At 69.4% G+C, this 57,671-nt stretch carries 43 protein-coding genes, 2 pseudogenes and 1 CRISPR repeat array (2 of these 46 running past the window's edge); of the genes and pseudogenes, 29 read left to right on the forward strand and 16 right to left on the reverse strand.

From position 1 onward, the window contains the following. The 21 genes and pseudogenes from P7L68_RS05070 to P7L68_RS05170 all read left to right on the forward strand — a co-directional run. Nucleotides 1-2,881, forward strand: partial view of an alpha-1,4-glucan--maltose-1-phosphate maltosyltransferase gene (locus P7L68_RS05070; RefSeq protein ID WP_371999564.1) — the 3' portion only. Its footprint begins 167 nt before the window's first position; the window shows 2,881 of its 3,048 coding nt (coding positions 168-3,048); its start codon lies beyond the left edge, outside the window; the stop codon is at nt 2,879-2,881. Nucleotides 2,882-2,886: 5 nt separating this feature from the next. Next, the gene (gene treS / locus P7L68_RS05075; protein ID WP_371999565.1) at nt 2,887-6,258 is read left to right on the forward strand and encodes a maltose alpha-D-glucosyltransferase; all 3,372 of its coding nucleotides are present in this window, start codon (nt 2,887-2,889) and stop codon (nt 6,256-6,258) included. After that, complete coding sequence (gene glgB / locus P7L68_RS05080) at nt 6,239-8,464, forward strand: 1,4-alpha-glucan branching protein GlgB (RefSeq protein WP_371999567.1); 2,226 nt, start codon at nt 6,239-6,241, stop codon at nt 8,462-8,464. Before treS ends, glgB begins: the two co-directional genes overlap by 20 nt. Nucleotides 8,465-11,685: 3,221 nt before the next feature. After that, nucleotides 11,686-13,788, forward strand: a pseudogene (glgX, locus tag P7L68_RS05085) (glycogen debranching protein GlgX); the annotation flags it as partial. A 63-nt stretch (nt 13,789-13,851) separates the two neighbouring features. Next, entirely contained in the window at nt 13,852-15,591 is a 1,740-nt protein-coding gene (gene treZ / locus P7L68_RS05090; protein WP_371999982.1) for a malto-oligosyltrehalose trehalohydrolase, read from the forward strand. Next, a complete protein-coding gene (gene malQ, locus P7L68_RS05095; protein ID WP_371999569.1) occupies nt 15,588-17,549 on the forward strand; it encodes a 4-alpha-glucanotransferase in 1,962 nt (653 codons plus the stop codon). The genes treZ and malQ overlap by 4 nt, the downstream gene beginning before the upstream one ends. 78 nt (nt 17,550-17,627) lie before the next feature. Then, nucleotides 17,628-18,050 (forward strand): P-loop NTPase fold protein, encoded by a 423-nt coding sequence (locus P7L68_RS05100; protein WP_371999571.1) that lies wholly within the window; start codon nt 17,628-17,630, stop codon nt 18,048-18,050. A 120-nt stretch (nt 18,051-18,170) separates the two neighbouring features. Continuing rightward, entirely contained in the window at nt 18,171-18,413 is a 243-nt protein-coding gene (locus P7L68_RS05105; protein WP_371999572.1) for an AbrB/MazE/SpoVT family DNA-binding domain-containing protein, read from the forward strand. Further along, the gene (gene mazF, locus P7L68_RS05110) at nt 18,413-18,745 is read left to right on the forward strand and encodes an endoribonuclease MazF (protein WP_371999574.1); all 333 of its coding nucleotides are present in this window, start codon (nt 18,413-18,415) and stop codon (nt 18,743-18,745) included. The genes P7L68_RS05105 and mazF overlap by 1 nt, the downstream gene beginning before the upstream one ends. 78 nt (nt 18,746-18,823) lie before the next feature. Next, nucleotides 18,824-19,303 carry a hypothetical protein gene (locus P7L68_RS05115; protein WP_371999576.1) on the forward strand — a complete coding sequence of 160 codons (480 nt, stop codon included), beginning with the start codon at nt 18,824-18,826 and terminating at the stop codon, nt 19,301-19,303. Between the two features lie 632 nt (nt 19,304-19,935). Continuing rightward, a complete protein-coding gene (locus P7L68_RS05120; protein WP_371999578.1) occupies nt 19,936-20,523 on the forward strand; it encodes a sigma-70 family RNA polymerase sigma factor in 588 nt (195 codons plus the stop codon). 154 nt (nt 20,524-20,677) lie between these two features. Next, nucleotides 20,678-21,793 carry an NAD-dependent epimerase/dehydratase family protein gene (locus P7L68_RS05125; protein ID WP_371999580.1) on the forward strand — a complete coding sequence of 372 codons (1,116 nt, stop codon included), beginning with the start codon at nt 20,678-20,680 and terminating at the stop codon, nt 21,791-21,793. Next, nucleotides 21,790-23,838, forward strand: a complete 2,049-nt coding sequence (locus P7L68_RS05130) for an NAD-dependent epimerase/dehydratase family protein (protein ID WP_371999582.1) — start codon at nt 21,790-21,792, stop codon at nt 23,836-23,838. Before P7L68_RS05125 ends, P7L68_RS05130 begins: the two co-directional genes overlap by 4 nt. After that, entirely contained in the window at nt 23,835-25,133 is a 1,299-nt protein-coding gene (locus P7L68_RS05135; protein ID WP_371999583.1) for a TIGR04295 family B12-binding domain-containing radical SAM protein, read from the forward strand. Before P7L68_RS05130 ends, P7L68_RS05135 begins: the two co-directional genes overlap by 4 nt. Further along, nucleotides 25,121-26,278: a glycosyltransferase family 4 protein gene (locus P7L68_RS05140; protein ID WP_371999584.1), complete on the forward strand. Its 1,158-nt coding sequence runs from the start codon at nt 25,121-25,123 to the stop codon at nt 26,276-26,278. Before P7L68_RS05135 ends, P7L68_RS05140 begins: the two co-directional genes overlap by 13 nt. After that, the gene (locus tag P7L68_RS05145; RefSeq protein WP_371999585.1) at nt 26,275-27,432 is read left to right on the forward strand and encodes a glycosyltransferase; all 1,158 of its coding nucleotides are present in this window, start codon (nt 26,275-26,277) and stop codon (nt 27,430-27,432) included. Before P7L68_RS05140 ends, P7L68_RS05145 begins: the two co-directional genes overlap by 4 nt. Then, on the forward strand, nt 27,429-28,523 hold the full coding sequence (locus P7L68_RS05150) for a glycosyltransferase (protein WP_371999587.1): 1,095 nt from the start codon (nt 27,429-27,431) through the stop codon (nt 28,521-28,523). The genes P7L68_RS05145 and P7L68_RS05150 overlap by 4 nt, the downstream gene beginning before the upstream one ends. Next, complete coding sequence (locus P7L68_RS05155; RefSeq protein ID WP_371999589.1) at nt 28,520-29,680, forward strand: glycosyltransferase; 1,161 nt, start codon at nt 28,520-28,522, stop codon at nt 29,678-29,680. Before P7L68_RS05150 ends, P7L68_RS05155 begins: the two co-directional genes overlap by 4 nt. Nucleotides 29,681-29,690: 10 nt before the next feature. Beyond that, on the forward strand, nt 29,691-30,812 hold the full coding sequence (locus P7L68_RS05160) for a UDP-glucuronic acid decarboxylase family protein (protein WP_371999590.1): 1,122 nt from the start codon (nt 29,691-29,693) through the stop codon (nt 30,810-30,812). Nucleotides 30,813-30,825: 13 nt separating this feature from the next. Further along, nucleotides 30,826-31,908, forward strand: a complete 1,083-nt coding sequence (locus P7L68_RS05165; RefSeq protein WP_371999592.1) for a DNA topoisomerase IB — start codon at nt 30,826-30,828, stop codon at nt 31,906-31,908. Between the two features lie 39 nt (nt 31,909-31,947). Beyond that, nucleotides 31,948-32,652, forward strand: a complete 705-nt coding sequence (locus P7L68_RS05170; RefSeq protein ID WP_371999593.1) for a TIGR04290 family methyltransferase — start codon at nt 31,948-31,950, stop codon at nt 32,650-32,652. A gap of 67 nt (nt 32,653-32,719) precedes the next feature. On the opposite strand, the gene P7L68_RS05175 is transcribed toward P7L68_RS05170, so the two are convergent. Then, a complete protein-coding gene (locus P7L68_RS05175; protein WP_371999595.1) occupies nt 32,720-33,046 on the reverse strand; it encodes a hypothetical protein in 327 nt (108 codons plus the stop codon). Between the two features lie 331 nt (nt 33,047-33,377). Between P7L68_RS05175 and P7L68_RS05180 the strand changes: the two genes are divergently transcribed. Next, nucleotides 33,378-34,229 carry an SDR family oxidoreductase gene (locus P7L68_RS05180; protein ID WP_371999597.1) on the forward strand — a complete coding sequence of 284 codons (852 nt, stop codon included), beginning with the start codon at nt 33,378-33,380 and terminating at the stop codon, nt 34,227-34,229. A 63-nt stretch (nt 34,230-34,292) separates the two neighbouring features. On the opposite strand, the gene P7L68_RS05185 is transcribed toward P7L68_RS05180, so the two are convergent. Beyond that, entirely contained in the window at nt 34,293-34,700 is a 408-nt protein-coding gene (locus P7L68_RS05185; RefSeq protein WP_371999599.1) for a hypothetical protein, read from the reverse strand. Nucleotides 34,701-34,716: 16 nt separating this feature from the next. Further along, entirely contained in the window at nt 34,717-35,547 is an 831-nt protein-coding gene (locus P7L68_RS05190; RefSeq protein WP_371999601.1) for a TIGR02587 family membrane protein, read from the reverse strand. Between the two features lie 145 nt (nt 35,548-35,692). Between P7L68_RS05190 and P7L68_RS05195 the strand changes: the two genes are divergently transcribed. From P7L68_RS05195 to P7L68_RS05205, 3 genes are read left to right on the forward strand one after another with little or no spacing between them, the layout of a single operon-like run. Then, nucleotides 35,693-36,259 (forward strand): DUF4142 domain-containing protein, encoded by a 567-nt coding sequence (locus P7L68_RS05195; protein WP_371999602.1) that lies wholly within the window; start codon nt 35,693-35,695, stop codon nt 36,257-36,259. Nucleotides 36,260-36,296: 37 nt separating this feature from the next. Beyond that, nucleotides 36,297-37,565 carry a hypothetical protein gene (locus tag P7L68_RS05200; protein ID WP_371999603.1) on the forward strand — a complete coding sequence of 423 codons (1,269 nt, stop codon included), beginning with the start codon at nt 36,297-36,299 and terminating at the stop codon, nt 37,563-37,565. Nucleotides 37,566-37,582: 17 nt separating this feature from the next. After that, nucleotides 37,583-38,731, forward strand: coding sequence for a DUF892 family protein (locus tag P7L68_RS05205; RefSeq protein WP_371999604.1), 1,149 nt, complete (start codon nt 37,583-37,585; stop codon nt 38,729-38,731). Between the two features lie 5 nt (nt 38,732-38,736). On the opposite strand, the gene P7L68_RS05210 is transcribed toward P7L68_RS05205, so the two are convergent. The 10 genes and pseudogenes from P7L68_RS05210 to P7L68_RS05255 all read right to left on the reverse strand — a co-directional run bounded on the left by P7L68_RS05210 (nt 38,737) and on the right by P7L68_RS05255 (nt 51,253). Continuing rightward, a complete protein-coding gene (locus P7L68_RS05210; protein ID WP_371999606.1) occupies nt 38,737-39,558 on the reverse strand; it encodes a GNAT family N-acetyltransferase in 822 nt (273 codons plus the stop codon). A gap of 98 nt (nt 39,559-39,656) precedes the next feature. Then, complete coding sequence (locus tag P7L68_RS05215) at nt 39,657-40,655, reverse strand: oligopeptide/dipeptide ABC transporter ATP-binding protein (protein WP_371999607.1); 999 nt, start codon at nt 40,653-40,655, stop codon at nt 39,657-39,659. Continuing rightward, nucleotides 40,652-41,464, reverse strand: coding sequence for an ABC transporter ATP-binding protein (locus P7L68_RS05220; protein ID WP_062769649.1), 813 nt, complete (start codon nt 41,462-41,464; stop codon nt 40,652-40,654). Before P7L68_RS05220 ends, P7L68_RS05215 begins: the two co-directional genes overlap by 4 nt. Continuing rightward, on the reverse strand, nt 41,461-42,357 hold the full coding sequence (locus P7L68_RS05225) for an ABC transporter permease (protein ID WP_156503370.1): 897 nt from the start codon (nt 42,355-42,357) through the stop codon (nt 41,461-41,463). Before P7L68_RS05225 ends, P7L68_RS05220 begins: the two co-directional genes overlap by 4 nt. Then, the gene (locus P7L68_RS05230; RefSeq protein ID WP_371999609.1) at nt 42,354-43,376 is read right to left on the reverse strand and encodes an ABC transporter permease; all 1,023 of its coding nucleotides are present in this window, start codon (nt 43,374-43,376) and stop codon (nt 42,354-42,356) included. The genes P7L68_RS05225 and P7L68_RS05230 overlap by 4 nt, the downstream gene beginning before the upstream one ends. A 71-nt stretch (nt 43,377-43,447) precedes the next feature. Next, nucleotides 43,448-45,067, reverse strand: coding sequence for an ABC transporter substrate-binding protein (locus tag P7L68_RS05235; protein ID WP_371999611.1), 1,620 nt, complete (start codon nt 45,065-45,067; stop codon nt 43,448-43,450). A gap of 50 nt (nt 45,068-45,117) precedes the next feature. Next, nucleotides 45,118-46,299, reverse strand: a complete 1,182-nt coding sequence (locus P7L68_RS05240; RefSeq protein ID WP_371999613.1) for an acyl-CoA dehydrogenase family protein — start codon at nt 46,297-46,299, stop codon at nt 45,118-45,120. Continuing rightward, nucleotides 46,283-47,701: an NtaA/DmoA family FMN-dependent monooxygenase gene (locus P7L68_RS05245; protein WP_371999615.1), complete on the reverse strand. Its 1,419-nt coding sequence runs from the start codon at nt 47,699-47,701 to the stop codon at nt 46,283-46,285. Before P7L68_RS05245 ends, P7L68_RS05240 begins: the two co-directional genes overlap by 17 nt. A 652-nt stretch (nt 47,702-48,353) precedes the next feature. Continuing rightward, a pseudogene (locus P7L68_RS05250) lies at nt 48,354-49,130 on the reverse strand (NtaA/DmoA family FMN-dependent monooxygenase); the annotation flags it as partial. A gap of 593 nt (nt 49,131-49,723) precedes the next feature. Next, a CRISPR array of direct repeats spans nt 49,724-50,018; the repeat unit is 33 nt; unit sequence CGTTTCAATCCACGCACCCGCAAGGGTGCGACC. 317 nt (nt 50,019-50,335) lie between these two features. After that, nucleotides 50,336-51,253: a LysR substrate-binding domain-containing protein gene (locus P7L68_RS05255; RefSeq protein ID WP_371999617.1), complete on the reverse strand. Its 918-nt coding sequence runs from the start codon at nt 51,251-51,253 to the stop codon at nt 50,336-50,338. Between the two features lie 152 nt (nt 51,254-51,405). On the opposite strand from P7L68_RS05255, the gene P7L68_RS05260 reads away from it, so the two are divergent. Then, nucleotides 51,406-52,158: an SDR family NAD(P)-dependent oxidoreductase gene (locus tag P7L68_RS05260; protein WP_371999985.1), complete on the forward strand. Its 753-nt coding sequence runs from the start codon at nt 51,406-51,408 to the stop codon at nt 52,156-52,158. 14 nt (nt 52,159-52,172) lie between these two features. Here the strand turns inward: P7L68_RS05260 and P7L68_RS05265 are convergent, their stop codons facing one another. Further along, the gene (locus P7L68_RS05265; RefSeq protein WP_371999619.1) at nt 52,173-53,126 is read right to left on the reverse strand and encodes an alpha/beta fold hydrolase; all 954 of its coding nucleotides are present in this window, start codon (nt 53,124-53,126) and stop codon (nt 52,173-52,175) included. A 241-nt stretch (nt 53,127-53,367) separates the two neighbouring features. Between P7L68_RS05265 and P7L68_RS05270 the strand changes: the two genes are divergently transcribed. From P7L68_RS05270 to P7L68_RS05280, 3 genes are all read left to right on the forward strand, one after another. Then, complete coding sequence (locus P7L68_RS05270; protein ID WP_371999621.1) at nt 53,368-54,153, forward strand: VOC family protein; 786 nt, start codon at nt 53,368-53,370, stop codon at nt 54,151-54,153. A 100-nt stretch (nt 54,154-54,253) separates the two neighbouring features. Beyond that, a complete protein-coding gene (locus P7L68_RS05275) occupies nt 54,254-55,456 on the forward strand; it encodes an acyl-CoA dehydrogenase family protein (protein ID WP_371999623.1) in 1,203 nt (400 codons plus the stop codon). 16 nt (nt 55,457-55,472) lie between these two features. Further along, nucleotides 55,473-56,672, forward strand: coding sequence for an acyl-CoA dehydrogenase family protein (locus P7L68_RS05280; protein WP_371999625.1), 1,200 nt, complete (start codon nt 55,473-55,475; stop codon nt 56,670-56,672). Nucleotides 56,673-56,738: 66 nt separating this feature from the next. On the opposite strand, the gene P7L68_RS05285 is transcribed toward P7L68_RS05280, so the two are convergent. Both P7L68_RS05285 and P7L68_RS05290 read right to left on the reverse strand, forming a co-directional pair. Further along, entirely contained in the window at nt 56,739-57,152 is a 414-nt protein-coding gene (locus P7L68_RS05285; protein ID WP_371999627.1) for a hypothetical protein, read from the reverse strand. Beyond that, nucleotides 57,149-57,671: the 3' portion of an AAA family ATPase gene (locus P7L68_RS05290; protein WP_371999629.1), read on the reverse strand. 185 nt of this gene lie beyond the right edge of the window; only the last 523 of its 708 coding nucleotides appear in the window; the start codon falls outside the window, past its right edge; it ends in the stop codon at nt 57,149-57,151. The genes P7L68_RS05285 and P7L68_RS05290 overlap by 4 nt, the downstream gene beginning before the upstream one ends.

Raw genomic sequence — 57,671 nt, forward strand, 5'->3', positions numbered from 1 at the left:
CGCCTGCCGCAGCGCCGCCGGTCACGGCATCCGGTTGCTGATCGATCTGCTGCCCGAACCCGACCCGGATCGCGACATGCGCGCCGGCCGCGATCCGCGCCGACAGGCTCTGATCCCTGAAAATGAACAGGACGAGGCGACGCTGACCGATCTGGTCGATGCCGCGATGGCGGCCGGCGTCGCCGGCTTCCGCGCGCCCCTGCCCCGGGCGGTGACGCCCGGGATCTGGGCGCGGCTCCGTGCCCGCGCCGCCGAGTGCCGTCTGCTGCTCTGGACCCATGGGCTGACGGCGGAGCAGATCGGCACGCTCGCCGCCTGCGGCTTCGACGCCGCGGTCGCCTCCGATGCCTGGTGGGATCTGGCGGCACCCTGGATGCTGGACGAGATCGACCGCCTGTCGCGCATCGGCAGCGTGCTGACCTGCCCGGAAGTGCCCTTCGGGCCGCGCCTGCCCGAGATTCTGGGCGGGCCCGGGGTGGCGGAGGCGGTGGGGCGGCGCAGCCTGAGGCTCGCCCCCTTCCTGTTCGACGGGATCATCGTCCAGGCCGGATTCGACTGGGGTGCGCCCGATCCGCTCCGCCCGGACATGCCGGCGCCCGAGAAGGCCCGGCAGCCGCGCTATGATCTTTCCCAGCCGCTGCGGGTCGCCAATGCCGGTTTCGAGCGGCTGGAAACCACGGGCCGGCCGGCGCTTGAGATGCTCACCGGCGAAAGCGGCCCGATTCTGGCCTTCAGGGCCGGCAATGACCGGCTGGTGGTGGCGTCGCGCCTGCCCGATGCACCGCTGCGCATCGATCCGCAGCCGCTGCTGGCCCGCGGCCCGGACATGGCTGCACGGCGGCTGGTCGATCACCCGCCGGGCACGCCGCTGGATCTGGCGCCGGGCGGGGTGGCGGTTCTGGAGATCTGCGAAGAGCCGCCGGTGCGCGGGCCAGAGGCCGGGCCGGCAGAGGCTGCGGCGCAGCTGCCGCGGATCGCCATCGAAGCCGTCTCCCCCGTGCTCGACGACGGCCGTTTCGCCATCCGCCGCCGGCTGGGCAGTTCGCTTGAGGTCGAGGCCGATATCTTCGCCGATGGCCACGACGTCATCAAAGTCGTGCTCCGGCTGCGCGCCGAGGACGAGACCGGGTGGCGCGAGGTGCCGATGAGCCATGTGGTCAACGACCGCTGGCAAGGCCGGGCGCCGCTGGACCGGCTGGGCCGGCACCGGTTCGAAATCATGGCCTGGCGCGATGCCTGGGGATCCTATCGCACGGATCTGGCCAGGAAACAGGCGGCCGGCGTGGTGCGGCCGGTGGATCTGGCCGATGGTCTGGCCCTGCTCCGCGCCCATGGCATCGACGACATCGCCCACGACGTGGAGCAGGCCGACGATGACGGGGCGAAGATCCGCCGCCTGCTCGACGACGAGACCCGGGATGCCATGGCGCTGGTCGACCCCCGCCCCTTCGCCAGCGCCACGCCCCGCGACTATCCGGTCGATGTCGAGCGGCTGCGGGCGGGATTTGCCGCCTGGTACGAGCTGTTCCCCCGCTCGGAAACCGAGGATCCCGGCCGCCATGGCCGGTTCGACGACGTGATCCGCCGCCTGCCCGAGATCCGGGCGATGGGCTTCGACGTGCTCTACATGCCGCCGATCCACCCGATCGGGCGCACCAACCGCAAGGGCCGCAACAATGCCCTGACGGCGGGTCCCGACGATCCCGGCAGCCCCTATGCCATCGGAAGCGAGGCCGGTGGCCATGACGCGATCCATCCCGAACTTGGGACGCTGGAAGATTTCCGGGCGCTGGTCGACGCGGCCGCCGGCCATGGCATGGAGGTGGCGCTGGATTTCGCCATCCAGTGCTCGCCCGATCATCCCTGGCTGAAGGACCATCCCGAATGGTTCGCCTGGCGATCCGACGGCTCCATGCGCTATGCCGAAAACCCGCCCAAGCGCTATGAAGACATCGTCAATGTCGACTTCTATGCCGAGGGCGCGGTGCCGGCGCTGTGGCAGGCGCTGAGGGATGTGGTGGCCTTCTGGGTGGCGGAAGGTGTCCGCCTGTTCCGGGTCGACAATCCCCACACCAAGCCGTTTCCCTTCTGGGAATGGCTGATCGCCGACATCCGCCGCGACCATCCGGACGTCGTGTTCCTGGCCGAGGCCTTCACCCGGCCCAAGGTCATGTACCGGCTGGCCAGGCTCGGCTTCGCGCAGTCCTATACCTATTTCACCTGGCGCGACGACAAGGCCGGATTGACCGCCTATTTCACCGAGCTCAGCACGCCGCCGGCGGTGGAGTTCTTCGGGCCGCATGTCTTCGTCAACACCCCCGACATCAACCCGTATTTCCTGCAGACATCCGGGCGGCCGGGCTTTCTGATCCGCGCCTGCCTCGCCACCATGCTCTCAAGCCTCTGGGGGATGTATGCCGGCTTCGAGCTGTGCGAGGGCGCACCCCTGCCGGGGCGCGAGGAATATCAGGACAGCGAGAAATACCAGATCCGGCCGCGCGACTGGAACCAGCCCGGGAACATCCGCGCCGAGATTACCCTGCTCAACCGCATCCGCGCCGCACACCCGGCCCTGCATCAGAATCGCGGTCTCGCCTTCCACACCGCCTGGAATGATCAGGTGCTGCTGTTCAGCAAGACCACCGATCAGGGCGACGACATCGTTCTGGTGGCGGTGAGCCTGGATCCCCACCACGCCCAGGAGGCCGCGATCGAGCTGCCGCTCGAACGCTGGGGTCTGCCCGAAAATGCAGGCGTGACCATGGATGATCTGATCGGCGGCCGGCGATCGACCTGGACCGGCCGCCACCACCGGCTGCGCCTGGACCCCGCCCGCCTTCCCTTCGCCATCTGGCGGGTGCTGCCGCCGGTGAGAGGTTGAACCACATGCCCGCACCCACCACCCCCGTCTCATCCCCCACCGGCGCGCAAGGCCGCATCATCCGTGCCGGCGACGGCAGCCCGGGCGACCCGCTCTGGTACAAGGACGCCGTCATCTACCAGCTGCATGTGAAGTCGTTCCAGGACAGCAATGACGACGGCATCGGCGATTTCCCGGGGCTGATCTCGCGGCTGGACTATATCGCCGGGCTTGGCGTCGACACGATCTGGCTGCTGCCCTTCTACCCCTCGCCCTTGCGCGACGACGGCTACGACATCGCCGATTATCGCGACGTCAACCGCGCCTATGGCACGATCGGCGATTTCAGGCGCTTCCTGGCCGAAGCCCATGCCCGGGGCCTGCGGGTGATCACCGAACTGGTGATCAACCACACCTCCGACGCCCATCCCTGGTTCCAGCGCGCCCGCCGGGCCCGGCGCGGCTCGGCGCAGCGCGATTTCTATGTCTGGTCGGATGACGACCGCAAATATCCCGAGACCCGGATCATCTTCCTCGACACCGAAAAGTCGAACTGGACCTGGGATCCGGTGGCCGGGGCCTATTACTGGCACCGCTTCTATTCCCACCAGCCGGACCTGAATTTCGACAACCCGCGGGTGCTGGACGCGGTGCTGAAGGTGATGCGCTTCTGGCTCGATATGGGGGTGGACGGGCTCCGCCTCGACGCCGTGCCCTATCTGATCGAGCGCGAGGGCACCAACAACGAGAACCTGCCCGAGACCCATGATGTCCTGAAGAAGATCCGCGCCCATCTGGACGAGCATTACAGCGACCGGCTGCTTCTGGCCGAAGCAAATCAGTGGCCGGAAGACACCCAGGAATATTTTGGCGCCGGCGACGAATGCCATATGGCGTTTCATTTTCCACTGATGCCGCGGATGTATATGAGCATCGCGCAGGAGGACCGGTTCCCGATCACCGACATCATGCGCCAGACGCCGGATATTCCGGAAAACTGCCAATGGGCGATCTTCCTGCGCAATCACGACGAGCTGACGCTGGAGATGGTCACTGAAACCGAGCGCACCTTCCTGTGGGAGACCTATGCCTCGGACCGGCGGGCGCGGATCAATCTGGGCATCCGCCGACGGCTGGCGCCGCTTCTGGACCGCGACCGGCGGCGGATCGAGCTGATGCACAGCCTGCTGCTGACCATGCCGGGCACGCCGGTGCTGTATTACGGCGACGAAATCGGCATGGGTGACAATGTCCATCTGGGCGACCGCGACGGGGTGCGCACCCCCATGCAATGGTCGCCCGACCGCAATGGCGGGTTTTCGCGCGCCGATCCCGAACAGCTGATCCTGCCGGCGATCATGAGCCCGCTTTACGGCCATGCCGCGGTGAATGTGGAGACCCAGAGCCGCGACCCGCATTCGCTGCTCCACTGGACCCGGCGCATGCTTCAGGTCCGCCGCCGCTTCCGCGCCTTCGGCCGCGGACGGCTGGATTTCCTGTTCCCCGGCAACCGCCGGGTGCTGGCCTATCTGCGCGCCGACGACAGCGATACGGTGCTGTGCGTGGCCAATCTGTCGCGCACCGCCCAGGCGGTGGAGCTGGATCTGTCGCGGTTCGAAGGCCGGGTGCCGATGGAACTGGTCGGCGGCGCCGCCTTCCCGCCGATCGGCCAGCTGCCCTATCTGCTGACCCTGCCGCCCTATGGCTTCTATGCCTTTGCGCTGGAACCGGAAGGCCGGGCGCCGGTCTGGCACATGCCGGCGCCGGAACCCCTGCCGGAGCATGAGACCTTCGTGCTGCGCCGGGGGCTGACGCAGCTGCTGGAAGAACCCCATCGCGACCGGCTGTCGAAAACGGTGCTGCCGGCCTGGCTGGCCATGCGCCGCTGGTTCGCCGGCGGGCGGGATGCGGCGGCGACCGCGCGGCTGGATTTCGCCGACCCCCTGCCCGGCACCGATGGCGAGATCCTGCTGACCGGGATCGCGGTTTCCCGCGACGACGGCACCGAGGATCATTACGCCCTGCCGCTGGGCATTCTGTGGGATGCAGACCGCGCCGACACCCCCGCCTTGCCGGTGCGTCTGGCCCTGGCGCGGGTGCGGCAGACCGCCCGGATCGGGCTGCTGACCGACGGTTTCGCGCTGGACGGTTTCGGCCGGGCGCTGATGCGGGCGCTGGCCGATGGCGGCACGCGGGCGGCACCCGGGGCGCGACTGTCGCTCCGGCCCGGATCGGCCGAGGCGGTGGCGATCGCCGGTGCCATCCCCCCGGGGGCCGAGGTGCGCCAGATGGCGGCGGAGCAGACCAACAGTTCGGTGATCGTGGGCGATACCGCGGTGATCAAGCTGATCCGCCGCATCCAGCCCGGCATCAACCCCGAGGTCGAGATGGCCCGCCATCTGACCGGGGCCGGCTATGCCGGGGTGGCGGAATTCCTGGGCGAACTGGCGTGGGAGGGCCAGGTTGGGGAGGAGAGTGACGGCACCGCCAGCCTGGCGGTGATCCAGCGCTTCATCCGCAATCAGGGCGATGGCTGGCACTGGACCGGCGACCAGCTGGCCCGGGCGCTGGACGCGCTGCACCATCACGACCACGAGCGGCTGGAGGATGCGACGGGCGCCATCCGCGCGCTGACCCGCACCATCGGCCGGCGGCTGAAGGAGCTGCACGAGGTGCTGGCGCGGCCGTCGGAGGACGAGAATTTTGCCCCGGAAATAGCCGATCCGGCTACGATCACCGCCTGGAATAGCCGAATCGGCCAGGCGCTGGAAACGGCCTTCGATATTCTGGCCGATCATGCCGCCGCGGGGGACGATACCCCCCTCTCCCGGGCGGCCCGAACCGTGCTTGCCCGGCGCCGGGGACTGGCCGCGGCCGTGGCCGCACTTGCCAGGACGGGAACCGGAGCGCCCCTCACCCGTATCCATGGCGATTTCCATCTGGGCCAGCTGCTGGTCTCGACCGGCGATGTCACGCTGATCGATTTCGAGGGCGAGCCGACCCGGCCGCTGGCGCTGCGCCGGGCCAAGGACAGCCCCTGGCGGGATGTGGCGGGGCTGCTGCGCTCCATCGATTATGTGACCGCCATGCCACATCCCTCGGCCCCGGCATCCGATACCGGGGCGGGGCTGGAGCCGGACGATCCCGGCCACTGGCTGGTGCGGCTGAGGGGCGAGATGGAGCGGGCCTTCCTGCAGGGCTATGCGGGCGAGGAGGCAACGACCGCCATCCCCGACATGCCGCGGCTGCTGACGCTGTTCCTGATCGAGAAGGCGGCCTACGAGGTCGCCTATGAGGCCGGATTGCGGCCGGACTGGCTGCTGCTGCCCGCAGCCGGCCTCGCGCGTCTGGCAGAACGACTGGTACCGGAGACCGACGATGTCGCACCCGACGCATGAACCGGCCGGCCCCCCCGGCCTGGACCGGGGCGCACTCGACGCATTGGCCGAGGCCCGCCATGGCGACCCCTTCGCCGTGCTGGGCCCTGCCCCTGAGCCCGATGCCGGCCGCCGCCGGCTGGTGGTGATCCGGCCCGATGCCGGGGCCGTGGCCGCGGTGGCGCAGGATGACGGGCGGCCGCTGGGGATGCTGGCCCGGGTTCACCCGGCGGGGATCTTCGCCGGCCTGATCGAGGATGCCCCCTACCGGCTGCGGGTCACGACCGGCCGCGGCACGACGATCGAGGACGACCCCTATCGCTTCGGCCCGATCCTGACCGACGAGGATCTGCGCCTGATCCGCGCCGGCCATCATCCCGATCTGCCGGGGGTGCTGGGCGCGCGGGTGACCGACATGGAGGGGATCGCCGGCACCGTCTTCGCGGTCTGGGCGCCCAATGCCGACCGGGTGTCGGTGACCGGCGATTTCAACGACTGGGACGGGCGCCGCCATCCGATGCGGCTGCGTCACGCCGCCGGTGTGTGGGAGCTGTTCCTGCCCGGCATCGGCCCGGGCCGGGCCTATCGCTACGAGATCCGCAGCCGCGGCGGCGCCGTGCTGCAAAAGGCCGATCCGATGGCCCGGGCGACGGAAATGCCGCCCGGCACCGCCAGCATCGTGCCCGACCCCACCCCCTTCCCCTGGACCGACGGCAGCTGGATGGCGCGCCGCGCCACCACAGATCTGCTGAAGATGCCGCTGTCGGTCTACGAGGTGCATGCCGCATCCTGGTTCCGCGATGCCGCCCACCCGCAGCTGGACTGGGACGGGCTGGCCGACCGGCTTATCCCCTATGTCCGGGCGCTGGGCTTCACCCATGTCGAGCTGCTGCCGGTGATGGAACATCCCTTCGGCGGGTCGTGGGGCTATCAGCCGCTGGGGCTGTTCGCCCCCAGCGCCCGCTTCGGCCGGCCGCGCGGTTTCGCCCGCTTCGTGGACCGCTGCCACGCCGCCGGGATCGGGGTGATCCTGGACTGGGTGCCAGCGCATTTCCCCATGGACAGCCACGGCCTGTTCCGCTTCGACGGCACGGCACTTTACGAGCATGAAGACCCGCGCGAAGGCATCCACCGCGACTGGAACACCGCCATCTACAATCACGGCCGCGACGAGGTGGCGGGCTTCCTGATCGCCAGCGCGCTCTACTGGCTGGAGCATTACCATGTCGACGGGCTGCGGGTGGATGCCGTGGCCTCGATGCTCTATCGCGACTACAGCCGCGAGGCCGGCGACTGGGTGCCCAACATCCATGGCGGGCGCGAGAATCTTGAAACGGTCGCCTTCCTGCGCCGGATGAACCAGACGATCCAGGCGCGCGTGCCCGGCGCCATGACCATCGCCGAGGAATCCACCGCCTGGCCCGGGGTGACCGCGCCCATAACCGGGGACCAGGGGAGCGCATTGGGCTTCACGCTCAAATGGAATATGGGCTGGATGCATGACAGCCTGAAATATATGAGCGAAGACCCGATCAACCGGCGCTGGCATCACGGCACCATGACCTTCAGCCTGGTCTATGCCTGGTCGGAACGCTATGTGCTGCCGCTGTCGCATGACGAGGTGGTCCACGGCAAGGGCTCCTTGCTCGGCCGCATGCCGGGGGATGACTGGCAGAAACGCGCCAATCTGCGCGCCTGTCTCGCCTTCATGTGGGGCCATCCCGGCCGCAAGCTGATCTTTGCCGGCGGCGAGCTGGGCAATCCGCGGGAATGGGATCATGACGGCTCCACCCCCTGGGCGCTGCTCGACGATCCCGGCCACCGGGGCATCCAGTCCCTGGTCGCCGATCTGAACCGGCTCTACGCCCACGAGCCGGCGCTGCACGGCCACGACGACGACCCGGGCGGCTTTCAGTGGGTGGTGGGCGACGATGCCGCGAACAGCGTCTTCGCCTGGATCCGCCGCACGGGGGAAGAGGCGACCGACCCTGACATGCTGGTCGTCGCCAATCTGACCCCGGTCCCGCGCGAGGGCTATCGTATCGGGGTTCCGGCCCCCGGCATCTGGCACGAGGTGCTGAACACCGACGCCACCGCCTATGGCGGTTCGGGCCTGGGCAATGGCGGCCGGGCGCTGGCGGTGGAGACACCGGCCCATGGCCGGCCCGCCTCTCTCACCCTCACCCTGCCGCCGCTCGCGACCCTGATGCTGCGACAGGGGCGGTAGAGCGATGCCGGAACCCGCCTGGTCGCCACCGCCGCTGTCCGACACCGCCGTCGACTATGCCCGCACCATCCGACCACCACCGCCGCTGTCCGGCTCCGCCGTCGACCGTCTCTGCACAAAAGAAGCACCGTCATCCCCGCGAAGGCGGGGATCCAGGTAGGCCTCTACAGGAATGATCGATGACCGCTCGCGACCATATCCGTGTCAGCCCCCTGCCGCCCCCGTCATCCCGGCCGGTGCCCGGTTTGTCGGCGGTCTTCGCACGGCAGCAAACCTGGATCCCCGCCTTCGCGGGGATGACGGTGGAGGGGGTGTCGCGCAGGCGGGTGGGGGTGGTGTCGGACATGGGCGACGGGGTCTGCGGGGACGGTCGAGGCCGTCCGCTGGCCCGCCATGGCCGGTACCGCCATCGACCCTGCCCGCACCGTCCGACCGCCACCGCCGCTGTCCGGCTCCGACGTCGACCATGCCCGCACCATCCGACCACCACCGCCGCTGTCCGGCTCCGACGTCGACCGTCTCTGCACAAAAGAAGCACCGTCATCCCCGCGAAGGCGGGGATCCAGGTAGGCCTCTACAGGAATGATCGATGACCGCTCGCGACCATATCCGTGTCAGCCCCCTGCCGCCCCCGTCATCCCGGCCGGTGCCCGGTTTGTCGGCGGTCTTCGCACGGCAGCAAACCTGGATCCCCGCCTTCGCGGGGATGACGGTGGAGGGGGTGTCGCGCAGGCGGGTGGGGGTGGTGTCGGACATGGGCGACGGGGTCTGCGGGGACGGTCGAGGCCGACCGCTGGCCCGCCATGGCCGGTACCGCCATCGACCCTGCCCGCACCATCCGACCACCACCGCCGCTGTCCGGCTCCGCCGTCGACCGTCTCTGCACAAAAGAAGCACCGTCATCCCCGCGAAGGCGGGGATCCAGGTAGGCCTCTACAGGAATGATCGATGACCGCTCGCGACCATATCCGTGTCAGCCCCCTGCCGCCCCCGTCATCCCGGCCGGTGCCCGGTTTGTCGGCGGTCTTCGCACGGCAGCAAACCTGGATCCCCGCCTTCGCGGGGATGACGGTGGAGGGGGTGTCGCGCAGGCGGGTGGGGGTGGTGTCGGACATGGGCGACGGGGTCTGCGGGGACGGTCGAGGCCGTCCGCTGGCCCGCCATGGCCGGTACCGCCATCGACCCTGCCCGCACCGTCCGACCGCCACCGCCGCTGTCCGGCTCCGACGTCGACCCTGCCCGCACCATCCGACCACCACCGCCGCTGTCCGGCTCCGCCATCGACCCTGCCCGCACCGTCCGACCGCCACCGCCGCTGTCCGGCTCCGACGTCGACCATGCCCGCACCATCCGACCACCACCGCCGCTGTCCGGCTCCGACGTCGACCGTCTCTGCACAAAAGAAGCACCGTCATCCCCGCGAAGGCGGGGATCCAGGTAGGCCTCTACAGGAATGATCGATGACCGCTCGCGACCATATCCGTGTCAGCCCCCTGCCGCCCCCGTCATCCCGGCCGGTGCCCGGTTTGTCGGCGGTCTTCGCACGGCAGCAAACCTGGATCCCCGCCTTCGCGGGGATGACGGTGGAGGGGGTGTCGCGCAGGCGGGTGGGGGTGGTGTCGGACATGGCCGACGGGGTCTGCGGGGACGGTCGAGGCCGACCGCTGGCCCGCCATGGCCGGTACCGCCATCGACCCTGCCCGCACCGTCCGACCGCCACCGCCGCTGTCCGGCTCCGACGTCGACCGTCTCTGCACAAAAGAAGCACCGTCATCCCCGCGAAGGCGGGGATCCAGGTAGGCCTCTACAGGAATGATCGATGACCGCTCGCGACCATATCCGTGTCAGCCCCCTGCCGCCCCCGTCATCCCGGCCGGCGCCCGGTTTGTCGGCGGTCTTCGCACGGCAGCAAACCTGGATCCCCGCCTTCGCGGGGATGACGGTGGAGGGGGTGTCGCGCAGGCGGGTGGGGGTGGTGTCGGACATGGGCGACGGGGTCTGCGGGGACGGTCGAGGCCGACCGCTGGCCCGCCATGGCCGGTACCGCCATCGACCCTGCCCGCACCGTCCGACCGCCACCGCCGCTGTCCGGCTCCGCCATCGACCCTGCCCGCACCGTCCGACCGCCACCGCCGCTGTCCGGCTCCGACGTCGACCATGCCCGCACCATCCGACCACCACCGCCGCTGTCCGGCTCCGACGTCGACCGTCTCTGCACAAAAGAAGCACCGTCATCCCCGCGAAGGCGGGGATCCAGGTAGGCCTCTACAGGAATGATCGATGACCGCTCGCGACCATATCCGTGTCAGCCCCCTGCCGCCCCCGTCATCCCGGCCGGCGCCCGGTTTGTCGGCGGTCTTCGCACGGCAGCAAACCTGGATCCCCGCCTTCGCGGGGATGACGGTGGAGGGGGTGTCGCGCAGGCGGGTGGGGGTGGTGTCGGACATGGCCGACGGGGTCTGCGGGGACGGTCGAGGCCGACCGCTGGCCCGCCATGGCCGGTACCGCCATCGACCCTGCCCGCACCGTCCGACCGCCACCGCCGCTGTCCGGCTCCGACGTCGACCATGCCCGCACCATCCGACCACCACCGCCGCTGTCCGGCTCCGACGTCGACCGTCTCTGCACAAAAGAAGCACCGTCATCCCCGCGAAGGCGGGGATCCAGGTAGGCCTCTACAGGAATGATCGATGACCGCTCGCGACCATATCCGTGTCAGCCCCCTGCCGCCCCCGTCATCCCGGCCGGCGCCCGGTTTGTCGGCGGTCTCCACAGGGCGGCAAACCTGGATCCCCGCCTTCGCGGGGATGACGGTGGAGGGGGTGTCGCGCAGGCGGGTGGGGGTGGTGTCGGACATGGGCGACGGGGTCTGCGGGGACGGTCGAGGCCGTCCGCTGGCCCGCCATGGCCGGTACCGCCATCGACCCTGCCCGCACCGTCCGACCGCCACCGCCGCTGTCCGGCTCCGCCGTCGACCCTGCCCGCACCGTCCGACCGCCACCGCCGCTGTCCGGCTCCGCCATCGACCCTGCCCGCACCATCCGACCGCCACCGCCGCTGTCCGGCTCCGACGTCGACCGTCTCTGCACAAAAGAAGCACCGTCATCCCCGCGAAGGCGGGGATGACGGTGGAGGGGGTGTGCGCCGGGCGGGTGGGGGTGGTGTCGGACATGACGCTGAGCCAAGACCTCGTATCCAGACAAGGAAGGTAGTTCCACCCCATGCCCATCCCGGCCGATCGCCTGTTTCCCGGACGTCCCTGGCCGCTTGGTGCGCGCTGGGACGGGCTGGGTGTCAATTTCGCCGTGTTCTCGGCCAATGCCGGCCGGGTGGATCTCTGCCTGTTCGATCAGCAGGGCCGCCGGCAGATCGCCTGCATGCCGCTGCCCGAATGTACCGACGAGGTCTGGCACGGCTATCTGCCCGATGCCGGGCCGGGGCTGGTCTATGGCTATCGCGCCCATGGCCCCTATGAGCCGCTCAACGGCCATCGCTTCAACCCGAACAAGCTGCTGCTCGACCCCTATGCCCGGCGGATCGCCGGGCGGTTGCGCTGGTCGGATCATCTGTTCGGCTACAGCACAAGATCGTCACGGCGCGATCTTTCCTTCGATCGCCGCGACAGCGCGCCGGCCATGCCCAAGGCGGTGGTGACGGCGGATGCCTTCGACTGGGGCGACGATCGCCGCCCGGAGGTGCCCTGGACGGAGACCGTGATCTACGAGACCCATCTGCGCGGCATCAGCATGCGGCGCGAGGATATCCGCCCGCATGAGCGCGGCAGCTTCGCCGCCCTGGCCGACAGCCACATCATCGACCATCTGCTGCGGCTGGGGGTGACCGCGGTGGAATTGCTGCCCGTTCATGCCTTCGTGCAGGACCGTCATCTGGTCGACCGGGGGCTGAAGAATTACTGGGGCTATAACAGCATCGGCTTCTTCGCTCCCGAACCCGGCTATCTGTCCGCGGGCGAGCCCGACGAGGTGAAGATGGCGGTGCGCCGGCTGCACGCCGCCGGGATCGAGGTGATCCTGGACGTGGTCTACAACCACACCGCCGAGGGCAGCGAGCTTGGGCCGACGCTCTCCTTCCGCGGCCTGGACAATGCCAGCTATTACCGGCTGGTGCCGGGCGAGGAACGGTACTGCATCAACGACACCGGCTGCGGCAACACGCTGAACCTGTCGCATCCGCGGGTGTTGCAGATGGTGCTGGATTCGCTGCGCCACTGGGTGGAGGTCTATCATGTCGACGGATTCCGCTTCGATCTGGGGGTCACGCTCGGCCGCGAAGGCACCGGTTTCGACCCCGGATCGGGGTTCTTCGACGCCATCCTGCAGGACCCGGTGCTCTCACGCGTCAAGCTGATCTCGGAACCCTGGGATACCGGGCCCGGCGGCTATCAGCTGGGCAATCACCCGCCCGGGTTTTCGGAATGGAACGACCGCTATCGCGACACGGTGCGCCGCAGCTGGCGCGGCGACGACGGCAGCCTGCCCGGCTTCGCCGCCGTGCTGGCCGGATCGGGCGACATCTTCGACCATCGCCATCGCGGGGCCCAGGCCTCGGTCAACTTCATCACCGCCCATGACGGCTTCACCCTGCGCGACCTGGTGTCCTATGCCGAAAAGCACAACGAGGCGAATGGCGAGGACAACCGCGACGGACACAGCGACAACCTGTCAGCGAATTGGGGTGTCGAGGGCGAGACCGACGACCCGGCGATCCTGGACACCCGCGCCCGACTGCAACGGGCGATGATCGCCACCCTGCTGCTGTCGCAGGGCACGCCGATGCTGCTGGCCGGCGATGAATTCGGCCGCAGCCAGCAGGGCAACAACAACGCCTATGCCCAGGACAACGAGATATCCTGGGTGGATTGGGCGGCGCTGCAACGGCCCGAAGGCGCGGCGCTGAGCCGCTTCACCGCCAGGGTGGCGGCGGCAAGGCGGCGCTTCGCCGTGCTGCGCGACCGGCGCTTTCTGCATGGCGACCGGCGCTATGCCTTCGATCTGGCCGATATCGCCTGGTTCGGCGTCGATGGCGGGCCGGTACCGGCCGAGACCTGGAACGACCCGGCCACCCGGGCGCTGGCGCTGGTCCGCACCGGTCCGTCGGATACCGGGCAGCTCGACGTCGTGCTGACCCTGTTCAACACCGGGGCCGAGGATCAGGATTTCATTCTGCCGCTGCGCCCGCTTGCCCGCCACGGCCTGGCCTGGTGCCGGATCCTGGACACCAGCGATGGCGATACCGACGAGGTGCCGCTGACCGGCGGCCGGGTAACCGTGCGCGCCCGCAGCCTGCAATTGCTGGCGGCATCGCTGCCGGCCGAGCCGCCATCGGGCCGCCGCTTCCATCAGCCGCTGTCGGCCGGCGCCGAGCCGATGGGGCCGGGCCGGACCCGCTTCCGGATCCAGGCGCCGGATCACGAGCGGGTGCAGCTGCTGATCGAGGGCCGCGCCCCGCTGGAGATGCAGGCATCCGCCGATGGCTGGCACGAGGCGACGCTGGATTGCGGCCCCGGCACCCGCTATCGCTATGGCATGGGGGATGATCTGGTGGTCCCCGACCCGGTGTCGCGCTTCCAGCCCGAGGATGTCCACGGGCCGTCGGAGGTGATCGACCCCGAAGCCTTTCTCTGGCGCCATGGCGACTGGCGCGGCCGGCCCTGGCACGAAGCGGTGATCCTGGAGGTGCATGCCGGGCTGTGGGAGGGGTTTGCCGGCGTCACCCGCCGCCTGGCCGGAATCGCGGCCCGCGGCTTCACCGCCATCGAACTGATGCCGGTGAATGATTTCCCCGGCGCCCGCAACTGGGGCTATGACGGCGTGCTGCCCTATGCCCCCGACCATGCCTATGGCAGCCCCGACGAGCTGAAGACCCTGATCGACACCGCCCATGGTCTGGGGCTGATGGTGTTCCTGGACGTGGTCTACAATCATTTCGGGCCGGACGGGAACTATATCCACGGCTATGCCAGCGGCTTCTTCCGCGACGACATCGAAACCCCCTGGGGTGCCGCGATCGATTTCCGCCGGCCGGAGGTGCGCCGTCATTTCACCGAAAACGCGCTCTACTGGCTGAACGAATACCGCTTCGACGGGCTGCGCCTGGATGCCGTCCACGCCATCCCCGATGCCGACTGGCTGGACGAGACCGCAGCCCGGATCCGCAGCGAGACCGAGCCCGGCCGCCATGTCCATCTGGTGCTGGAACATGACGGCAATGCCGCCCGCCATCTGGCGCCGGGGCTCTTTGACGCGCAGTGGAACGACGACATGCATCACGTGATGCATGTGCTGCTGACCGGCGAGACCGACGGCTATTACGCCGATTATGCCGAGGCCCCGGCCGAACGCCTGGCCCGGGCGCTGGCCGAGGGCTTCATCTATCAGGGCGACCCCTCGCCCTATCGCGGCGGCGAGCGGCGGGGCGAGCCGAGCGGCCATCTGCCGCCCACCGCCTTCGTCAATTTCCTGCAGAACCACGACCAGATCGGCAACCGCGCCTTCGGCGAACGGCTGACCAGCCTGGCGCCGGTGGCCGCGGTGGCGGCGGCAACCGCGCTGATCCTGCTGGCACCCGCCATCCCGCTGATGTTCATGGGCGAGGATTGGGGCAGCACCCGGCCCTTCCTGTTCTTCACCGATCATCACGACGAGCTGGCGCCGCTGGTGCGCGAGGGCCGGCGGCGGGAATTCGCCCGCTTCGAACGGTTTGCCGACGACCAGGCCCGCGCCCGCATCCCCGACCCCAATGCGGCGCTGACCTTCGAAACCTCGCGGACCGAGGCGGACGAGGCGGCGCGCGAGCCCGGCCGCGCCCGGGCGGCCCTGGTCGCCGGGCTGATCGCGCTGCGCCGGCGCGAGATCGTGCCGCGGCTGGAGGGCGCCGTGTCCGAGGGGGCGGCCGCCATCGGCCCCAAGGCGGTGCGCGCCGCCTGGCGGCTGGGTGACGGCGCGGTGCTGACCCTGTTCTGCAATCTGGACGGCGCACCGGTTCCGCTGGAGGCAAAGCCCGAAGGCCGCTGGCTGTTCGTGCCACCGGAGGCGATCGAGGCGCTGGAGGGGGGCGCGCTTTCGCCCATGACCACGGCGGCGGTGCTGAGGGAGCCGGAGCGATGACCAGCAATACAACCAAAAGCGGTAATAAATCAGACGAACAGTTGCAGGCCCTGGCCGCCGCCGCCGGCATCGCCACCAGCTGGACCGATGCCGCCGGCCGGGGCCACAGCGTCGGCCCCGACACGCTGCGCGCGCTGCTGGCCGTGCTGGGCCTGCCGGCCGACAGCCCGGCGCAGATCCGCGAGAGCCTGGCGGCCGCAACCGCCCTGTCGCCGCCGCGGCCGGATGCCGCGACCGGCCCGGGCTGTTTCGGCCTGGCCGACGCCCTGGGCCACCCGCCCGGCCGGCGGCCGCGGGCCTGGGGGGTGACCGCGCAGCTTTACGGGCTGCGGCGATCGGGCGATGCCGGCTGCGGCGATACCACCGCGCTGGCCGGGCTGGCCCGCAGCCTGGGGGAGGCCGGGGCCTGCTGCCTGGGGGTGAGCCCGGTCCATGCCCTGTTCGGCGCCGATCCGCATCGCTGGAGCCCCTATGCCCCCTCCAGCCGGCTGTTCCTGAACGAGCTGATCATCGACCCCGACGACATCGCAGGCGGGGCGGAAACCGCGCGGGCGCTGGAGGCGGCAGGCCTTGCCGCCCGTGCCCGTGCGGCGGCGGCGGCGGCGCTGGTCGACTGGCCCGAGGTGGCGGCGATCAAACGGGCGGTGATCGACCATCTGATCGGCGCCCATGGGGCAAGGCTTGCCGCCGATGCCGGCTATCGGGCCTTCCGTACCGCCCGCGGCCGGGCGCTGGACGACCATGCGGTGTTCGAGGTGCTGGATGCCCGTTTCCGTGCCCAGGGCCTGACCGGCGGATGGCCATCATGGCCAAAAACCTTTCAAAATAATCAGATGAATGATGTGGCCAAAATGGCCAACACCGAAAACGCGGCCGTGGAGGCGGCACGGCTGCGGCAATGGCTCGCCTTTCGTGGCCTGGCCGGGGCGCAGAAGGCGGCCAACGATGCCGGGATGGGGGTGGGGCTGATCGCCGACCTCGCCATCGGTGTGGATGGCAGCGGCGCGCAATCATGGAGCGAGCGTACCGGTATCCTGAACGGTGCGAGCATCGGCGCGCCGCCCGATCTGTTCAACCCGCTGGGCCAGAACTGGGGGGTGGCGGCGCCCTCGCCCCGGGTGATGCTGGAAACCGGCTGCGCCGGCTTTCGCCAGATGCTGGAGGCAAGCCTGTCCGCGGCCGGCGGCATCCGCATCGACCATGTGCTGGGGCTGATGCGGCTCTGGCTGATCCCCGACGGCGCGTCCCCGGCCGAGGGCGCCTATCTGCGCTATCCGCTGGCGGAGATGCTGGATGTGGTGGCGGATGTCTCGCAGCGCCGCCGGGCGGTGGTGATCGGCGAGGATCTGGGCACGGTGCCCGACGGCTTCCGCGCGGTGCTGGCGGCCCGCGGTCTGATGGGCACGCGGGTGCTGTGGTTCGAACGCGACGACGCCAACGACTTCCTGGCACCCGCGACCTGGGAAGACGGCATCACCGCCACCACCACCACCCACGACCTGCCGACCACCGCCGGCTGGTGGCGCGGGCTGGACATCGCCTGGCGCGACCGGCTGTCTCTGTTCGGACCCGGCGAGACCGCGGAATTGGCCCGAGAGACCCGCAGCACCGACCGCACCCGGCTCTGGACCGCCTTCACCAGCGCCGGCACCGCCACCGGCCCCGAACCCGCCCCCGACAGGCCCGGCCCGGTGATCGACGCAGCGCTCGACTTCCTGGGCCGCAGCCGCGCCCCCCTGGTGCTGGCGCCGCTGGAAGACCTGGTCGGGCTGGACGACCAGCCCAACCTGCCCGGCACCGTCCACGAACACCCCAACTGGCGCCGCCGCATGCCGGCCCCCCTGCCGGGGCTGGTGGCGACACCGGCGGTGGGGCGGCGGGTGGGGCGGGTGAAGATGGGCCGGGTGAAGGCGGGGCGGGGGGTGGCGGGGCGCACAGGGGCGGAAGGACGCGACTAAACGGCAGGTTGACGGCGCTGCTCGTAAAAGACACCCTCCTCCACAATCCTCCCGCTGGCCCGATGCCACCGGGCGGCAATGTGCGAGGCGCCGATGAACAGACAGGATTTTCTGTGCGGGCTCTTCCGGCGTGACAAGGTCGGTCGTGGCCGGCAGCCGGCGACGGGCAACACCGATGCCGGGATCGGCGCCGACACCCCCATCCGCGACTCCAGCCAGGACCTGCTGCGGCGCAATGATTTCGCAGCCCGCATCGCCACCGTCCTCTCAGCCACCAGCCTTGATGAAGGGCGGATCTTTGCCATCCGCGGCGGCTGGGGCTTCGGCAAGTCCTCTCTGAAGCATCTTGTCATCGAGCAGTTGAAGGCGCGAGACAACAAGGTCCCTCACCTCGATTTCAATCCCTGGCAGTGGGGGGATGGCGATGCCAGCGGGTTGTCGGATGCGGATATCCGGGCCGTCGCGGCGGCGCCGGCGCGGGGGAGAGGCGGTGAAGTATGATTGGTGCCCCGCCATTTGTGCGCTTCGCACTCTGTGCCCAAGCTTGTGAACGTATATACGTTCGTAGAAACGAAATGGCGTTGAAATAAGTTTGATGAGGCTGACACGGGAGCACCGGCGATGCGCGTTCACGTTAAAAAGTGGGACAATAGCGCTTCGGTACGCATACCAGCGCCAGTGATGGCTGCCGCTGATCTGCAGATTGACCAGGCCGTTGACGTTCGGGAGGAAGGTGGCCGGGTGATCATCGAACCGATCGGCATGCCGGTTTACGAGCTTGACGATCTGCTCGCAAAGATGACACCCGACACCTTCCCCGAAGACGTCGATTTTGGCCCCGCCGTCGGCAGGGAAGTCTGGTAGTGGCGGCCTGGGTGCCGGATTGCGGCGACATTGTCTGGCTCGATTTCGATCCACAGGCAGGACATGAGCAAGCCGGCCACCGGCCTGCACTGGTTCTGTCGCCCGCACGCTATAACGGCGCACGGGGCATGATGCTCTGCTGCCCGATGATCTCGCGCATCAAGGGCTATGTCTTGGAGGTGGTTGTAAGCCGCGATCCACCGGCCGCGATTCTCGCCGATCAGATCAAGAAGCTCGACTGGCGCGCACGCAAGGCCGTCCGCAAAAGCCGGGTTTCGGCCGAAGCACTTGCAGACGTCCGGGCAAAAATCAGGGCACTTTTACAGTTTTAGCGCAGCGCCCCCCGCGGAACAGCCGCCCCCGCAGCGGATTGACGGGCGAAGAGCCCCCGTCTGCGGAAAGATGACCTCATGACCGACCCGCGCGACACCGAAGCCAGAAACCGCGCGCGCGACCCGCGCGATATGGAAACCAGCGCGCGCGACCCGCGCGACACCCGGCCCTCGGGCGAGCATCCGGCGCCGATTGCGCCAGCACCAGGGGATCTGCCGCCGGTGCGGCCGGATGCGCCGCCGACCAGTGCGGAGCTGCGCGACCGGATCGATCGGGGGCAGACGGGCGACAAGGTGCCGGTGGTCGACCCCGCCGCCGCGCCGCTCGGCACCGATGACGAGGCGGCGGGCACGCCGCCCCGGGGCGCGGATGTCGCGGCCGCGGCCGCGGCCGAGACGGTTCATCACCCGGTTTCGGCGCCCGGGCTGGATGGCGACCGCCTGGAACCCGCGCCCGGCGGCAAGCCGCGGCGGCTGCCCGGGGGCCTGTATGTGGTGGGTGTCCTTACGATTATATTTATGGGCATTATTGTCGCCGTCGAACTGTCGATGCGCTGATACACTGCGTGAGCAACCACATCGTTGCCAAGGGTAACGATGTGTGAGACGGGGCAGAAGATCCTGCCCCGATCTGCGCAGGGATCCTCAATCTTCGGGCGATACATCCGCCCTCTGATCGCCCCCTGCCGGGCCGCGGATTCTGCCCCGCGGGAAGACCGGCGGGGAAAATTCCGTGTTTTCAACAACATCATCAATCCGTGAAATGCCATATGTGACCACGGGAACGGTTAAACTAGATTAAAGAATCCTTACCGCGGCCGCATTATGGTTCCTGAGTGGATCAATTCCTCTACGCCCTCTGCGGTGAATATCCTCGCATTTTGCAGAAGACGGCAGCGCAGGCGGGAGGAGCAGAACAACCGGTGCAGATCGGCTCCATTTGCCTAAAACCCTACACAATCCCGGGTCATATCACGCCACGATCCGCGACCACCCGTTGAAACAGGGAGGACATACGGATGCCACAGCACGGCGCGCAGACTGATCCACTCCAGGCCGGGGAAACCGGGCCTAGCCGCGCCACTCCTTCGGGCGGGAACACTCCCGGCCCGCCGACGGACAGACCCGCCACATCTGTCTGCCCCCCATCTGTCTGCCATGGACGAGATGATCACGGACAAAGGCCCCGCATGATGGAACATCACCAACAGGTCGTTCAGGATGAAATCGTCGCCCTGATCCCTTCCTTGCGCGCCTTCGCCCGATCGCTGACCAGGAACCCGTGTGAGGCGGATGATCTGGTTCAGGAAACCCTGATGAAGGCGATCGCCAATGCCGGCCAGTTCACCGCCGGCACCAATCTTCGCGCCTGGCTGTTCACCATCCAGCGCAACACCTTCTACACCCTCTATCACAAGCAGCAGCGTGAACCCGTGCTGGTGGTCGAGGATCTGCCCGGCGTGCATGTCAAGCCGGCACAGGAATGGTCGCTGAAGCTGCGGATGGTTGACGAGGCCCTCTGCAGGCTTCCCGCCGACCAGCGCGAGGCACTGATGCTCGTGGGCGGCGGCGGCATGAGTTACGAAGAAGCCGCGGAGATCTGCGGCTGCGCCCTCGGCACGATCAAGAGCCGGGTCAGCCGGGCCCGCACGGCCCTGCTCCGCCTGCTCGACAGCGAGGACGAACACGATTTCCTCGACGATGTCACCGGTGGCAGCCGCCGCAGCCGTATCGCTGCGGAGGGTGCAGACCGCCGCCCGGCCCGCCCCGACGCCTGAGCGTCTGCGGCATCGTCTTCCGCACTATCCGACGGCTTCGTCTTCTGCGGCATCTTCTTCAGAGGCAACCTTTTCCTCCCCCGCCGGTTGATCGTCAGACACCGGGCCGGACGGCCCGGACCTTCAGGGAAGACGACCTCCGGGAAGTTGCCGCATGCATACAGTCCTCGTCACCGGTGGCGCCGGCTTCATCGGCCGCCACGTCTGCATCGAACTGCTCGGCGCCGGACATCGGGTCCGCGTGCTGGACAGCCTGATCGACCAGGCCCACGGCCCCGATCCCTCCCCGGATGGCGGCCTCCCCCCGGCGGTGGAGTTCGTGCGCGGCGACACACGCGATGCCGGTCTGGTCGCCCGCGCGCTCGATGGCGTGGATGCCGTCATCAATCTGGCCGCCGATGTCGGTGTCGGCCAGAGCATGTACGAGATCGACCGCTATGTGTCGGTCAACAGCTTCGGCACCGCCGTGCTGATGCAGCAGGTGGTAAAGGCCGGCATCCGCCGGCTGATCGTCGCCTCGTCGATGAGCATTTATGGCGAGGGGCTGTACCGGACGGCCGAAGGGGCACCGGTCGACGATGTCCGCCGGGTGGCCGACACGGTGAAGGCCGGCCGCTGGGATCCCGTGGCACCCGGTGGCCGGCCGCTCGTGCCGGCACCGACGCCCGAGAGCAAGCGCCCCGACCTCAATTCGGTCTATGCCCTCAGCAAATACGATCAGGAACGGCTGACCCTGATGCTGGGCGCCGCCTATGGCATCGATGCCGTGGCGCTCCGGCTGTTCAACACCTTCGGCCCCGGCCAGATGCTGTCCAACCCCTATACCGGGGTGCTGGCGATCTTCGCCGGCCGGCTGCTCAACGGCCAGCCGCCGCTGGTGTTCGAAGACGGCGCGCAGCAGCGCGATTTCGTCCATGTCCGCGACGTCGCCCGCGCCTTCCGCCTGGCGCTGGAAACCCCGGGCATCGGCGGCGAGGTGTTCAACATCGCGAGCGGCCGGGTCTATACCGTCTCGGGTGTCGCCCGGCTGCTGGCCCGCGCCATGGATCGCGACGATCTGGCCCCCGAAATCCTGCAGAAATCGCGGGTCGGCGACGTGCGCCACTGCATCGCCGACATCACCCATGCCCGCACGCGGCTTGGCTTCGAGCCGCAGCTGCCGCTGGAAGAGACCGTGTTCGAACTGGTGCGCTGGGTGTCCACCCAGCAGGCGGCCGACCGGGTCGCCGATGCCCGGCGCGAGCTGGAAACGCGGGGGCTGGTGGTATGACGGCGCTTCTTCCCCCCGATCGCAAGCCCCTGCGCGCAAGCCCCGCCTTCGGCCTGACCGAATGGTTCCGGCCCGGCGATCACGACCGCGTGCGCGCCTGCCTGGACCATATGGAGGCAATGGGCGTGTCATGGCTGCGCACGCATCTGTCCTGGGCCGATTATCACGCAGACGGCGGCGAGGCCTGGTATGACTGGCTGCTGCCGACGCTGGCCGCCCGGGTGGAGGTGCTGCCCTGCATCCACTATACCCCGCCCTCGCTGTCGGTCACCGGCACGGCATCCGGCCCGCCGCGGCGGCCGCGGGATCTGGCCGATTTCGTCGATCATGTCCTGACCCGCCATGGCCGCCATTTCCCGCGGATCGAGCTTTGGAACGAGCCCAACAACCTGCTCGACTGGGACTGGCGGGTGGATCGCGACTGGTCGATCTTCTGCGACATGATCGGTGCCGCCGCCTGGTGGGCGGAAAAGCGCGGCTGGCCGGTGGTGCTGGGGGGGCCCTGCCCCTTCGATGCCGCCTGGCTGGAGCTGATGGGCGAACGCGGCATTCTGGGCACCGTTTCGGCCGTGGGCCTGCACGGCTTCCCCGGCACCTGGGACAGCGAGGCCGGCGCCTGGAGCGGCTGGCCGGAGCATGTGGCGGAGCTGCGGGCGATTCTGGATCGCCATCGGCCCGAGGCGGAGATCTGGATCACCGAAGCCGGCTATTCGACCTGGCGCCATGATCAGCGCGAGCAGGCGCGCCGCTTTCTGGACGCGCTGGATGCCCCGGCCGACCGGCTGTACTGGTATGCGCTTCAGGACCTGCCGGCCGGAACCGCGATCCAGGAAGGTCGCGGCTTCGACATCCGGCACTATCACATGGGCGTGCTGGACACCCGCGGCCGCGACAAGCTGCTGGCCCGGCTGCTGCGCCGGGGCGGGGTGGAGGCGGTGCGCCGCAAGATCGCCACCACCCGCGAGGCGGGGGCGGTGTCGCACCGCGCCGCCGCCCCGGTGCTGATCACCGGCGGCGCCGGCTTCATCGGCGCCAATCTGGCCGATGCCCTGCTCGCGAAAGGCGAGGAAGTTCTGCTATTCGACAATTTGTCGAGGCCGGGCGTCGCCTCGAATGTCGACTGGCTGCGCGCCCGCCATGGCGAGCGGGTGACGCTGCATGCCGCCGACATCCGCGATCTGGACGCTCTGGAGGATGCCGCGGGCGATGCCGCCTCGGTCTTCCATCTGGCGGCGCAGGTGGCGGTGACCGAAAGCCTGGTGGCACCGCTTGAGGATTTCGCGATCAATGCCGGCGGCACGCTGCATCTGCTGGAGGCCCTGCGCGCCCGGCCGGTGCCGCCGCCGCTGATCTTCGCCAGCACCAACAAGGTCTATGGCCATCTGGGCGATGTGGCGACCGAGCTGACGCCGGCCGGCCATCTGCCGGTCGATCCCGGGCTCCGCCGCTTCGGCATCGACGAGACCCGGCCACTGGACCTCGCCACCCCCTATGGCTGTTCCAAGGGAGCGGCCGATCAGTATGTGCTGGATTATGCCGCCTCGTTCGGTCTGCCGACGGCGGTGCTCAGGATGAGCTGCATCTACGGCCCGCGCCAGTTCGGCACCGAGGATCAGGGCTGGGTGGCCCATTTCCTGATCCGGGCGCTGAAGGGCGAGACCATCACCCTGTTCGGCGACGGCTTCCAGGTGCGCGACGTGCTGCATGTCCATGATGCCGTGGCCGCCTATCTGGCGGTGCGCGCGCAGATCGGCCGGCTGTCCGGCCGCGCCTTCAATCTGGGCGGCGGCCCCGCCAATGCCGTGAGCCTGAAGACGGTGCTGGAGGCGATCCGGCGCCTGACCGGCGCCCCCGTGGCGCTCGATCACGACCGGCCACGCACCGGCGACCAGCTTTGGTTCGTGGCCGATACCCGCCGGCTGGAGGCCGAAACCGGCTGGCGCCGCCGGATCGACCATGCGGCGGGGCTGAAACACCTGCATGACTGGCTGGTTGCGGAAGGCGGGGGCGCCGCCGCACCGGCGGATTGGAGTCTCACCGCATGAAGATCGCACTCGTCAACCCGCCCTGGAGCTTCGACGGCAGCATCTATTTCGGCTGCCGCGAGCCCCATCTGCCGCTGGAACTGGGCTATGCCCGCGCCCTGCTGCGGGATGCCGGCCACGAGGTGCTGCTGATCGACGCCCATCTGGAAGGGCTGGACGAGGCCGCGGCGGTGGCGCGCGTCGCCGCCTTCGCGCCTGCCATGACCGTGATCGCGACCGCGCCGAGCTATCTGTTCTGGCGCTGCCCGCCGCCCGAATTGCGGGTGCCGGCCGCCTTCCTCAACCGCCTGGGCGGCCGCGGCGGCATCCGGATCGCGGTCGGGCCCCACGGCTCGTCGACGCCCGGGGCGACGCTGCGCAAGCTGACCGCCGATGCCGTGGTGATGGGCGAATGCGAAGAGGTGATCGCCGCCCTTGTCCGGGCGCCGAGCCTGGAGGCGATGCGCCGGGTGCCCGCCACCGCCTGGCGGACGGGGGGCGAGACGCTGATCAATGGCGGCCCGCATGTCGGCAGCTTCAAGGATCTGCCGGCGCTGCACTGGCCGACCGAATGGCTGCACCGCCACGACCATCACCATCACCGCTTCGACGCCGCCCCCGACGGCCCCGGTGCCGAGGTGGAAGCCTCGCGCGGCTGCCCCTATGCCTGCAGCTTCTGCGCCAAGCTGGATTTCCGCGACGGCTATCGCCGGCGCCGGCTGGATCTGGTGCTGGCGGAAATCGACCGGCTGATCGCCCAGGGCGTGACTTACGTCTATTTCATCGACGAGATCTTCCTGCCGCAGAAGCCGCTGCTGGAAGCGCTGGTCACCCGCGATCTGCGCTTCGGCATCCAGACCCGCATCGACCTCTGGAAGCCCGACATGCTGGACCTGCTGGGCCGGGCGGGCTGCGTGTCGATCGAGGCGGGCGTCGAAAGTCTGACCGTCGCCGGCCGCGACGCCCTGGCCAAGCGCTGCCGGATCGGCACCGACGAGCTGACCGCGCTGCTGATCGAGGCCCGCCGCCATGTGCCCTTCGTCCAGGCCAATCTGATCGGCACGCCCGAAGACGATCCCGACGAGATCGCCGCCTGGCGGTCCCATGTTCAGGCCCATGGCGTCTGGGCCAATGATCCCGTGCCGCTCTACCCCTACCCCGCCTCGCCGCAATACCGCGCGCTCTGGGGCCGCCCCGACGACCGGGCCTGGGAACGGGCGCATGAACATTATCTGGCGGCCTTCGACCGGTTCAGCGACATCCAGGACGAACGCCCGGTGCCCCTCGCCCGGCTGGAGGCGGCATGCGGACGCTGAGCCCGCCGCTCACCCTGGTGATCACGACCGATGCGGTGGGGGGGGTGTGGCGCTATGCGCTCGACCTCGCCGGCACGCTGAAGGGCCGGGCGCTGGCGGTGGCCGGCGATGTGCCACGGGTGGTGGCGCCGCTGCTGATCGGCCTTGGCCCCCGCCCGTCCGAGGCGCAGCGCGACGAGGCCCGCGAGGCGGGTGTCGCCCTGGACTGGATCGACCGGCCGCTGGACTGGCAGGTGGACGGGCCCGAGGCGCTGGCCGAAAGCGGCCGGGCGCTCGCCGCCGCGGTCACCGCCGCGGGCGCCGATCTGGTGCAGGTGAACAACCCGCCGCTGCTGCCCTTCCTGCCCGCGCAGCTTCCCCGCATCGCCGCCGCCCATTCCTGCCTGTCGACCTGGTGGCAGGCGGTGCGGGGCGAGACCCCGCCGCTCAACCTCGCCTGGCATGGCGCCGCGACCGCGCAGGGCCTGGCTGCGGCCGATGCGGTGATCAGCCCCAGCCGCGCTTTCGCCGCCGCCATGACCGCGATCTACGGCCCCCTGCCCGATCTGGCGGTGGTGCCCAATGCCGCCGTGCCGGTGATGGCCGGGCAGAAGCGCCAGGTGGCGCTCGCCGCCGCCCGCTGGTGGGATCCGGCCAAGAATCTGGCCGTTCTGGATGCCGCCGCCGAAGGCGCGCTCTGGCCGGTGGAGATCGCCGGGCCGCTGGAGGGACCAGAAAGTTCGGGGCCGGGACGGGCCGGGCCGCGGCCGGTTCATGTCACCCATCTGGGCAGCCTGCCCCATCGCGCCCTCCGCGCCCGCATGGCCGAGGCCGCGATCTTCGTCTCGCTGGCGCTCTATGAACCCTTCGGCCTGTCGGTGCTGGAGGCGGCGGGCGCCGGTGCGGCGCTGGTGCTGTCCGACATCCCCACCCATCGCGAGCTTTGGGACGACTGCGCCTGTTTCGTCGACCCGCACGACCCGGAAGCGGTGCGCGGCGCCCTGGACGGCCTGATCCGCGACCCGGCGCTTCTGGGGCGCATGGGCCTTCTGGCCACCACCCGGGCCGCGACCTTCTCTCACGCCCGCCAGGCCGACGCGATGCTCGCCGTCTATGGCCGGGTGCTTGCCCGCCACACCGCCGCCAGAGGAGATGCCGCACCATGAAGGTCGTTCTGTTCACCCATTCGGTGGTCTCGTGCTGGAACCACGGCAATGCCCATTTCCAGCGCGGCATCCTGCGGGCGCTGGCCGCGCGCGGCCACCAGGCGGTGGCGCTGGAGCCGGTGGGCGGGTGGAGCCGGTCGAACCTGGCCGAGGCGATCGGCGAAGACCCGGCCCCGGGATTTGCCCGCCGCTTCCCCGATATCGACCGCATCGACTATCGCGGCTTTGAAGAGATCGAGGCGGCGCTGGACGGCGCCGGTCTGGTGCTGGTCCATGAATGGACCGATCCGGCGCTGGTCCGCAGGCTGGGCCGGATGCGGGCCGGGGGCGCGCCCTTCGTGCTGCTGTTCCACGATACCCATCACCGGGCGGTCTCGGCGCCCGAAGAGATGGCGGCGCTGGATCTGGACGGTTACGACGGGGTGCTGGCCTTCGGCGCCGTGCTGGCCGAAACCTGGCGCCGCCATGGCTGGGCCGATCAGGTCCATGTCTGGCACGAGGCGGCGGATCTGACCCTGTTCAGGCCGCAGCCGCAGATCCCGCGCAGCCGCGATCTGGTCTGGATCGGCAATTGGGGCGATGGCGAGCGCGGCGCGGAGCTGGACGAGTTTCTGGTCGAGCCGGTGCGTGCGCTCGGCCTGTCCGCCACCGTCCACGGGGTGCGCTATCCCGAACCGGCACGGGTGGCGCTGGCCCGGGCGGGCATCGACCAGCCGGGCTGGATCGCCAATGCCGATGTGCCCGAAGCCTTCGCCCGCCACCGGATGACCATCCATGTCCCCCGGCGCTTCTATGCCCGGGATCTGCCCGGCATTCCGACCATCCGCATGTTCGAGGCACTGGCCTCGGGCATCCCGCTGATCAGCGCCCCTTGGGACGACAACGAGGGGCTGTTCCGCACCGGCACCGATTATCTGCGGGTGGGGGACGGCCCGGCCATGCGCCGCGCCATGCGGGCCGTGCTGGACGACCCGGCCATGGCCCGGGAACTGGCGCGGAACGGCCGCGAGACCATCCTTGCCCGCCATGGCTGCGACCACCGGGTCGACGAGCTGTTCCGGATCGTCGACCGGATGACGACCGGGCACGCCATGTCGCAGCAGCCCCATTCCCGGCATCCCCATCCCACGGCAGCGGAGACCGTTTCGTCATGAAGATTGCGTTCTACGGCTCCAGCATCCTGTCCAGTTACTGGAACGGTGCGGCCACCTATTACCGCGGCATCGTTCGCGCGCTTGCCGGCCTGGGCCACGAGGTGACCTTTCTTGAGCCCGACGCCTTCGGCCGCCAGCAACGCCGCGACATCGACCCGCCGGCCTGGTGCCGGGTGGTGGTCTGGCAGCCCGATGCCGAAGGGCTGGAGATGGCGGTCGCCCATGCCGCGACCGCCGATGTGGTGATCAAGGCGAGCGGTGTGGGCGTGCATGACGACGCGCTGCTCGATCGGGTGATGGCCGCCGCCCGGCCCGATGCCCTGCGGCTGTTCTGGGATGTGGACGCCCCCGCCACGCTGCAGGCCATGGCGGCCGGCGGCGAACGGGTGCTGGCGGCGGCGCTGCCGGGGCTGGATGCCGTGCTCACCTATGGCGGCGGGCCGGGGGTCGTGGCCGACTATACCGGGGCCGGCGCCCGCGCCTGCCTGCCGGTCTACAACGCGGTCGATCTGGACACCCATCATCCGGTGGCGCCCGATCCGCGCTTTGCCGGTGACCTCGCCTTCCTGGGCAACCGCCTGCCCGACCGCGAGGCGCGGGTCCGGCGTTTCTTTCTGGAACCTGCAGCCGCAGCTCCGGGTTGCCGGATGATCCTGGGCGGTGCCGGCTGGGTGCAGGACGCGCTGCCGCAGAATGTGCGCGCCATCGGCCATGTCGGCACCCGGGACCACAACGCCTTCAACGTGACCCCGCGCATGGTGCTGAACGTCAACCGCGACAGCATGGCCGAACGCGGTTTCTCGCCCCCCACCCGGATCTTCGAGGCAGCCGCCGCCGGCGCCTGCCTGATCACCGACCACTGGCCGGGCATCGACATCTTCTTTGAGCCGGACCGCGAGATTCTGGTGGCCGGGGACGGCTCCGACGTTCTGGCCATGCTGAACCGGGTGACGCCCGAACGGGCCGCCGAGATCGGCGCCCGCGCCCGGGCCCGCATCCTTCGGGACCACACCTATGACCGGCGGGGCCGCGAGGTGGACGAGATCCTCCGCCGGCTCGCCACGCAGAAAGCCAGGGAACGCGCCGCATGACCCGCCCGCTCGACATCACCATTCTCGGTCTCTCGCTCAGTTCCTCGTGGGGCAACGGTCATGCCACGACCTTCCGGGCGCTGATCCGCGGCCTTCATGCCCGCGGCCATCGCGTCACCTTCCTGGAGCGCGATGTGCCCTGGTATGCGTCGCAGCGCGATCTGGCCGACCCCGATTTCTGCCGGCTGGTCTTCTACGACAACCCGGCGGAGCTGGAGACCAGGCATCGCGCGCTGATCGCGGGGGCCGATGCGGTGCTGATCGGGTCTTACGTGCCCGACGGGATCGAGGTGATCCGCCGGGTGATGACCCTCGCCGGCGGCCCGGTCGGCTTCTACGACATCGACACGCCGGTGACGCTCGCCCGGCTGGACGAGGATCAGTGCAGCTGGCTCTCACGCATGCTGATCCCCGCCTTCGACGTCTATTTCAGCTTCACCGGCGGCCCGCTGCTGGACAGGCTGGAACAGGATTACGGCGCGCGCCGGGCCCTGCCGCTTTATTGCGCGGTGGATGCGGAGCGCTACAGACCCGCCGGCAGCCGGCCGGTCTATGACCTCAGCTATCTGGGCACCTATTCCCCCGACCGTCAGCCCGGGCTGGAACGGCTGCTGATCGAGCCGGCCCGCCGCCTGCCCGACCGGCGCTTCATCGTGGCCGGGCCGCAATATCCGGACGACATCGACTGGCCCGCCAATGTCGAGCGGGTGGAACATGTGGGCCCGGCCGACCATCCCGCCTTCTATGCCGCATCGGCCTTCACCCTCTCGGTCACCCGGGCCGAGATGATGGCGACCGGATGGTCGCCCAGCGTGCGGCTGTTCGAGGCCGGTGCCTGCGGCACGCCGGTGATCAGCGACCGTCAGCCCGGGCTGGAGACGATCTTCCCCGAAAGCGACGCGATCCTGATCGCCGACACCACCGACGACGTGGTGCGGATGCTGACGACCACCGACGCCCCGGCCCGCGCGCGCATCGCCGCCGCGGCGCGTGCGGCGGTGCTCGGCGCCCATACCGGGCGACACCGGGCGGACGACCTGATTGCGGGGCTGATGCGGACCGATGCGGCCCGCCCGCCCCTCATCCGGGCCATGGAGGGGCAGACCATGGCCGGGCAGCGCGAAAGGACCGGAGACGATGCGCATTCACCTGCCTGATCATCGCCCCATGAACGGACCCGCCCTCCCCAGCCGCAAGACGGACAGCCTGAGGACGGGCCCCCGCCCCGGCCGCCCGGCGGCCCTGGTCGCAGGCGCCGCCGGCTTTCTGGGCTCGCATCTCTGCACCCGGCTGATCGATGACGGCTGGCGGGTCTATGGGGTCGACGATTTCCACACCGGCCTTGCCCGCAATCTTCTGCATCTGGCCGATCATCCGGATTTCGTGTTCATGGAACACGACATCCGCCGGCCGCTGCCGAAGATCGCCGGCCTCGCCCGGGTCTGGAACCTCGCCTGCCCCGCCTCGCCGCCGCATTACCAGGACCAGCCGATCCGCACCGCCACCACCAGCGTGGTCGGCACGCTCAATCTGCTGGAACTGGCGACCCAGGCCGATGCCCGTTTCGTCATGACATCGACCTCGGAAATCTATGGCGACCCCGAGGTCCACCCCCAGCCGGAAAGCTATCGCGGCTGCGTCAACACCACCGGCCCGCGCGCCTGTTACGACGAGGGCAAGCGCATGGCCGAGGCGTTGTGCTACGACTTCGTCCGCCAGTACGGCACCGATGTCCGGGTGGCGCGGGTGTTCAACACCTATGGTCCGCGCATGCGGCTGGATGACGGGCGGATCGTGTCGAACTTCGTCGCCCAGGCGCTGACCGGGCAGAAACTCACCATCTACGGCTCTGGCCGCCAGACCCGGTCGTTCTGCTATGTCGACGATCTGGTCGAAGGGCTGGTGCGGCTGATCTCGGTCGACCGGCGGCCCGATGGTCCGGTCAATCTGGGCAATCCGGAAGAATATTCGATCCTGGAGATGGCGGAGATGATCGGCCGGCTGACCGGCCGGCGGATCAGCACCACCCATGATCCGCTGCCGGCCGACGATCCGCGCCGCCGCCGGCCGGACATCACGCTTGCCCGCCAGCTGCTGGACTGGCAGCCGATGGTGCCGCTGCGCACCGGGCTTGCCGCCACCATCGACTGGTTCGCCGCGCTGCTGGCCGAAGAGGGGCGGCTGGCGGCGACGAAACCGGCGGCAGAGGTCAACGGTGCCGCCACCCGGCGGCGCGAGCCGGCCGGCGGGGCCGCCCTCCCCCTTGGCCTGGCGGCGCCGGAACATTGAGCCGGAGCGGGCATTGAACCGCAGTGACGGCGCACCGCCGACGCGCATCCCGGGCCTGAAGCGGCGCCGCGCCGCGCGGATGCGCGCGGCCGGGCTGCACCGGTCGGCGGCCGACGCCCTGCCGATCCGCCGCCGCCGGGCCGGGCGCGGCTTCGTCTATCTGGACGGCGAAGGCCGCCGGATCACCGACCCGGCCGAAATCGACCGGATCAGGGCGCTGGCGATCCCGCCCGATTATCGCGAGGTCCGGATCGCCGCCGACCCCCGCGCCCATCTTCAGGCGACCGGCCGCGACCGCGCCGGTCGGCTGCAATACCGCTACCATCCGGATTGGGCGCAGGTGCGCGAGCGCGACAAGATCGACCGGCTGGCGACGCTGGCCGGGGCGATCGGCCGCATCCGCGCCCGGGTGGCGCGCGATCTGGAACAGGCGGGCCGGACCCGCGACGGCGCGCTGGCCGCGATCGTGCGGGTGATCGACCTCACCCATATCCGGATCGGCTGCGAAGATTATGTTCAATCCGGCCGCAGCCGCGGTGCCGCCACGCTGCTGAAGCGCCAGGTTTCAATATCCGGCAGCACCGTGGCGCTGGATTTTCGCGGCAAGAGCGGCCGGGCGATCGCCTGCGCGCTGGATGATGCCGGGCTGGCGGCGGCGCTCGGCCGGCTGATGGCCCTGAAGGGCGCGCGGCTGTTCCAGTATCCGGCCGGTCACGGCCGGCCGCACACCGTGACTGCGGCCGATGTGAACGCCTATCTGGCCTGGATTGCCCGGGGCCGCGGCGCGGTCGAAACCCCGGTGACCGCCAAGGATTTCCGCACCCTCTCGGCCACCGCCGCCGCCGGTGCGGCGCTGGCCGCCACCGATCCCGCAGGCTCCGTCACCCGCCGCCGCCGGCAGGTCGCGGCGGTGATGCGCGATGTGGCGGACATGCTGGGCAATACCCCCGCCGTCGCCCGGCGCAGCTATGTCCATCAGCGGCTGATCGAGGCCTTCGACTCCGGTCGCCTGGCCGGCCTCTATGCCCGCGCCCGCGCCGGCGGCCGGCGGACCCGCGCCGAGGCGCTGGTCGCGCTGCTGTTTGCGGGTGGATGACCCTCGACGCACGCCCCCGAGCGAAAATGGACCCGGACCATGCCCGACCGCAACACCCTGAAACGCCGCATCGATGATCTTCGCCCGTGGTTCCACAACATGGAACTGAACGGCATCCGGACCGCGCCGGACCATTTCCTCGGCGACTATCCGGGCTTTCAGTGGGACCGGCTGCGGCCGGCCCTGCCGGCGGACCTCACCGGCCTCAGCGTGCTCGATATCGGCTGCAATGCCGGCTATTTCTCCATCCGCCTGAAGCAGGAAGGGGCGGCGCGGGTGCTGGCGGTCGATCACGACCCGCGCTATCTGGCCCAGGCGCGGCTGGCGGCCGAGGTCGCCGACGTCGCCGTCGAGTTCCGGGAGATGTCGGTCTACGACCTGCCCCGGCTGGGCGAGTGCTTCGACCTCGTATTGTTCATGGGCGTGCTGTACCACCTGCGCCACCCGCTGCTGGCGCTGGACCTGATCCGGGCCCATGCGGCGGCGGATCTGCTGGTGGTGCAGTCGCTGGAGCGCGGCGCCGGAACGGCCGGCGCACTCGCCGCGGATCATGATTTCTCGGAACGCGCGATCTTTGATCGCGAGGACTACCCGCGGCTGCATTTCGTGGAGCACGCCTATGCGGGCGACCCCAGCAACTGGTGGATCCCGAACCGGGCCTGCACGGAAGCGATGCTGCGCAGTGCCGGGTTCACGATCCTGTCCCGTCCGGCGGACGAGATCTATATCTGCCGCCGCCGCTGACACCCGCGCCCCGTGGACCGGCCGTCGGATACGGCGGTGCGCCCCCGGGGGAGCGCCACGGCCTGCTTCACGAGGTGTGTTCGTCGGATCGGGCCTTGCGGCCGCCCGGTGTGCCCCCCGGCTCCGGGTCGCCGGATGGGGACGGCTCCCCGGATGTATCCGTGGGCGTGATCTTGTCGTAGGCGGGATTGCCCATCAGGGCTGCCGCAGCCTCGCGCGCCAGATCCATCATCTCCTTGGGCGGCGATGTCTCGTTTCCATAAGCGGCGTAGAGATCCTGGAGGGCGTGGTCGATCGACCTGTTCTCGTCCTCGCCCTGCCGTTTCGGCTCAGTCCCGTCAATACGACGTCCGGGATGTGCGCTTGCCATGGGTTGGGGGTGTTCCTTCGTCATGCGATCAGCCTGCCGGGTGCTGCCTCGGGCCATGATGCACGGGCGCCGGCCAGGCGAGGCATCGGGTTCGGCAGTTACCTGTTCGGCAGTTACCGGCCCGGCTGTCTCCGGAAGCCGGGCATCGGATCTGTGGCACCCGACAGCTTCTACGTCGGTCGTCATCGGCTGGATCAGTCTCCGTTGCAGTTTAGTTCATCGGGCGGCCACGCGTCACGCGGCGCGCGGAGACAGAACTTCTACGTGTCGGATGCTGTTCCTCCTACGCAGGAACCAAAAATATCGGGCAGGGTTCATGCGACATGTCTGCAACAGAGCCAGGAAAGATACGGACATGTCGGATCATCTTCAACCACCACAGAAGCAATCGCAACAGCCGGGGCGAGAACATGAAATGTCACCGTCTCCCGATTACATGCCACGATTTCCGGGTACCGGCCGACTGAAGGAAAAGGTCGCCCTGATCACCGGCGGCGACAGCGGTATCGGCCGGGCGGTGGCGATCGGCATGGCCCGGGAGGGCGCCGATATCGCCATCCTGTATCTGAACGAGCATCGCGATGCCGAGGAAACGGTGCGTCTGATCGAAGCCGAAGGCCGTCAGGCCATGCATATCGCCGGCGATGTCGGCGACGAGGCCGTCTGCCGGCAGGCGGTGGCAGAGGTGGTCAAGACCCTGGGCCGCCTGGACATCCTGGTCAACAATGCCGCCGAACAGCACGAGGTGAAAGATTTCACCGATCTGGCCGCCGAACAGCTGGAACGCACCTTCCGCACCAATGTCTTCGGCTGTTTCTTCATGACCAAGGCGGCGCTGGAGCATCTGCCGGACGGCGGCGCCATCGTCAACACCACCTCGATCACCGCCTATCAGGGCTATCCCAGCATGGTGGACTATGCCGCCACCCGCGGCGCCATCGTGGCCTTCACCCGGTCGATGTCCAGGCTGCTGGTCGACCGGAAGATCCGCGTCAACGCGGTTGCCCCGGGCCCGATCTGGACCCCGCTGATCCCCGCCAGCTTCCCGGCCGAAAAGGTGGCGGAACACGGCGGCAGCGCCCCCATGGGCCGCGCCGGCCAGCCCAACGAGGTGGCGGCCTGCCATGTCTTCCTGGCGAGCGAAGAGGCGTCTTACATGAGCGGTCAGGTCCTGCACCCGAACGGGGGAACCATCGTGCAGTCCTGAGGGGACGGTGGGCCAGGGCACCGCGGCGGGGATCCGGAAACGACGGTGGACCCCGCCCCACCCTCACGGATCCGCATACCCCACCGCCCGCATCCGCACCTCCGCCCCCGCCGGATCGCGGTCGAACAGGATGCCGCCCTTGCGGGTGGAGCGGGCGGGCAGATAGTCGATGCGGGTGCGGCCGCGGGCCAGGACGTGGCCATCGGCCAGGATCTCGCCCTCGATTTCGACCTCGGATGCCGTGCGCGGGCCGGTGTTGCTGGCCTCGAAGGTGACGACCCAGCCCGCCCCGGCCTGCTGCACCGCCGTCGGGCGGACCGCCAGCGCCGGCGTGCCTGCGGGTTCGGTCAGGGCCAGATAGCCCAGCCATGCGGCCAGCGCCACCAGGGCCGCCGCCGCGACCGAGGCGATGATCCATTCCAGCGGGTTGGTCCTGTCGCCGCCGCCGGCGTCGTCCATCCGCGTCCCCATCACACGAATATCCTCATCACACGATGATTCTGGCAGCTGCGGCGCCCACGGCGCCGGGGAAGGACAGCACGATCACGACGCCCGCGATGTCCACCGGGCCGGTGCCGTCCAGCCGGCCGATGGTCCAGAGCACGTAAAGACTGACCAGGGCGACCAGCACATAGCCGGTGACCGTGAAGCGCAGGAACAGGCTCCAGAACCCCTCTTCCGTGCGGGGGCCATGGCCGCCGCTGAATTCCAGCTGATAGACCAGGGCGTGCATCACCATCAGGCTCGCCCCCAGAAGCCCCAGCTGCTGCCAGAGCGACATGCGCCAGGCGATCAGCACCACCTCTTCGGTGGGGGCGATGTTCAGCGACAGGAACAGCGCGCCCGCAACCATCACGAACAGCTCTCCGGCATAGGTCTCTTCCACCTCTTCCCGGCCGGTATCGTCCTGGTTGGCGGCCCCGAGCTGGGCGCGGCCGAACAGCGCGCCCACGGCGCCGGGCGGGATCTGGATCGCGAGCTTGCCCAGCACTTCCGAGGCCGGCATGTCGGGAGAGATCACGCCGAAGATCCCGAGCACGCCGGCCGCGACCAGGCCGGCGATGCCGGTTGCGATCGCGGCATCGGCCATGTCCTGGGCAAGGCTGGCGGTGCGGCGGAAACCGCCGATCCTGGACAGCCCGACCAGCAGCGGCAGGGTGAGCGCCAGCAGCAGAAGCAGCCGGGTTTCGGGCAGGGTGACGCCCAGCTGCCAGGTTTCCATGGTCATCAGGATCGGCAGGGTGAACAGCAGGGCCCCGGCCGCGGCGCGGCCCAGACCGATGATCAGATCCCGCCGCGGCGAACGCGCAGCCGGCATGGTCTCTCCGCATGTCTGTGGCCCGTGCTGAAAGCGCGGCGGCGGGCATTTCGTTCCGCGGATATCCGCAGATCACCCGGCGGAACATAGGCCGCGGGCCGCGATTGCAGCTGCATAACGCGCAGACTGACAGGAGAAGCCCGCCATGATCCCCCGGCCGATCCGGACCACCACCATCAGTGCCGTGCTCGCCGCCCGGCTGGTCGCCGCAGCGGCCGGTGCCGTGCTGATCGGCAGCGGCATCGCCGCCGGCGCCAATACCACCACCGCCGGAAGTTCGACCGCCGCCTATACCGAAGAGGCGGCCCTGTCCGACATTTTCGAGATCGAGGCCGCCAAGCTTGCCCGCAACAAGACGCAGAACGACGACATCCGCGCCTTTGCCGGCCGCATGGTGCTGGACCACACCGCCGCGACCGAAAAGATGAAGGCGACCCTGGCCGATATGGGCCTGTCGGTGCAGCTGCCCGACCGGCTGGACGACCGGCGGATGAAGATTCTGGAAGATCTGAACGAACAGCAGGTCCCGGGCTTCGACCGGATGTATGTCGCCAGCCAGATCGACGCGCACGAAGCGGCGCTGAAGCTGCATCGGGGATATGCCGAGACCGGCGAGAACGAGGAGCTGCGCGAAACCGCGGACGAGATCGCCGACACGGTGGAACGCCATCTGGAGCATATCCGCGACATCGCGGACGAGATGGGGTCGTGACCGCGCGCCCGTCATCTCCAATCAAAGGACGAGTCCGATGACCTTCAATCCCCTGCAGGAAAAGGGCATTCCCCTTGAAAAACAGTGCCGCAACTGGTCGGAGCTGAACATCCGCCCCTATGACAAGGCCAGCGTGCACCCCTACAGCCGCTGCCGCGGCATCGTGATGAACGGCATCGAGGTCGAGGCGGTGATGTTCTCGCACCAGATGGCGCGCAACACGCTCGACCCCGAGATCCGCAAGCAGCTGTCGCTGATGCGCCGGATCGAGGCCCAGCAGCAGAAGGTGATGAACTGGCTGATCCCCGGCGACGAGACCACGCTGGAGGTGACGCTGGGTTATGAACAGGTGGCCGTCGACCTGACCGCCTGGATCGCGCAGCACGAGCCCGACCCCTATCTGCGCCAGGTTTACGAATTCGGCCTGCTGGAGGATTTCGACCACCTCTACCGCTATGCCAACCTCTACCAGATGCTGGAGGGCCAGGGGTCAGGGAAGGCGCGGGCCGACGAGATCACCGGTCGGCTGACCGAGATCATGCCCGGCCGGCCGACCATCTTCGAACATCGCGATCCGCGCGACGAGATCCGCCGGCCGATGACCGCGCTCGCCGCCGATCCGCAATCGGTGATGAATGCGCTGACGGTGATGGCCTCGGAACAGCAGACGATGAATTTCTACATGAACATCGGCAACCGGCCGCAGGAGCCGCTGGCGCGCGCCACCTATCTGGAGATCGCCCAGATCGAGGAACAGCATGTCAGCCATTACGAAAGCATCCTGGACCCGACCGTCGGCTGGTTCGAGAACCTGGTGCTGCACCAGTATCACGAATGCTGGATGTATCATTCCTTCATGCAGGACGAGATCGACCCCCGGGTGAAGGCGGTCTACGAGCTGCACCTGGCCATGGAAATCGAACATCTGCGCGTCGCCTGCGAGATGATGCGCAAGGTGGAGAAGCGCGACCCCGAAGCCTTCCTGCCGCGCGAGATGGGGGAGAGCATCGTCTTCCGCGAGAACAAGGGCTTCATCCGCGACGTGCTGGCCCGGCAGGTGGACCTGACCTCGAAAGACAGCGATTTCGTGCCGGTGGACGAACTGCCGGCGGATGATCGCTATTTCGCCTGGAACCGCGCCGTCAATGAGGGCTGGAACCCGACCGAGGACGTGATCGCCCGGGCGCGCGCCGACGGCGGCGAATACCGGCTGCAAACCGAAGGCCCCCATCCGGTGCCCGGGCTGCGCCGGGAAGATGACCGCCAGGACGCCACCACCGCCTATGCCCGCCGCCGGGCCAGCTGAGGAGGGGGCCACACCCCATGTCCATCACCGTCAGCCATGTGACGCCCGCCGCCGACGCCAGCCATAACGGCGCCTCGCCACGCACCGGTGACCCCGTCCCCGGAGATCTGCATCTGGGCGACCCGGTATCGCTGGGCGCCGCCCTGATCGCCGGCCGCAAGGTGGCGCCCGACGCCACCCTGCTGCTGATGCAGGACCATCGCGAGGCGATGGCCATGTTCGATGCCCATGACGAACAGACCGATCCGGTGGAGCGCGCCGCGACCATCCGGCGGCTGTTCCGGGCGCTGCAGCGGCATATGGATATCGAAGAGCAGATCTTCTATCCGGAAGCGGCCCGGGCCACCGGCCGCGACGATCTGACCGGCCATGGCCGCCATGAACACGACGAGGCGCGCAGCATCATGGCCCGGATCGATACCGTTCTGGCCCGCGGCGAGAGCACCGATCAGACGATGGGCGAGCTGCGCCACGCCATCGACCACCATGTGAAGGACGAGGAGGACGAGCTGTTCCCGATCGTCCGCGACAGCGGGCTCGACCTCTACGCCCTGGGCCGCAGGCTCGCGGCCCGCAAGGTGGCGCTGCTCTATCGCACCACCGACGGCCGGGTGCCCGGCATCGCTTACGAGGAACTGGAGAGGCGCATGACCGACAGGATGAACGAGGCCCGCCGGCTGCTGGTGATCGGCCTGCGCGACATGCATGCCGCCGTCCGCCTGGGCGACGAGATGCTGAAGGTGCAGCTGCCGCGGCTCCACACCCTGCCGCAGATGGCCGCACGGCTTGAAGCCCATCGCCGGGACAAGGCGGCCCAGCGGACGCGGATCGAACACATCCTGGATGCGCTGGGCGAGGATCGCTCGGCGCTGAAGGACATGATGATGGCGGCGACCGGCGATTTCGCCACCCGGCTGAACGCGGCGAAGGGCGACGAGGTGGTACGCAACGGCGTGACCATGTTCGGCATGGCCCATTACGAGGTCGCCTGGTACGAAAGCCTGGTCGTGCTGGCGGCCGAGGCCGGCGAAACCGAAGCCGCCCGGCTGCTGGCCGAATGCCTGGCCGAGGAACGCGCCATGGCCGCCTGGGTGGGGGAAAACCTCCGCGGGCTGCTGCTGTCGCATCTGGATGCCCGGGTGTCGGGCGTGAAGGATGCAGGGTAGGCCGGTCACCCCAGCTCGAAACTGGTGAGGCCGTAGGTGCGGTCGATCGCAATCTGGGGCGCCGGGCCGGTATACATGCGCGCGGTCTCGAACACCGGGGTCATGCCATGGCGGCGGGCCAGCGCCAGCGCTTCGGGCGTGATCGCGGGCGTGTCGAGGAAGACCGGCGCCCCGGCCGGCACCGCGCCGGTCAGGGCCTGGAACAGCGCCTCGGCCACGGCCGGGCGCTCGGCGAAAAGCGGGCCGATCTTGAAGCCGGTGCGGCAGGGGCGGATGACGCCGTAACCCTGCAGGCGGCCATCCGCGACATAGCTGCGCAGCACCGTGCCGGGCCGGCTGATCCAGGCGGCCAGGAAGGCCGCGCGCGGGGCGGGGAAGAAGCGGCGATCCCAGGCCGGCAGCGCCGCGCGTTCGGCGGCCCCCGGGGTCACGATCGCCGGATGCACCGGCCCGGCGGCCGTTGCCCGGCCCTCGTGGCGGATATTGCGATGGGCCGGCACGAAGCCCGAGCGGCGATAATTGTCCTGCTGCGCCACCACCCCGTCCAGCCCGACCAGCCGGCCCTGAAGCCTGGCCATCAGCGCCTGCCAGATGGCGAGCCCATAACCGCGGCCGCGCAGGTCGGGGCGGACGATGTAGAAGCCGAGGAAAGCGAAATCCGCCCCGTAGCGCACGCCCGAGATGACGGCGACCGGGGCCCCGTCCAGATGGCCGATCAGGAAGCCTTCCGGGTCTTCGGCCGCGAAGGGTACGGCATCGTGCAGGCCGGGGTTCCAGCCCTCGGCCGCCGCCCAGTCCAGCGCCAGGCCGATCTCGTCCGGCCGCATCGGCCTGATCTCCGGCCTCTCCCCGGCAGTCTGCATACCTCTGCCCTCCATCTCGCATCCGTTCCGATGCCAGCATAGGCCGGTCGTGACACGGATGATCACACAGGATCGGTCAGGGGTAAATGACAGGCGACCTGGCGCGCCCCCACCGCAGCTCCGGCCCCCGCCAGCTGCGGCATCCGTTCGCGGCAGATGGCGGCGGCGCGGGGGCAGCGGCCCTCGAAGCGGCAGCGCTGCGGGTCGGGGTCGACGGGGCTTGCCGGCTCCCCCGCCAGCCGGCGGCGCGGGAGCGGGGGCGCGCCGGGTGCCGGGATCCGCGGGATGGCGGCGATCAGCCCGGCGGTATAGGGATGGGCCGGGGCATCGAAGACCTCTGCCGTCGGCCCCGTCTCGATCACCCGGCCCAGATACATCACCGCCACCCGGTCGGTGACCAGCCGCACCACGTTCAGATCATGGCTGACGAACAGACAGGCGAGGCCCAGCTCGGCCCGCAGATCGTGCAGCAGGTTCAGGATCACCGCCTGGATCGAGACGTCGAGCGCCGAGGTCGGCTCGTCCAGGATCAGCAGATCGGGGCCGGGCGCAATCGCCCGGGCAATGCCGACCCGGGCGAGCTGACCGCCCGAGAGCTGATGCGGCAGCCGGTCGTGCAGGCTGCGCGGCAGATGCACCCGGTCGAGCGCCCGGCGCGCCGCCGTTACCGCGGCGGCGCCCGTCAGCCCGTTCAGCCGGCGGAGCGGTCGCATCACCGCCTGGATCGCGGTCAGCCGCGGGTCCAGGCTTTCGCCCGGGTCCTGAAACACCATCTGGATCCGCCGCCGCCAGGGGGCATGGGCCGCGCGCCGTGCCGGCAGCCGGGCCAGATCCTGGCCGTCGAACAGGATGCGGCCCTGATCGGGATCGGTCAGCCGGGCGACCAGACCGGCGAGCGTCGTCTTGCCGCAGCCGCTTTCCCCCACCAGGCCCAGCGCCTCGCCGCGGCCCAGCGTCAGCGAGACGTCGTCTACCGCATGCAGCCAGCCGGCCGGGCGGTCGGCCGCGGCCGGCACGCGAAAGCGGCGGTGCAGGCCCTGAACATCCAGCAGCACCGTCATCGCACCAGATCCCCGATCCGGCTGTCGGGCCCCGGGGTCGCGCGGATCAGCGCCCGGGTATAGGGGTCGGCCGGCGCCTGGAACAGCTGCGCGGTCGGGGCCTGTTCCACCACCCGGCCGCGGCGCATCACCAGGATCCGATGGGCACGTTCCGCCGCCACCGCCAGGTCATGGGTGATCAGGATCGTGGCCATGCCGCGGGCCTTCGCCAGATCGCCGATCAGATCCAGGATCACCGCCTGGGTGGTGACGTCGAGCCCGGTGGTCGGCTCGTCGGCGATCAGCAGCCGGGGGCTGCCGGCCAATGCGATCGCGATCATCACCCGCTGGCACATGCCGCCCGAAAGTTCATGGGGAAAGGCCCGCGCCCGGCGCACCGGATCGGGGATGCCGACGGCGGCCAGCAGCGCCTGCACCCGGGCGGTGCGGTCGGCGCGCGTCAGCCGGCGTCCGGCATGCACCCCCACCACATCGCCGATCGCATCGCCCACCCGGCGCAGCGGGTCCAGCGCCCGGCGCGGATTCTGGAACACCATCGACATCGCCCGGCCGCGCAGCGGCGCCACGGCCGCCTCGCCGCCGGCCAGCAGATCAACATCGTCGAACAGGATCCGGCCGCCCAGAATGGTGGCGGCCGGCGGCAGCAGGCCCAGGATCGACAGCGCCGTCACCGATTTGCCCGAGCCGCTTTCGCCCACCAGTGCCAGCGTCTCCCCCGCGCGCAGATCGAAGGAGATGCCGTCGAGCGCCGGCGCCGCCCCCCTGAAGCCCACCTTCAGCCCGTCGACCCGCAGCAGCGGCGCGGTCATCGGCGCCTCGGGTCGAGCAGGTCGCGCAGGGCATCGCCCGCCAGGTTGAAGGCGAAGACCGCCAGCATCAGGGCCAGCCCCGGGAAGGTTGCGACCCACCATTGCCCGGTCATGATGAACTGGGCGCCTTCGGCCGCGAGGATGCCCCATTCGGGCGCCGGCGGCCGCACGCCCAGGCCGATGAAGGACAGGCCGGCGGCGTTCAGGATCGCCCAGCCCAGATTGAGCGAGACCTGAATGGCCAGCACCGGCAGCAGCGCCGGCAGCAGCACCTCGACCAGCAGCCGGGCCTCGCCATGGCCGCCCAGCCGCGCCGCCTGCACCCAGGCGGCATCCTTCAGCCCGGCGATGCCGGCGCGGGCGAAACGGATATAGAAGGGCAGGTTGATGATCGCCGTCGCCCAGACGATGTTGGCGACCGTATTGCCCAGCGCCGCGACCAGCGCCATGGCGACCACGAACAGCGGGAAGGCCATGGCGACATCGACCAGCCGCCCGATCCAGCGATCGAGCCGGCCGCCGCGCAGCCCCGAGACGGCGCCGGTCAGCGTGCCGGCGATGCAGGACATCGCGACCGCCGAAAAGGCGATCGCAAGATCGAGCCGGGTGGCGGCGATCACCCGGCTGAAGATGTCGCGGCCCAGCTGGTCGGTGCCGAACCAGTGATCGGCCGAGGGCGGCTCCAGCCCGCGGGTGACGTCGGTGGCGAGCGGGTCATAGGGCACCAGCGCCGGGCCGGCGATGGCGGCCGCCAGCAGCAGAACCACCACGGCCAGCGCCAGGAAACCGGGCGGGTTGGCGCGCATCAGCCGGACGAGCCGGGTGATCCCGCCCGCAACACCGCCCGCCCCGCCGGCCGGCGGCGGGCTGCCCAGATGGCGTTCCGCGGTCATCCGATCCGCCCCACCCGGGGATCGATCAGCCCGTAGAGCAGATCGATCGCCAGATTGACCAGGGTGAAGGCGATGGCCACCAGCAGCACGAAGCCCTGCACCGGCGCGTAATCGGCATTCATCAGCGCATCCAGCGCGTAAGAGCCGATGCCCGGCCAGGCGAAGACTTTTTCGACCAGAACATTGGCGCCCAGCATATACGAGAACACCATGCCCAGCGTGGTGACCACCGGCACCGCGGCATTGCGCAGCGCGCGGGTCAGCACCATGCGCCGCGGCAGGCCGGCGGCGCGGGCGGCGGTGACGAAATCGGCCGAGAGCACCTGGATCATGGCACCGCGGGTGATGCGGGCCAGCGGTGCGACCGCAAAGGCGGTCATCGTCAGACAGGGCAGCACCATGCGCCCCAGCACCGAAGCCAGAACCCCGGTATCGCCGGCCAGCAGCGCATCGATGACCAGCGACCCGGTCACCACCGGCGGCGGGATCAGCATCACATCCATGCGCCCGACGGGTTCCGGCGCCCAGCCGAGTTCGGAATAGAACACATGGATCAGCAGCAGCCCCACCACGAAAGTGGGCAGCGAGGTGCCGGCCGCGGCGATCGCCCGGCAGAGATGGTCGATCACCGATCCCGGCCGGGTGGCGGCGACGACGCCCAGGGGCAGCGCCACCAGGATCGCCAGCAGGAAGGCGGTCACCGTCAGCTCCAGAGAGGCCGGCAACCGCGCGGCCAGATCGTCGACCACCGCCTCGCCCGTGGTATAGGAGCGGCCGAGATCGCCCCGCAGCACATCGCCCGCATAGATCGCCAGCTGTTCGGGGATGCTGCGATCCAGCCCCATCGACACCCGGATCGCCTCGATCTCCGCCTGGCCCATGCCGGGGCCCGACGCCAGGAAGGCGGCAGGATCGGCCGGCAGCAGGCGCATCACCACGAAGGTGAACACCACCGCCCCCGCCAGAACCGGCAGGGTGGCAAGGCAGCGCCGACCGATGAAGCCGAGGATGGCGGGCACGGCAATACTCCGTCGAATGGGCCAAAAGAGGGGATCCGCCATGCGGATCCGCCTCTTTCCCATAGCCTGCCTTACGCCTTGCGGTCCAGCGGCCGGAAATCGACCTGGCCGTGGATGTAATAGGTGAAGTCGGTCACCCCCGGCTTCAGCGCCGCATCGAAGGCGGGCAGCCAGAGCGGCATGATCGGCAGCTCGCGGAACACGATCCGGATCGCCTGGCGCATCAGGTCTTCATAGGTGTCCTTGTCGGTCTCCCAGCGGGCCTTTTCGACCAGCGCCCCCAGTTCCTCGTTCCTGAAGGCGCCGAAATTCCAGCGCCAGTCGCCCTGGAAGAAGATCCGGAAGAAATAGTCCGGGTCGTTGAACCAGGCGGACGAGCCCTCGACATAGAACGGCACCTTCTTTTCGGTCAGCAGCGTGCCCCACTGCGCCGCCGGCACCTTTTCGATCACCACCCTGATGCCGATCCGGCCCAGCTGTTCCTGAACCAGCAGCGCGATCGGGTCGGCCGTGATCGCATCGGCCACGTTGTACGAGAAACTGGTCTCGAAACCGCTGCCATGCCCGGCTTCGGCCAGCAGGGCGCGGGCGCGGTCCAGATCGGTGGCGTAAGGGTAGGGCTGCGGGAAGGCCGAGGTCTCGGGCTGGTCCGAAGCCGCGCCGTAAAGCGGCGTGCCGCGGCCGAAGATCGCGCCCTGGAACATGGCGTCATAGGGCAGCGCGAAGGCGATCGCCTGGCGCACCCGGACATCGTCGAAGGGGGCGGTCTGGGTGTTGAAGGCGACGAAGCGGAAGCTGTTGGTCACCGGCAGCGAAATCAGATCCACCTTGGGATCGGCATCGATCGCCGCCACATCCTTGGGCGGCAGCTGCAGCGCCACATCGGCATCGCCCTTGGTCACCGCGGCGACGCGGGCGGGGGCGGCGGGCACCACCTGCACCACCGCGCGGCGGATGCGGGGCAGGTCGCCGCTCTTCCAGTCGTCGAAGCGGTCATAGATCACCTGCTGGCCGGCGGTCCAGTTGGCGACCTTATAGGCGCCGCCGCCGGCGGCATTGTTGCGCAGCCATTCCCTGCCCCAGGGATCCTCCGCGGTGGCATTGGCCTTCACCGCCTCGGCATTGATCACCGAGGCGAAGCTCAGCGCCAGATTGGGCATGGTGTAGCGGTCGGCCTTTTCGAACCGCATCCGGAAGGTGTGGGCATCCACCACCTCGAACTGATCGGCCGAGGTGATCGAGCCGGTGGACAGCTGGCGCTTCGAGGCCGGCAGGTTGATGCCGCGTTCCAGCGACCAGCGGACATCCTCGGCCGTCACCGGCTTGCCGTCGTGGAAGGTGGCGTCGCGGCGCAGATGGAAGACCAGCACGCGCCCGTCTTCCAGCACCTCCCAGCTTTCGGCCAGTTCGCCCTTGAACTTCAGATAGTCATAGCGGTAGAGCCCCGGCGCCACCTCGATCCGGTCGAAATTCACCAGCCGGTCGTAGATGTTGGTGAAGGTGCCCAGCGCCGCGCGGTTGACGCCGTCGCCATGGGGATCGCGCGAATTCGGCCCGTCCTCGGCCAGCACGCGCAGGGTGATGTCGTCCCCCTCGCGCGCGAAGGCCCGGCCGATCGGCAGCGACACGCCGCCCACCGACAGGAACAGCCCGGCCAGACCGCCGGTCTTCAGAAAATCACGCCGATCCATCTTATCGGGCCTCCCTTGTGTCGGGTATCTCGGGTCGTCTTCCGTCGTCGTCAGCTATAGCCGTCGGGCGGCGGATAGCGCCCGTTCAGGGCGTAGTCACCAACCTCCAGCACCTTGTACACCAGCGGGTCGTGCAAGGTGTGGGTCCGGGCATCCCGCCAGAACCGGTCGAAGGCATGGCGGTTATGGGTCGCACGGGCCCCCATGGCGTCGTAGATCTTCGTCGCCACGTCAAGGCTCAGGCGGGCAGAAAATACTTTTAAGGTTGCGACGTCAATGGCTGCATCACCCCGAAGTTGGATATCGAGCACCGGCCGCGCCGCCAGCAGCCGCTCGACCTTTTCCGCAGCACGATCCGCCAGCGCCAGCGCCGCCTGCAGCCCGGTCCAGATCTCGCCGAACTGGCTGATCACCAGCGGGTCGTCGGCCGCGCGGGCATGGCCCGATGCCGGCCATGCCCGGGTGCTCTGCCGGACATAGTCGCGTCCGGCCCGGAAGGCGCCAAGGGCGAAGCCCAGATACAGATTGGCGAACATCAGCTGGTTGACCGGCACCCGCACCGCGGCGGCGAAGTCGCGGTCGCCCTCGCGCCGGTCGGGCAGCACCTCGGCTTCGGCGACGGGGACGTCTTCCATGGTGAAACCGCTGCTGTCGGCCCCGGCCAGGCCCAGCGCATCCCAATCGCGATCGCAGCTCAGCCCCGGCGCATCGGCGCGGAGCCAGGCGGTGACGGTCTCGCCGGTATCGGTGCGCCGGCCCCAGACCGACAGCCGCTCGGCAAAGGCCGCCCCGGTGCAGAAGCTCTTGCGGCCATTGACCCGGAAGCCGCCATCGGCGGCCGGCGTGATGCGGACATCGTCGTCGCGCGGATTGGCGACCCCCGCCGCCCACAGCCGGTCGCGGCCGATTTCGGCCAGCCGTGCCGCCCGGCGCGGGCCGGCGCCGATATCCTGGTGGATCAGGTTCATCGAATGATAGCCGAACAGCGTGCCGACCGATCCGTCGACCGCGGCCAGCTCCCGCGCCACCGCCACCACCACCGGCCAGGGGGCGCCGCCGCCGCCGAATTCTTCGGGCAGCACCATGGTGGCGAGCCCGCGTCGCTTCAGCAGCGCGATCTGGGCCAGCGGCGGCGTCCGCGCCCGGTGGCGCTCCGCCACATCGCGGGCCAGCTCCGCCGCCACCTCCTCTGCAAGTGCTTCCCATGCCCTGCGGTCACGCGGCCCCGTCATTCGCCCCTCCCCTGCCCGGCGCGCCCCTGTCCTGTCCGGTACGCACGGCGGCCGCCGGATGCCCGGCCCCAAGCCGCGGCCCCCGGCCGAACAGCTTCTCGCGCAGCGTGCCCTCGGCATAACTGGTCTTATAGAGCCCGCGCGCCTGCAATTCCGGCACCAGCAGGTCGGCCACATCGATGAAACTGCCCGGCGCCACGGTCCGGACCAGGTTGAAGCCGTCGATCCCGCTGTCCGCCACCCGCCGGCCGATCTCTTCGGCAACCTCGCCCGCCGATCCGATCAGCGGCCGGAACCGGCCGCCCAGCGCCAGGCCGGCCAGCAGCCGGCGCACGGTCGGCGGCCCCTCCCCCTCGCCACCAAGCCCGGCCAGGATGGAGCGGATGGCATTGCCGCCGCCGGGCGGAATGGGGATCGGCGCATCCGGGTCCAGGCTGCCGAAATCGATGCCGGTTGCCGCCGACAGCTGGGCCAGGGCCGCTTCGGGCACGGCATGGGCGGCATAGTCGCGGTATTTCTCCACCGCCTCGGCCCGCCTGCGGCCGATCACGGTCTGCAAGGAGCCGAAAATCTTCACCGCCGACCGGTCGCGCCCGGCAGCCGCCAGCCGGTCTTCGATCCGCTGCACGATGGCGCGGGTGCCGGGGCCGCCATCGGCGGGGATGAAGATGCATTCGGCATGGGCGGCGGCGAAATCCAGCCCGCGCGCCGAGGCCCCGGCCTGGAACAGCACCGGCGTGCGCTGGGGCGAGGGCTCGGCCAGATGGATGGCGTCCAGGCGGAAATAGGGGCCGTTATGGCGCACCGCCCTCACCTTCGCCGGGTCGGCATAGCGCCGGGTGGCGCGGTCGCGGATCACCGCATCATCGTCCCAGCTCGCCTCCCATAGCTTGTAGGCGACCTGCATGAAATCATCGGCGCGATCGTAACGGTCGTCATGCGGCAGCGTGCCGGCGGCACCGGTGGCGCGCGCCGCACTGTCCAGAAAGCCGGTGACGATGTTCCAGGCCACCCGCCCGTCGCTCAGATGATCCAGGGTCGACATCCGCCGGGCGAACAGATGCGGCGGCTCGGCCGAGACGTCGGCGGTGATGCCGAAGCCCAGATGCCGGGTAACGGCGGCCATGGCGGGCACCAGCACGGCCGGATCGTTCACCGGCAGCTGCACCGCCCGCTCGATCGCGGTGGCCGCCCCGCCGCCATGAACATCGTAAACCCCGGTGACATCGGCCAGAAACAGCCCGTCGAACAGCCCCCGCTCCAGGATCCGCGCCAGCTCCATCCAATAGCCGATGCGGCGATAGCCGGTCGCCCGATCCTCGGGATGGCTCCACACCCCATGGGCCAGATGGCCGACCGCATTCATCTCGAAAGCATTCAGCAGGACATGCGGGGGCGCCAAGACCGATCCTCCGGAGGGGCGGGATATCGTCTTGTGAGATTATTTTGTCAAAATGATTCGCGCAACGGGAGATGATCTCGCGGCTGAAGATCATCGCCTGCGGGCGGCCACGATCGGCCCCGGCATGCGGCGCCAGCGTGACGGGCAGATCGCGCACCGGATGCCGGTCATTCGAAACCGGGCACAGCATCGACGCGCGCGCCTTCGGGCACCGGAAGCTCGACACCGCCATGCCCGCGATGCCGCCTGAGGCAGGCGGATCTCTCCGCTTCCGGTTGACGCTTCTGTCCGGCGCGCCGCCTGCCACCTTCTGCGCAACATTTCCACCGTCATCCCGGCGAAGGCCGGGATCCAGGTTCCTCTCCGCCCGAAGAACGCCGACCGACCTGAACCCGGCCCTGACCAGAGGTTCCCCCTGATCGCTGACGGCCTGGTTCCCGCCAGGCGATCACCGTCCAATCCTGTGGAGGCCTACCTGGATCCCGGCCTTCGCCGGGATGACGGGATTTTCTTTCAGGGATAATTGGTTGGGTCTGATCGTGCATCAGACGACGGGGCGAGAGATGCGAAGGCACCCCCATTGCTGGGGGTGCCGTTTCAATCCACGCACCCGCAAGGGTGCGACCGGTGTCCTGACCCAAGCGTGCCGCTGCACGATGGCGCGGGTGCCGGGGCCGCCATCGGCAGGGATGAAGATGCATTCGGCATGGGCGGCGGCGAAATCCAGCCCGCGCGCCGAGGCCCCGGCCTGGAACAGCACCGGCGTGCGCTGGGGCGAGGGCTCGGCCAGATGGATGGCGTCCAGGCGGAAATAGGGGCCGTCATGGCGCACCGCCCTCACCTTCGCCGGGTCGGCATAGCGCCGGGTGGCGCGGTCGCGGATCACCGCATCATCGTCCCAGCTCGCCTCCCACAGCTTGTAGGCGACCTGCATGAAATCATCGGCGCGATCGTAACGGTCGTCATGCGGCAGCGTGCCGGCGGCACCGGTGGCCCGCGCCGCACTGTCCAGAAAGCCGGTGACGATGTTCCAGGCCACCCGCCCGTCGCTCAGATGATCCAGGGTCGACATCCGCCGGGCGAACAGATGCGGCGGCTCGGCCGAGACGTCGGCGGTGATGCCGAAGCCCAGATGCCGGGTAACGGCGGCCATGGCGGGCACCAGCACGGCCGGATCGTTCACCGGCAGCTGCACCGCCCGCTCGATCGCGGTGGCCGCCCCGCCGCCATGAACATCGTAAACCCCGGTGACATCGGCCAGAAACAGCCCGTCGAACAGCCCCCGCTCCAGGATCCGCGCCAGCTCCATCCAATAGCCGATGCGGCGATAGCCGGTCGCCCGATCCTCGGGATGGCTCCACACCCCATGGGCCAGATGGCCGACCGCATTCATCTCGAAAGCATTCAGCAGGACATGCGGGGGCGCCAAGACCGATCCTCCGGAGGGGCGGGATATCGTCTTGTGAGATTATTTTGTCAAAATGATTCGCGCAACGGGAGATGATCTCGCGGCTGAAGATCATCGCCTGCGGGCGGCCACGATCGGCCCCGGCATGCGGCGCCAGCGTGACGGGCAGATCGCGCACCGGATGCCGGTCATTCGAAACCGGGCACAGCATCGACGCGCGCGCCTTCGGGGACCGGAAGCTCGACACCGCCATGCCCGCGATGCCGCCTGAGGCAGGCGGATCTCTCCGCTTCCGGTTGACGCTTCTGTCCGGCGCGCTGCCTGCCACCTTCTGCGCAACATTTCCACCGTCATCCCGGCGAAGGCCGGGATCCAGGTTCCTCTCCGCCCGAAGAACGCCGACCGACCTGAACCCGGCCCTGACCAGAGGTTCCCCCTGATCGCTGACGGCCTGGTTCCCGCCAGGTGATCACCGTCCAATCCTGTGGAGGCCTACCTGGATCCCGGCCTTCGCCGGGATGACGGGATTTTCTTTCAGGGATAATTGGTTGGGTCTGATCGTGCATCAGACGACGGGGCGAGAGATGCGAAGGCACCCCCATTGCTGGGGGTGCCGTTTCAATCCACGCACCCGCAAGGGTGCGACCGGAGGCGCCCTTGGCAAGGACGGCGGCCGCGCGTTTCAATCCACGCACCCGCAAGGGTGCGACCAGCGCCAGGCCTCTACGCGGACTGGCGCTCCGCTGTTTCAATCCACGCACCCGCAAGGGTGCGACCCGGTGGGGGCCGCGCGTCGACCACACGGTGGCCGTTTCAATCCACGCACCCGCAAGGGTGCGACCCTGGAGCGGATCGACAAAGAAATCGACGACATCGCGTTTCAATCCACGCACCCGCAAGGGTGCGACCCCACCCCCTCTTAATATCCTGAATCCGGGCCCAGAAAAAGGCGATCCGCGCGAACCTCGTCTGGGTGTCATACCTGGGAATAAACATGCATACATTGTGTTATTTAATCCCTTGAAATCCCGATGATATTTTTCCCGCGAACCCCCCGGGGTTTTTACGGGAGCTTGAGGTTCGCGGGCGCGGCGGTACAGATCCGCGATCACCCCGGATGGCCATGGCGAGCGTGCCGCCGGCTGATCTGTCCGGGCTGGCACCGGCCACGTTATCGCGCATCGCTCCCGGCAAAAGACGGCATCGGGCGATGCCGGACGCATGCGTCAACCCGGCTGGCCGGGCCGGCCGCCAGAGGCGGCGCGTGCGGCGATGAGCTGGTCGATGTTTTCAAGGAAGGCGTGCAGCACCGGCGAGGGATTGTCCGCCCGATAGCCGGCCGCAATCTCGATCACCGGCGGGTTGCCGGCAAGCGGCCGGCTGACCAGCGATCGCGGCAGCAGGGGCTCCACATAGGCCGGCAGCAGGGTGACGCCGCCGGTGGACGCCACCAGCGAAATGCCGGTGGCGATGCCGTCCAGCAGATGCCTGGGCCTGACCACCACCCCGCGGTCGCGGAGATAGCGGGTCGCGATGTCGCGCAGCACATGGGGCGTGTCGGCATAGCCGATGAACGAGGCCGGATCGATGTCGCGGACATCGATCGCCGGCCGGGCCGCCAGCGGATGATCGCGCGGCAGGACGACCAGGATCGGCTCGTGCGCGATGACCTTGTAGGTGACGTCGGGCTGCGGCTCCACCCGGCAGAAGCCGAGATCGATCTCGCCGCGCTGGATGGCGGCCCCGATCTCGGGCGAGAAATCGCTCATGACCCGGAAATCGATGTCCTTCAGCTGCCCGCGCAGCAGATGGGTCACATGGGACAGCCAGTCGACCTCCTGCCCGGTCAGGAAGCCGACCGCGAAACCCGGCTTGGACGGGCGGGCGGCGCGCCTTGCGGCGGCGACCGCATCGGCGGCGGACTGCAGGGCGCGCCGCGCATGCTCAAGAAAGGCCTGGCCGGCGGGGGTCAGCGCCACGCCGCGGGCGCTGCGGATGAACAGGGTGGCGCCGACCTCCTGCTCCAGATCGCGCAGCTGGCGGCTCAAGGACGGCTGGGCGGTGTGCAGGCGCCGCTCGGCGGCCACCGTCAGGCTGCCCTCTTCGGCCACGGCGACGAAATAGCGGAGGTGACGCAGTTCCATGTCATCCCATGCCTGAAAGCTATGGCTTCCACATATAACAGGTCGTTCTCCGCCCGCAAACCAGCAGGTATGAAGGGAACCCAGACACCCACATACCTGCCTGTCGGGCATGACCCGACATCCGGAGACACAACATGACCACGACCTGGGCCATGCCCACCATCTCGATCGTCACCGGCGGCAGCCGCGGCCTTGGCCGCAACACCGCCCTCAGCATCGCCCGCCGCGGCGGCGACGTCATCCTCACCTATCGCAGCCAGCTTGCCGAAGCCGAGGCCGTGCTGGCGGATATCCGGGCGCTGGGGCGCCGGGCGGCGGCGGTTCAGCTGGACACCGCCGACATCGCCGGCTTCCCCGGTTTCGTCGACCAGATCCGCGCCATCCTGGCCGGCTGGGGCCGCGACCGGGTCGATCATCTGGTCAACAATGCCGGCCATGGCGAAATGGTCGCCTTCGCCGAAACCACCGAGGCGCAGTTCGACCGGATCTTCGATGTCCATGTGAAGGGCGTTTTCTTCCTGACCCAGGCCCTGCTGCCGCTGATCGCCGATGGCGGCCGGATCGTCAATTTTTCATCCGGCCTGACGCGGGTTTCCTTTCCGGGCTTCGCCGCCTATTCGGCGGCCAAGGGCGCGGTGGAAATCCTGACCGTCTATCTGGCGAAGGAACTGGGCCATCGCGGCATCACCGCCAACACCATCGCCCCCGGCGCCATCGAAACCGACTTCCTGGGCGGCGCGGTGCGCGACACCCCGGCCTATAACGAGGCCTTCGCCGGGATGACCGCGCTTGGCCGCGTGGGTGTGCCCGACGATATCGGCCCGGCGGTGGCGAGCCTGCTTAGCCCCGACAACCGCTGGGTCACCGCCCAGCGCATCGAGGTTTCGGGCGGTCAGACCATCTGATCAGCCCTCGCCCATCATCGCGACCCGGTCTCATCGCGACCCGGTCTCATCGCCACCCGGTGGATCGCCGCCACCACGCGGCCGTACACCCAGGGCGGCAGGTCATGGCCCAGCCCCTCGATTTCGAGCAGGGTGGCCCCCGGGATCGCGGCCGCGGTGTCGCGACCGGCCGCGGGCGGGATCAACGGGTCGTCGGTGCCGTGAACGACCAGGCCAGGCGCGGTGACCCCGGCAAGCCGGCTGCGGCGGTCGCCGGCGGCGATCATCGCGGCCAGCTGGCGCGCGGTACCGCCGGGGGCGCGGCCGCGGCGAAGCTCGTCCAGCAGCAGCGCCCGACAGGCGGCGGCGTCGAAGGGCCGGCCGGTCCCCGCGATGCGGCGGGCGAAGGCCAGGCCATGGGCCAGGAAACCCTCGGGATCGATGGCGGGATCCGGCGCCGGGCCGAGCAGCAGGGCCAGAACATCCGGCGCCGGCCCGGCCACGGCCGGATTGCCTGTGCCTGACATGATCGAGGTGAGCGAGCACACCCGATGCCCGTGGTCGCTGGCCAGGATCTGCGCGATCATGCCGCCCATCGACCGGCCGACGACATGCGCCCGCCCGATGCCCAGCGCATCGAGCAGCCCCACGGCATCCCCCGCCATGTCGTCAAGGCTATAGGGCAGATCCGGCCGCCGCCCGACCCCGAGCGCCCCGATCACCGCGCCAATGTCCGGCGGCGGGCAGTGGTCGAGATGGGTGGAGCAGCCGGTATCGCGGTTGTCGAAGCGGATCACCCGCCAGCCGCGCGCCGCCAGCGCCCGGCAGAAGGCCCCTGTCCAGCGGATCATCTGCGTGCCCAGCCCGGCGATCAGCAGGATCGCCGGATGGTCCGGATCGCCGAAACTCTCCCAGGCGATATCGACCGCGCCGATCCGCGTGATCGCCCCCACCCGCACAATCGCCGGGGTCTGGTCGTGACCGGCCATGATCCTGCTCCGCCGTGACGCATGTTCTGCACCGGCGGATATCTGGCCGGGGGCGGCTGCGCTGTCAATATTACCCGGGTAAAATTCTGCGGCGCCAGATCCCCGTATCAAACCGCCGGGCGAAGATCCCCTCACCTCCCGTCTTGGCTCGCGGCCCGAAACCATGGATGATCGTCAGTCGAGGGACGTCGCCCGACCTCTGGTCGCAAGACGAGAACGTCCCCAGGGAGGATTTCGAACAATGTTTCATCGATTGCGACAGATCTGTCTGGTCGCGCGGGATCTGGATCCGGTGGTGGCGGAGCTTTGCGACGTCTTCGGTGTTGCGGTCTGCCACAGGGATCCCGAGGTCGGGATGTTCGGGCTGCACAATGCCCTGATGCCGCTGGGCCACGGCTTCATCGAGGTGGTGGCACCGCTGGCGCCCGGCAAGGCGGCGGCGGCGGAACGGCATCTGGACCGGCGCGGCGGCGATGGCGGCTATATGGTCATCACCGATACCGACGATCTGGCGCGCTGGGAACCGCATCTGGCGGCGACGGGGGTGCGCATCGCGGCACCGCTGGAAATGGGCGCCTATCGCGGCCTGCAACTGCATCCGCGCGACACCGGCGGCGCGCTGCTGGAGATCAACACCACCCGCGGCAATACCGGCCCCGACGGTGCGGCGATCGATGCCCCTTACGGCCCGGCCGGGCCCGACTGGCAGGCGCATATCCGGACCGGCACCGTCACCGGCATCACCGGCGCCCGGCTTCAGGCCGCCGATCCCGAACGGCTGGGGCGGCGCTGGGCGGAGATTCTGCGCCGCGATCTCAGGCCCGAAAGCGACGGATGGGCGCTCGACCTCGACAATGCCCGGATCCGCTTCGAGCCCGACCGGGACGGCCGGGGTGAGGGGCTGGGCGGGGTGGATCTGGCGGTCGCCGATGAAGCCGGCCTGCGGCGGCGGGCGGCCGCCCGCTTCCTGCCGGTCGTGGATGATCATGTCGTGATCGGCGGCGTGCGGTTTCATATCGGGGGCTGAGTCCCCCCTCCCCTTCCCTTCCCTTCCCGTCCCTCCCCTTCCCGTCCCTCCTCTTCTCTTCCCGCCTCTTCCCCCCTTGTCCTTTCCGGAACACCCGACCATGGATCTGAGCTACAGCGCCGAGCAGGACATGCTTCGTGACAGCGTGGCGCGCGTGATGCGCGACGCCGGTTCCTTCGCCGATCGTCAGAAACGGGTTGCCCGGGCCTGGCAGGCGGGTGCCGCCGCCGCCGAGGCCCGCGCCGCCCATGCCGGGCCGCATTGGCAGCGCTTCGCCGAACTGGGCTGGCTGGCGGTGCCCTTCGCCGAGGCCGATGGCGGCATCGGCGGCGGTGCGGTCGATTTCGGCATCGTGATGGAAGGCATCGGCCGGGCGCTGGCCATCGAGCCGCTGCTGCCCACCGTGCTGGCGGCGCGGCTGGTGGCGGCGCTGGGCGATGCGGCGCAGAAGGCCGGCTGGCTGGCCCCGGCGCTCGACGGCCGCCGGCGCCTCGCCTTCGCCTTCGCCGAGCGCCAGGCCCGCTATGACCTGACCGACTGCGCCACCACCGCCCGGCAGGCGGATGACGGCTGGGTTCTGGACGGGCGCAAGGCGGTGGTGATCGGCGGCCATGCCGCCGACGGTTTCGTGGTGGTCGCCCGCAGCGCCTGCGGCCGCACCGACGCCGAGGGGCTGTCGCTGTTCCTGGTAGAAGCCGACGCACCGGGCGTGGAGGTGATCGCCTATCGCACCAACGACGCCACCGGCGCCGCCGATCTGGTGCTGAACGGGGCGGCCCTGCCCGCAGATGCCCTGCTGGGCACAGCCGGTGCCGCCGCCGGCCCGATCGAGGCCACGATCGATTTCGCCATCGCCGCGGTCGCCGCCGAAGCGGTGGGGGCGATGGCGGCACTCTGCGAGCAGACGCTCGACTATCTGAAAACCCGCAAACAGTTCGGCCGGCCGCTGGGCGACAATCAGGTTCTGCAGCACCGCATGGTCGACATGGTGATCGCGACCGAAGAGGCGCGCTCGGCGGCACTTCATGGCGCGCTGATGGCCGAAGACCCCGATCCGGCGGCCCGGTCGCGGGCCCTGTCGCTCACCAAGATCGAAATCGGCCGCACCGCGACGAAGGTGGGCCAGGAGGCGGTGCAGCTGCACGGCGCCATGGGTGTCACCGCGGAGCTGGCGATCGGCCATTATTTCAAGCGCCTGACCGCAATCGCCGCCAGTTTCGGCGATGCCGACTGGCATATCCGGCGCATCGCCCGCATCGACGCCGCCGCCCCCATCCGCGGCCTGAACCGACCCGCGGCCTGAACCGGAGACGCCCCCCATGGACATCAAGCTTTCGCCCGAGGATCAGGCCTTCGCCGACGAGGTCCGCGGCTTCATCCGCGACAATCTGCCGGCCGATATCGCCGACAAGGTGCGCCGCGACATCCACCTCTCCAAAGACGATTACATGCGCTGGCAGCAGATTCTGGGCGCCCGGGGCTGGCATGTGTTCACCTGGCCCGAAGCCCATGGCGGGCCGGGCTGGACGATCACCCGGCGCTATCTGTTCGAGGTGATCTCGGCCGAAATGGACTGCCCGCTGATCCAGCCCTTCGGGCCGCGCATGGCCGGGCCGGTGATCTTCACCTTCGGCAATGACGACCAGCGCGCCCGCTTCCTGCCCGGCATCCGCGACAGCACGGTCTGGTGGTGCCAGGGCTATTCCGAACCGCAATCGGGCTCGGACCTCGCCTCGCTGGCGACGCGGGCCGAGGATCGGGGCGACCATTATCTGGTCAACGGCCAGAAGATCTGGACCACCTATGCCCATTATGCCGACTGGATGTTCTGCCTGGTCCGCACCGCGAAGGAAGACCGGCCGCAGAAGGGCATTTCCTTCCTGCTGATCGACATGACCACCCCCGGCATCACGGTGCAGCCGATCCCGATGCTGGAGGGCACCCATTCCTTCAACACCGTGTTCTTCGAAGACGTGAAGGTCCCGAAAGAGAACCTGATCGGCGTCGAGGGCCAGGGCTGGACCTATGCCAAATTCCTGCTGGAGCATGAACGGGTCGACAATGCCGCGATCGGCGTCACCAAGGCGGCGCTGCGCCGGGTGAAAGAGATCGCCGCTGCCGAACCCGGCGACGGCGGCCGGCCGCTGATCGAGGACCCGCTGTTCCACGCCCGGCTGACCGCCGTCGAAGCGCAGCTGATGTCGCTGGAACTGGCGGCGCTGCGCACGCTGTCGGCCGTGGCGTCCGGCGCCTCCCCCGGCCCCGCCTCGTCTCTGCTCAAGATCCGCGGCACCGAGATTGCCCAGCGGATCAGCGAACTGGGCTCGGAAGCGGTCGGCTGGTACGCCCTGCCCTGGCAGCCGGATCTGCTCGACGGCAGCTCCAACGAGGCACCGATCGGCCCGGACCATGCCGGGCCGGCGGCGAATGCCTATCTCTGGCGGCGCTGCATGTCGATCTATGGCGGCAGCAACGAGATCCAGCGCAACATCATCGCCAGGCAGATGCTCGGGCTCTGAAAGCGCGGGGGGCAGGCAGGCGGGGAGTGGGCAGGCAGAGGGCGGGCAGGCGGGGTGGGCGGACCCTCAGGCGAGGCTCTTCGGATCCACCCGGCCTTCCTTCAGCAGCAGTTCCAGCGCCGCGACCGCCCGCTCGAAGGTGCGGGTCTTGGTCCATTCCCGCTCGGCGGCGATCTGGTCGAGCAGGGCGGCCGTGCGGGCATTGACGCGCAGGCTGACCGCCACCGTCGGCGGCCCCGGCGGGCGGCCGCGCGGCCGGGGGGCATAGTCTTCGGCCGGGCGCTGTTCGTGAACATCGCGCGGGTCGCGGCTGCGGAAGCCGGATTGTTCGGCCAGCGGCCGCACCAGTTCGCGGGTCAGCCGCGGATCATCGGCATGGCGCCGACCCGGGCGGAAATCGCTCAGATCGCCCAGCGGATCGGCCGCCGGGGCTTCGGGTTGGTCGGCGCCGAACAGGCTCGGCCGCTTGCGCTCGCTCATGCCCCCTGCCCTCCGGCAATGGCCGCACCCTGTTCCGCGGCCTCGTTTTCACGCAACAGCTGGATGACCGCGGCGGCATAGGCGCGGGCATTCTCGATCGCCTTGTCGACGCCGGCCACCTCCTTGCGATCCAGCGCCTCCAGCGTGCCGCCATAGGCGAGAAAGGCATCGAAGGCGCCGCGCTCGATCAGCTCCACCGGCAGGATATTGACCCCCGCCGCCTCCAGATCGTCGACGATCGCCCGCAGCGCCCGCGAGCGGATCGCGGCGCTGGTGCGGGTCAACAGCACGCAATGCGGGATGCGCCGGCGGAAGGCCTTTTCCTGGCGTTTCACCAGCTGGATCGCGCGCACCGCCTGCTTGCCGTCCAGCTGCTTGGCCTGCAAGGGGATCAGCACCAGATCCGCCCGGCCGATCGCATAGGCGACAACGGTCGAGGCGGTGCCTTCCAGATCGACCAGCACGAAGGCATGGGTCTCGGCCGCGGCATCGATGGTCTCGACGATGTTGTGTTCACCG

The organism is Tistrella mobilis, from assembly GCF_041468085.1.
GTDB classification, from domain to species: domain Bacteria; phylum Pseudomonadota; class Alphaproteobacteria; order Tistrellales; family Tistrellaceae; genus Tistrella; species Tistrella mobilis_A.

Coding starts and splice junctions, on each gene's coding strand:
- P7L68_RS05140 (WP_371999584.1), top strand. CDS start 25,121: ATGCGGACGCTGAGCCCGCCGCTCACCCTGGTGATCACGACCGATGCG.
- P7L68_RS05280 (WP_371999625.1), top strand. CDS start 55,473: ATGGACATCAAGCTTTCGCCCGAGGATCAGGCCTTCGCCGACGAGGTC.
- P7L68_RS05130 (WP_371999582.1), top strand. CDS start 21,790: ATGACGGCGCTTCTTCCCCCCGATCGCAAGCCCCTGCGCGCAAGCCCC.
- P7L68_RS05180 (WP_371999597.1), top strand. CDS start 33,378: ATGTCGGATCATCTTCAACCACCACAGAAGCAATCGCAACAGCCGGGG.
- P7L68_RS05205 (WP_371999604.1), top strand. CDS start 37,583: ATGTCCATCACCGTCAGCCATGTGACGCCCGCCGCCGACGCCAGCCAT.
- glgB (WP_371999567.1), top strand. CDS start 6,239: ATGTCGCACCCGACGCATGAACCGGCCGGCCCCCCCGGCCTGGACCGG.
- P7L68_RS05220 (WP_062769649.1), bottom strand. CDS start 41,464: ATGACCGCGCCGCTGCTGCGGGTCGACGGGCTGAAGGTGGGCTTCAGG.
- P7L68_RS05125 (WP_371999580.1), top strand. CDS start 20,678: ATGCATACAGTCCTCGTCACCGGTGGCGCCGGCTTCATCGGCCGCCAC.
- P7L68_RS05145 (WP_371999585.1), top strand. CDS start 26,275: ATGAAGGTCGTTCTGTTCACCCATTCGGTGGTCTCGTGCTGGAACCAC.
- P7L68_RS05155 (WP_371999589.1), top strand. CDS start 28,520: ATGACCCGCCCGCTCGACATCACCATTCTCGGTCTCTCGCTCAGTTCC.
- treS (WP_371999565.1), top strand. CDS start 2,887: ATGCCCGCACCCACCACCCCCGTCTCATCCCCCACCGGCGCGCAAGGC.
- P7L68_RS05255 (WP_371999617.1), bottom strand. CDS start 51,253: ATGGAACTGCGTCACCTCCGCTATTTCGTCGCCGTGGCCGAAGAGGGC.
- P7L68_RS05275 (WP_371999623.1), top strand. CDS start 54,254: ATGGATCTGAGCTACAGCGCCGAGCAGGACATGCTTCGTGACAGCGTG.
- P7L68_RS05285 (WP_371999627.1), bottom strand. CDS start 57,152: ATGAGCGAGCGCAAGCGGCCGAGCCTGTTCGGCGCCGACCAACCCGAA.
- P7L68_RS05160 (WP_371999590.1), top strand. CDS start 29,691: ATGAACGGACCCGCCCTCCCCAGCCGCAAGACGGACAGCCTGAGGACG.
- P7L68_RS05100 (WP_371999571.1), top strand. CDS start 17,628: ATGTGCGAGGCGCCGATGAACAGACAGGATTTTCTGTGCGGGCTCTTC.
- P7L68_RS05210 (WP_371999606.1), bottom strand. CDS start 39,558: ATGCGGCCGGACGAGATCGGCCTGGCGCTGGACTGGGCGGCGGCCGAG.
- P7L68_RS05115 (WP_371999576.1), top strand. CDS start 18,824: ATGACCGACCCGCGCGACACCGAAGCCAGAAACCGCGCGCGCGACCCG.
- treZ (WP_371999982.1), top strand. CDS start 13,852: ATGGGGCCGGGCCGGACCCGCTTCCGGATCCAGGCGCCGGATCACGAG.
- P7L68_RS05240 (WP_371999613.1), bottom strand. CDS start 46,299: ATGACGGGGCCGCGTGACCGCAGGGCATGGGAAGCACTTGCAGAGGAG.
- P7L68_RS05170 (WP_371999593.1), top strand. CDS start 31,948: ATGCCCGACCGCAACACCCTGAAACGCCGCATCGATGATCTTCGCCCG.
- P7L68_RS05195 (WP_371999602.1), top strand. CDS start 35,693: ATGATCCCCCGGCCGATCCGGACCACCACCATCAGTGCCGTGCTCGCC.
- P7L68_RS05235 (WP_371999611.1), bottom strand. CDS start 45,067: ATGGATCGGCGTGATTTTCTGAAGACCGGCGGTCTGGCCGGGCTGTTC.
- P7L68_RS05225 (WP_156503370.1), bottom strand. CDS start 42,357: ATGACCGCGGAACGCCATCTGGGCAGCCCGCCGCCGGCCGGCGGGGCG.
- P7L68_RS05200 (WP_371999603.1), top strand. CDS start 36,297: ATGACCTTCAATCCCCTGCAGGAAAAGGGCATTCCCCTTGAAAAACAG.
- P7L68_RS05265 (WP_371999619.1), bottom strand. CDS start 53,126: ATGGCCGGTCACGACCAGACCCCGGCGATTGTGCGGGTGGGGGCGATC.
- P7L68_RS05120 (WP_371999578.1), top strand. CDS start 19,936: ATGATGGAACATCACCAACAGGTCGTTCAGGATGAAATCGTCGCCCTG.
- P7L68_RS05270 (WP_371999621.1), top strand. CDS start 53,368: ATGTTTCATCGATTGCGACAGATCTGTCTGGTCGCGCGGGATCTGGAT.
- P7L68_RS05260 (WP_371999985.1), top strand. CDS start 51,406: ATGCCCACCATCTCGATCGTCACCGGCGGCAGCCGCGGCCTTGGCCGC.
- P7L68_RS05190 (WP_371999601.1), bottom strand. CDS start 35,547: ATGCCGGCTGCGCGTTCGCCGCGGCGGGATCTGATCATCGGTCTGGGC.
- P7L68_RS05105 (WP_371999572.1), top strand. CDS start 18,171: ATGCGCGTTCACGTTAAAAAGTGGGACAATAGCGCTTCGGTACGCATA.
- P7L68_RS05135 (WP_371999583.1), top strand. CDS start 23,835: ATGAAGATCGCACTCGTCAACCCGCCCTGGAGCTTCGACGGCAGCATC.
- P7L68_RS05175 (WP_371999595.1), bottom strand. CDS start 33,046: ATGACGAAGGAACACCCCCAACCCATGGCAAGCGCACATCCCGGACGT.
- malQ (WP_371999569.1), top strand. CDS start 15,588: ATGACCAGCAATACAACCAAAAGCGGTAATAAATCAGACGAACAGTTG.
- P7L68_RS05185 (WP_371999599.1), bottom strand. CDS start 34,700: ATGGGGACGCGGATGGACGACGCCGGCGGCGGCGACAGGACCAACCCG.
- P7L68_RS05215 (WP_371999607.1), bottom strand. CDS start 40,655: ATGACGGTGCTGCTGGATGTTCAGGGCCTGCACCGCCGCTTTCGCGTG.
- P7L68_RS05150 (WP_371999587.1), top strand. CDS start 27,429: ATGAAGATTGCGTTCTACGGCTCCAGCATCCTGTCCAGTTACTGGAAC.